The sequence below is a fragment of the Streptomyces sp. NPDC004111 genome, from assembly GCF_042874215.1.
Classification (GTDB): Bacteria; Actinomycetota; Actinomycetes; order Streptomycetales; family Streptomycetaceae; genus Streptomyces.
In genome coordinates this window covers 1-57,671 of the sequence record NZ_JBIAMU010000027.1, presented here as the reverse complement: position 1 = coordinate 57,671, position 57,671 = coordinate 1, and the positions used below count along the sequence as shown (strand labels likewise).

General features: G+C 73.3%; 6 protein-coding genes (1 of these 6 running past the window's edge). 5 read left to right on the top strand and 1 reads right to left on the bottom strand.

Features of this window, described 5'->3' with window-relative positions; genetic code table 11:
• Window positions 1-96, bottom strand: the 5' portion of a protein-coding gene (locus tag ACFYVL_RS38665) for a MerR family transcriptional regulator (protein WP_389253645.1). Its footprint begins 837 nt before the window's first position; the window shows 96 of its 933 coding nt (coding positions 1-96); its start codon is at window positions 94-96; its stop codon lies beyond the left edge, outside the window.
• Between the two features lie 422 nt (window positions 97-518).
• Between ACFYVL_RS38665 and ACFYVL_RS38660 the strand changes: the two genes are divergently transcribed.
• From ACFYVL_RS38660 to ACFYVL_RS38640, 5 genes are all read left to right on the top strand, one after another.
• Window positions 519-1,622 carry an ornithine cyclodeaminase family protein gene (locus ACFYVL_RS38660; protein WP_389253643.1) on the top strand — a complete coding sequence of 368 codons (1,104 nt, stop codon included), beginning with the start codon at window positions 519-521 and terminating at the stop codon, window positions 1,620-1,622.
• Between the two features lie 107 nt (window positions 1,623-1,729).
• A complete protein-coding gene (locus ACFYVL_RS38655; RefSeq protein ID WP_389253641.1) occupies window positions 1,730-6,409 on the top strand; it encodes an amino acid adenylation domain-containing protein in 4,680 nt (1,559 codons plus the stop codon).
• Between the two features lie 44 nt (window positions 6,410-6,453).
• The gene (locus tag ACFYVL_RS38650) at window positions 6,454-23,760 is read left to right on the top strand and encodes a type I polyketide synthase (RefSeq protein WP_389253774.1); all 17,307 of its coding nucleotides are present in this window, start codon (window positions 6,454-6,456) and stop codon (window positions 23,758-23,760) included.
• Between the two features lie 65 nt (window positions 23,761-23,825).
• Complete coding sequence (locus ACFYVL_RS38645) at window positions 23,826-45,413, top strand: type I polyketide synthase (RefSeq protein WP_389253639.1); 21,588 nt, start codon at window positions 23,826-23,828, stop codon at window positions 45,411-45,413.
• On the top strand, window positions 45,410-57,671 hold a 12,262-nt coding region (locus ACFYVL_RS38640; protein ID WP_389253636.1), incomplete at its 3' end, for a type I polyketide synthase. The genes ACFYVL_RS38645 and ACFYVL_RS38640, both read left to right, overlap by 4 nt.

The window sequence follows — 57,671 nt, the reverse complement described above, 5'->3', positions numbered from 1 at the left end:
GATGCCCTGGTCGGAGTAGTACCGGATGGCCTTCACCGTCAGCCCTGTCCGGCGGGACAGGTCTCCTATGGTGTAGAGCGTGTCGCGGTGATCCATGTCTCCAGCCTGCAGTCTCCCCCGACGGGAGACTCAACTCGGTGATGTACGGGGGGGCTCGGTCGGGGATGCACGGGGGGGCTCGGCCGGGTCCGGCCGGGCGGGTCCGGCAGGGTGGGTCCGGCCGGTTGCGGGTCCGGCTGGTCGGGTATGGCCGGTCGACCGGCCGGTTGCTTCCGGTTGAACGGTGGCGCCTGCCGACAATCGGTTCTTCTCGGGACGGTACGTCGATCCGGACGCATTCCCGACTGCCATCCAACACGACTGCCGTGCCCGCCAGTTCGTACTTCTCGGTGACGGACTGCCAAAGATTGGCAGTCGACTGCCACAGCGTTGACACCCCTCTCGGCCGGACCTAGATTCGCCCTCAAGTCGATCTTGAACAAGTATCGAAATTCGATCACTCCGGGGACTGAGGGTTGATGAGCACGCTGGTTCTTTCCGCGTCCGATATCGCCACGCTCGTGCACGTTGTGGGCCGCGACAACCTGATGGACCGGATGATTGAACAAATGAGATCCGGAATGGCCGCGCTGGGCCGCGGCGAATTCGAACTCTCGCCGCGCCGCGGTGGATTCACCCGGAACGCCGACGGGCTCGGCGTCATCGAATGGATGCCGCATCACGAGCCCGGCCGCAGCATGACGCTGAAGACGGTGGGTTACACCCCGACCAATCCGCTCGGCCGCGGACTGCCCACCATTCTGGGCACCGTGACCCGGTACGACGACACCACGGGCCAGCTGGTGGCGCTCGCGGACGGCGTGGTGACCACCGCCATCCGGACCGGTGCCATGTCGGCGGTGGCGAGCGGGCTGCTGGCGCGGCCGGACAGCGCGACCGTCGGGTTCATCGGTGCGGGCGCGCAGGCGGTCACCCAACTGCACGCGCTCTCCCGCACGTTCCCGCTGCGGCGGGTCCTGGTGTCCGACGTCAACGCCGAGCACGCGGCCGGTTTCGCCCGCCGGGTCGCCTTCCTCGGCCTGGACGTCGCGTTCGAGACCGTCGCCCCGGAGCGGGTGGCCGCCGAGTCGGACATCATCTGCACCGCCACCACCGTGGGCGTGGGCGAGGGCCCCGTCCTGCCCGACGGCGAGATGCGCGCACATGTGCATGTGAACGCGGTCGGTGCCGACCTGCCGGGCAAGACCGAGCTGTCCTACGGTCTGCTGGACCGTTCGCTGGTCACCTACGACCACCTGCCGCAGGCCCTCATCGAGGGCGAGTGCCAGCAGCTTTCCGAGAATTCCCTCGGCCCTTCGCTGGCCACTTTCTGCGCGCACCCGGAGAAGGCCGAGGAATGGCGGGGGCGCAGCACCGTCTTCGACTCCACCGGTTTCGCCCTGGAGGACCACCTGGCGCTCGACGTCTTCCTCGAACTCGCCGAACAGCACGGCCTCGGCCGTCGTATCGACGTCGAATACCACCCGGCCGACAGCCTCAACCCCTATCCCTCGGAACCCCTTTCCGACCTTTCCGTCCGGGACTCCGAGGATTCGCTCCGGCCGGCCGTCGCCGCCGTCTGATCGATTTCCCCGAACTGCCCGGCAAGAGATTCACACATCGATCACGCGGAGAAGGCTGAACAGTGGGTATTGCGAACAAGCCTGGAAACAGCGGACTTGGCGCGGCGATGAGCAATCTCTTCGAGCGGACCCGCCGCAAGGAGGCGCCCGCCGGGGTCACCCCCGCGGGCCGGGACCGGCCGCTGCGGGCGTCGTTCGCGCAGACCCGACTGTGGTTCCTCGACCAGCTGGAGCCGGGCGGCGTCTCGTACAACATCCCGCTCACCATGCGGGTCCGGGGCGAGCTGGACGTCGCACACCTGGCCACGGCCGTCTCGACCGTGGTGGAGCGGCACGAGGCGCTGCGCACCGCGTTCACCGAGGACGGCGGGGAGCCCTTCCAGCGGGTCGTCGCGGCAGAGCCCGTACCGGTTCCGGTCGTGGAGGTGCCCGGCGCGGCCGATGAGCAGCTGGACAACGCCCGCGCGCTGGCCGGTGCGGAGATCGCCAAGCCCTTCGACCTGTCCGCCGCTCCGCTGGTGCGGGCCACCCTGCTGCGGCTGGCGGAGCAGGACCACATCCTGCTGCTGGTCCTGCACCACGTGGCCACCGACGCCTGGTCGCAGGGCGTGCTGGTACGGGAGCTGTCGGCGGTCTACGGGGCGCTCGACGCCGGTCGCACCCCCGCGCTGCCGGCCCTGCCCGTCCAGTACGCGGACTACGCCGTGTGGGAACGCGACCGGATGGCCGGTCCATCCCTGAAGCGTCAACTGGACTACTGGAAGCAGCAGTTGTCGGGCATGGAACCCGCACTGGAGCTGCCGACCGACCGGCCGCGCCCGTCGATCGCACGCCAGGAGGGCGAGGCGGTCGCCTGGACGCTGCCGCCGGAACTCGTCGACGCCGCACGCAAGCTGGGGGCCGAGGAGGACGCGACCCTCTACATGACGCTGCTGGCCGCGTTCCAGCTGGTGCTGTCGCGGTACGTCAACAACGAGGACGTCGCCGTCGGCACCCCGGTGGCGAACCGGGGCCGCTCCGAGATCGAGGGCCTCATCGGGTTCTTCGTCAACACGGTGGTGCTGCGCACCGACCTCTCCGGCGACCCCACCTACCGTGAGCTGCTGCACCGGGTCAGGGACGTCACGCTCGGCGCGTTCGCGCACGGTGAGCTGCCGTTCGAGTACCTGGTGGAGCACGTGCAGCCGGAGCGCGACCTCTCGCGCAACCCGCTGGTGCAGGTCCTCTTCCAGATGCTCAACATCCCCGCCGAGCGGCTCTCCCTGGGCCCGCTGGAGGTCGAGCAGTTCGACCCGGGCCGGGTGCTGACCCGGATGGACCTCGAATTCCACCTCATGAAGGCCGACGACGGCGGTCTGCTGGGCCACATCGTCTTCAGCAGGGCCCTCTTCGACCGGCCGACCGTCGAGCGGCTGCTGCACCACCTCGATGTCGTACTGCGCTCGGTGCTCGCCGACCCCGACCGGCCGGTCTCCGGGATCTCCCTGCTCGACGACGCCGAGCGGACGCTGGTGCTGGAGACGTTCAACGACACGGCCCGCCCCGTGCCCGAGGGTTCCCTCCCGGAGCTGTTCGCCGCGCAGGTGCGCCGCTCCCCCGACGCGACCGCCGTGGAGCACGGCGACGACCGTCTCACGTACGCGGAACTGGACCGCCGGTCGAACCGGCTGGCCCACCACCTGCGCGACCGCGGAGTCGGCCCCGAGGCGCTGGTCGGGCTGTGCGTCGCGCGCGGCGCCGAGGCGATCGTGGCGCTCCTCGGCATCCTCAAGACGGGTGCGGCGTACGTGCCGATCGACCCGCACCACCCCCGCGACCGCATCCGGTTCACCCTCCAGGACGCCCAGGTGGCGACGGCCGTCACCCAGCAGGACTTCGTGGAGCTGTTCGAGACCGCGGACACCTCGCTCGTCCTGGTGGACGCCGAGCGCGAGACGTTCGCCGGGCGGCCGGACACCGCGCCGGCGGTCGCCACCAGCCCCGACGACCTGGCCTACGTCATCTACACGTCCGGCTCCACCGGTGTGCCCAAGGGCATCCTGATGCCCGCCGCCTGCATCATCAACCTGGTGTCGTGGCAGAAGCGGGCGCTGCCCATCGGCTCCGACGCCAGGACGTCCCAGTTCGCCTCGCTGACCTTCGACATCTCCCTCCAGGAGATCTTCTCCTCGCTGCTGTACGGGGAGACGGTCGTCGTGCCGGACGAGGAACTGCGGATGGACCCCGCCGCGTACACCCGGTGGGCACACGAACAGGGGCTCTCCCAGCTCTTCGTGCCGAACGTGATGCTGCGGGCCATCTCCGAGGAGGTCGACGCGGAAGGCACCGAGCTGTCGGCGCTGCGTCACCTCTCGCAGGCCGGTGAGCCGCTCTCCCTCCACCAGGACCTGCGGGAGCTGTGCGAGCGGCGCCCCGAGCTGCGTCTGCACAACCACTACGGACCCAGCGAGGCCCATGTGGTCACCTCGTACTCGCTGCCCGCGTCCGTGTCCGACTGGCCGCTCACCGCGCCGATCGGCAGGCCCATCGACAACACCCGGGTCTATGTGGTCGACCGCGGCCTGCGGCCGGTTCCCGTGGGTGTGCCCGGTGAGCTGTGCGTCGCCGGCGCGGGTCTGGCCAGGGGGTACGCGGGGCGCCCCGAGCAGACCGCGGCCCGCTTCGTGCGGGACCCGTTCGCCGACGACGGGTCGCGGATGTACCGCTCGGGCGACCTGGTGCGCTGGCTGCCGGACGGCAACCTGGAGTTCCTGGGCCGGATCGACGACCAGGTCAAGATCCGCGGTTTCCGCATCGAGCCCGGGGAGATCGAGTCGATCCTCGTCCGGCACGAGGACGTCCTGCACGGCGCCGTGATCGTGCGCGAGGACGTACCGGGCGACAAGCGGCTCGTGGCGTACGCCGTCGCGGAGCCCGCCGCGGCCGACCGGGACGAGCGGCTGGCCGAGACGCTGCGCCGGCACATCGAGTCCGCGGTGCCGGAGTACATGGTTCCGTCCTCGGTGGTGCTGCTGGAGTCGATGCCGCTGACCACCGGCGGCAAGATCGACCGCGGTGCGCTGCCCGCGCCCGATCTGCGCACGGTGCTCGAAGTGGGCTACGTCGCCCCGAGCACCCCCGAGGAGGAGGCCGTCTGCGCCGTCTACGCCGAGCTGCTGGGCGCGGAGCGGGTGGGCGTGGAGGACGACTTCTTCGCCCTGGGCGGCCACTCCCTGATCGCGACCCGGGTCGTCGCCAAGCTGCGGACGGCACTCGGCGTCTCCGTACCGCTGAAGGCGATCTTCCAGCACCGGACTCCGCGGGAGCTGGGGGCCGCGATGGCCGCCGCCGCGGGGGCGGGGACGGCGCAGGAGCGTCCGCCGCTGGTGCCGGTGGAGCGGTCGCGTTCGCTGCCGGTGCCGCTGAGCTTCGCGCAGCGGCAGGCCGACATGTTCTTCGAGGACATCCTCAAGGCGGGCCACTGGAACATCCCGCTGGCCATGCGGGTCACCGGTGAGCTGGACCTCGTCCAGCTGCGGCGGGCCATGGAGATCCTCGTCGAGCGGCACGAGGCGCTGCGGATCACCGTCGTCACCGAGCCCGGCGGCTACGCCCAGGCCGTCCGCCCGAGCGCACCGCTGCGGATGGAGGTCATCGACGTCGACGACCCGGCGCAGGCCCCCGTGCTGGCGGGCCTGGAGGTCGCGAAGCCGTTCGACCTGACGCGGGACGCACTGGCCCGGGTGAGCGTGCTGCGCCTGGGCGAGCGCGACCACGTCCTGGTGCTGGCCCTGCAGCACCTGGTCACCGACGGCTGGTCCCGGGGAGTTCTCGTACGGGACCTGTCCGCGGTGTACTCGGCCCTGGTGGCCGGCACCGAGGCGGACCTGCCCGACATCCCGGTGCAGTACACCGACTACTCGCTGTGGGAGCAGCGGTGGCTCCAGGGGCCGGCGCTGGAGGAGCTGCTGGACCACTGGGAGCGGCACTACGCGGGCATGGTCCCGGCGGAGCTGCCCACCGACCGGCCCCGCCGGGCCATCGCCTCGTACGACAGCGAGGTCTTCCACTGGCGGCTGGAGCCCGAGGTCGTCAGGGCCGCCCGGGGACTGGGCGAGTCCGCGCACGCCACGCTGTTCATGACGCTGCTGACGGCGCTGAAGCTGGTGATCTCCATCCGCTCGGCGAGCCCGGACGTACTGGTCGGCATGCCGATGGCGGGCCGGGACCGCGACGAGCTGGAGCACGTCGTCGGTCTGGTCTCCAAGCTGCTCGCGGTACGGACCGACGTCGGCGGCGACCCCGCCTTCCACGAGCTGCTGGTGAAGGTGCGCGACGCGATGTCCGACGCGCACGCCCACCAGGACGTACCGTTCGTGCACTCCGTCGCCCGCTGGGCGAAGGGCGCCCCGCTGTTCGAGAACCCGCCGGTGAAGGTGGTCTTCCAGATCGTCAACACCCCGCCGCAGACGCTGCGTCTAGCGGAGGCCACGGCGGAGCCCTTCAAGGTGAGCCACCCACCGGTGCGCATCAACCTGGACCTGGAGATCGACCTGTACGAGGACGCCGCGGACGGCGCGCTCGTCGGCACGGTGCTCTACAGCTCCACGCTCTTCGACAGGGCGACCGTGGAGAGCCTGTGCGGTGACATCGAAGCCGTTCTCGTGCGCGCCGCCGAGGACGCCCACCGGCCGCTGTCGCAGGTGTGGAAGGAGCGCTCCGCTCCCGGATCCGTCTCCGGCTCCGCTCCCGGATCCCTTCCCGGGGCCCGCAGCGGCGGACGCACGGCACCACAGCCCGGTCAGTGAACGAGACACCCCGTCAGGATCAGCCCGTGTCACCGAGGATCATCATGGAAGCGGACGAGGCCGTAGCCGTCGTCGGAATGTCCTGCAGGTTCCCGCAGGCAGCCGGCCCCGCCGCCTTCTGGGAGCTGCTGAGCGCGGGCGGATCGGCCGTCACCGAGGTGCCGGCCGACCGCTGGACGGTGTCCGGGACAGCGCCCGCCGGTGTCCGGCACGGTGCCTTCCTCGACGACGTCGCCCACTTCGACCCCGGCTTCTTCGGCATCTCGCCGCGCGAGGCCGCGGCGATGGACCCGCAGCAGCGGCTGATGCTGGAACTGGCCTGGGAGGGCCTTGAGGACGCCGGCATCGTGCCCGCCGCCCTCGACGGCGCCACGGTCGGCACCTTCCTCGGGGTGACCTCGCAGGACTACGCCTCGCTCTCCCGCGGCCGGCGCTCGCACCACACGCTGACCGGCACGCAGCGGGCGATGACCGCGAACCGGATCTCGCACGGCCTCGGCCTGCGCGGCCCCAGCCTGGCGGTCGACGCGGGCCAGGCGTCCTCGCTGGTCGCGGTGCACATGGCGGCGGAGAGCGTGCGCCGCGGCGAGTCCGCGCTCGCGCTGGCGGGCGGGGTGAACCTCAACCTGGTCCCCGAGACGGCCGAGAACATCGCGGAGTTCGGGGCGCTCTCGCCGGACGGCCGCTGCTACACCTTCGACGCGCGCGCCAACGGCTACGTACGCGGCGAGGGCGGCGGGCTCGTCGTGCTGAAGCCGCTGTCCCGGGCCCGCGCCGACGGGGACACGGTCTACTGCGTCATCGCGGGCAGTGCCGTCAACAACGACGGCGGCGGCGACTCGCTGACCACACCGGACCCGCGCGGCCAGGCGGCGGTGCTGCGCCTCGCGCAGGAGCGGGCGGGGGTCTCGCCCGCGGACGTGCAGTACGTGGAACTGCACGGCACCGGTACGGCCCTGGGCGACCCCATCGAGGCGAACGCCCTGGGTCGCGTCTTCGCGGGTACGGGCGACGAGACGGCCGGTCCCGCGGAGACCGTCCCCACGGGAGCCGAAACCGAGTCACGAGCGGAAACCGAGGCGCGAGCGGGTGCCGCCCCCGTCGAGGTCGGCTCGGTGAAGACCAACATCGGGCATCTGGAGGCCGCGGCGGGCATCGCGGGGCTGCTCAAGACCGCGCTCGCCGTCCACCACCGCGGTCTCCCGGCGTCCCTCAACTTCGAGACCCCCAACCCCCGCATCCCGCTGGACCGGCTGCGGCTCTCGGTCCGCCGTACTCAGGGCGCCTGGCGCAACCCCGAGGCACCTCTGGTCGCGGGCGTCAGCTCGTTCGGCATGGGCGGTACGAACTGCCACGTCGTCCTCACCGAAGCACCCGCCGAACCGGCCGCCGCCCTGCCTGCTGCCGGGCCGGAATCCCCGGCCGCCGACGCCCCTTCCGTACCCGTGCTCCTGCCGTTGTCGGGTGCGACGGCAGGGGCCCTGCGCGACCAGGCACTCCGGCTCCGCGCGCACCTGGACCACGCCGACACCGCCGACCTCGCACACGCTGCCGACTCCGGCCTCGCCGACCTCGGCCGCTCCCTCGCCACCACCAGAACCCACTTCGCCCACCGGGCCGTCGTCGTCGCCGACGACCGGGCAGCCGCGGCACGGGTGCTGGACGCACTGGCACGGGGCGAGGAGACGACCGGACTGGTCACCGGTGTCGCGCGGGCCGCGGGCAAGGTCGCGTACAGCTTCACCGGGCAGGGCGCGCAGCGTCTCGGCATGGGCCTGGAGCTGGCTGCCGCGCACCCGGTGTTCGCCCGTGCCTTCGACGCCGTCTGCACCGAGCTGGACCGGCACCTCGACCGACCGGTCCGCGAGGTGATCGGCGGGCAGGACGCCCTGCTGCTGGAGCAGACCGTCCACGCCCAGGCCGCGCTGTTCGCCGTCGAGGTGGCGCTGTTCCGGCTGTTCGAGGAGTTCGCTCCCGCGCCGGACTTCCTCATCGGCCATTCGATCGGCGAGGTGGCCGCGGCACACGTCGCCGGAGTGCTGTCCCTGCCGGACGCCGCGGCCTTCGTCGCGGCCCGCGGCCGGCTGATGCAGTCCGTGCCCGAGCCGGGCGCGATGGTGCTCCTGGAGGCATCCGAGGACGAGGTCGTCGAAGCCCTGGCACAGGCCGGTGAGGCCGCCGCGGGGATCTGCGTCGCGGCGGTCAACGGGCCTTCCGCGACCGTGGTTTCGGGCGACGAACAGGCCGTACTCGACTTCGCCGCCGGCTGGAGCGGGCGGGAGCGGCGGACCAAGCGGCTGCGCACGAGCCACGCCTTCCACTCCGCCCACATGGACTCCGTGCTGGACGAGCTGCGCCGGGTCGCGGAGGGGCTGACCTTCCACGCTCCCCGGATTCCGCTGATCTCCAACGTCACCGGACAGCAGGCCACGGACCAGGAGCTGTGCTCCGCCGAGTACTGGGTGCAGCACGTCCGCCGGACCGTCCGCTTCCTGGACGGCGTGCGCCTGCTGGAGGCCGAGGGCGTCACGACCTTCGTGGAGCTGGGCCCGGACAAGGCGCTGACCACCCTGACGGCGGAATGCCTGACCCGCCCCGGTGTCCTGGTCGGCGCGCTGCGGCGCGACCGCTCCGAGCCCCGGGCACTGGCCACGGCGCTGGCCGAACTGCACGCATCGGGCGCCGAGTTGGCCTGGGACGCGCTGCTGCGCGGCGGCCGACGGGTCGCACTGCCCACCTACGCGTTCCAGCGCCGGCCGTACTGGATCGACACGGTGGAGCCCGCCGGGGCCGAGAGCACGGCGGCCTCCCTACCCGCCCCGGCCGTCCTCGGCACCGCCGAAGCGACCTCCGCCGCGGACACGGCCGTCGCCGACATACCCGTCACCGCCTCCGGGACCGCCGAGGCCGCCTCCGGCATCGACCGGCCGCGCAACGTGCTCGCGCTGGTGCGGCAGCACGCCGCGGTCGTCCTCGGGCACGACGGGCCGAACGCGGTCGACGAGGAGCGGACGTTCAAGGACCTCGGATTCGACTCGATCACCGCGGTCGAACTCTGCGGTCGCCTGGGCACCGCCACCGGCCTCGCTCTGCCCAGCACCTCGCTCTACGACCACCCGACCCCCGCCGCGCTCGCCGCCCACCTCGACCGCCTCGCCCGGGGCGAGCACGGGCCCGAGGACGCTGCGCGGGGCGCCGGAAAGGGCGCTGCCGTCGACGGCGACGACCCGGTGGTCATCGTCGGCATGGGCTGCCGGTTCCCGGGCGGCGTGCGCTCGCCCCAGGACCTGTGGCAGGTCGTGGCCGACGGCACGGACGCCGTCTCCGGCTTCCCCACGGACCGCGGCTGGGACCTCGAAGGGCTGTTCCACCCCGGCGCCGACGAGCCGGGCACCTCGTACGTCCGGGACGGCGGGTTCCTGCACGACGCCGCCGAGTTCGACGCGGCCTTCTTCGGGATCTCGCCGCGCGAGGCCGCCGCGATGGACCCGCAGCAGCGGCTGCTGCTCGAAACCTCCTGGGAGACCCTGGAACGCGCCGGGATCGCCCCCAACTCCCTCAAGGACAGCCGCACGGGCGTGTTCGTCGGCGCGTCGGCGTCCGGGTACGCGGTGGGCGCCGGAGAGTCGGCCGAGGGCTACCGGCTGACCGGCACCGCGGCGAGCGTCGCCTCGGGCCGGGTGTCGTACACGCTGGGCCTTGAGGGCCCCGCCGTGACGGTGGACACCGCGTGCTCCTCGTCGCTGGTGGCCCTGCACCTGGCGGTGCGGGCACTGCGGTCGGGCGAGTGCACGCTGGCGCTGGCCGGTGGCGTGAGCGTGATGGCCACCCCCGACATGTTCGTCGAGTTCTCCCGCCAGCGCGGCCTGTCCGAGGACGGCCGGTGCAAGGCGTTCGCCGCTGCCGCCGACGGCACGGGCTGGGCCGAGGGCGTCGGCATGCTCCTCGTCGAGCGCCTCTCCGATGCCGTACGCAACGGCCACCAGATCCTGGCCGTCGTACGCGGCTCCGCCGTGAACCAGGACGGCGCCTCCAACGGCCTCACCGCTCCCAATGGCCCCTCCCAACAGCGCGTCATCCAGGACGCGTTGGCCGCTGCCGGTCTCTCGACCGCCGACGTCGACGCGGTGGAGGCGCACGGTACGGGCACGAAGCTCGGCGACCCGATCGAGGCACAGGCGCTGCTCGCCACGTACGGCCAGGACCGGGAACACCCGCTGTTCCTGGGTTCCTTGAAGTCCAACATCGGCCACACCCAGGCCGCCGCGGGCGTTGCCGGCGTCATCAAGATGGTCCTCGCCATGCAGCACGGCGTGCTGCCGCAGACCCTGCACGTCGACGAGCCCACCCCGCACGTCGACTGGACGGCGGGTGCGGTCGAACTGCTCACCGAGCAGACCGACTGGCCGGAGACCGGCGGTCCACGGCGTGCGGGTGTGTCGTCGTTCGGCGTGAGCGGCACCAACGCCCACGTCATCGTGGAACAGGCCCCGGACGCGCCCGGATCCGAGCCGGAAAGCCCGGAGGCCGCAGCGCCGGTAGCACTCCCGTGGGTCCTCTCGGGCCACGGCGAGGCCGGTCTCAGGGCACAGGCGGAACGGCTGCGCTCCTACGTCACCGGCACCCGGGACACCACAGGCACCCCGGCCCGGTCCGCCGCCCAGGTCGGCTGGTCGCTGGCATCAACACGGGCCGTGCTCTCGCACCGCGCGGTAGTCGTGGGCTCCGACCAAGACGCGCTCGTACGAGGACTGGACGCGCTCGCGAACGGGGAGTCGGACCCGGCCGTCGTGCGGGGCAGCGCGGTTTCCGGCGATGTCGTCTTCGTGTTCCCGGGGCAGGGTTCGCAGTGGGTCGGCATGGCGAGTGAACTCCTCGCCACGTCCGAGGTGTTCGCCGCCCGGATGCGCGACTGCGCGGACGCGCTGGACGGGTTCGTGGACTGGTCGCTCCTCGACGTACTGGACGACAAGGACGCCCTGCTCCGGGTGGATGTGGTCCAGCCGGTGCTGTGGGCGGTCATGGTGTCGCTGGCGGAGCTGTGGCACTCGTACGGGGTGACCCCCGCCGCGGTGGTCGGGCACTCCCAGGGCGAGATCGCCGCCGCCTGCGTCGCAGGCGGGCTGAGCCTGGAGGACGGAGCACGTATCTCCGCTCTGCGCAGCAAGGCACTCCTCGCCCTTTCGGGCCGGGGCGGCATGGTCTCCGTACCCGTCCCCGCCGATCAACTCCGTGACCGGGAAGGCCTCTCGATCGCGGCCGTCAACGGCCCCGCATCCACCGTCGTCTCCGGCGACAACGACGTACTCGACGCCGTCCTCGCGGACTTCCCGCAGGCCAAGCGCATCCCCGTCGACTACGCCTCCCACTCCGCCCACGTCGAGGAAATCAAGGCCGAACTGGCCGAAGCACTCGCGCCCGTCGCCCCCCGGACCGGTGAGGTGCCCTTCCACTCCACCGTCACCGGCCAACTCACCGACACCGCAGAGCTGGACGCCGCCTACTGGTACGAGAACCTCCGCCACACCGTCCAGTTCCAGGACACCATCGAGGCGCTCCTCCACACCGGACACACCGTCTTCGTCGAGGCCAGCCCCCACCCCGTCCTCACCATCGGCATCCAGGACACCGCCGACACCCACGACACGGACATCCTCGCCACCGGCACCCTCCGCCGCGACCACGGCACCGTCGAGCAGTTCCTTCTCTCCCTCGCGCGTCTGCACGTATGCGGTGTGCGCGTCGACTGGCGGTCGGTCTTCGGTGAGGTGCGGCAGGTGGAGCTGCCCACGTACGCCTTCCAGCGGGAGCGGTTCTGGCTGGAGCCGTCCGGTGTGGACGCGGTGGACTCCCGGTTCTGGGACGCCGTGGAGCGCGAGGACCTGGAGTCGCTGGCGGCGACGCTGCGGATCGACGGTGCGTCGCTGGGCGAGGTCGTGCCCGCGCTGTCCGCGTGGCGCGGCCGGCGCCGTGAGCGGTCCGCCGTGGACTCCTGGCGTTATCGCATCGGCTGGCAGCCGCTGTCGGGGCTCGGTTCCGGGGTTCCCGACGGTACTTGGCTGGCGGTGGTCCCGGCGGGGGACGAGTGGTCGGCCGCGTGCGGCCGGGCGCTGGCGGAGCACGGTGCGCGGATCCGTACCGTCGAGGTGCGGCCGGACGCGGCCGACCGCGTGGCGCTGGCGGAACTGCTCGCGGACGCGGCGGGGGCCGGCGAGGTCGCGGGGGTCCTCTCGTTCCTGGCCGTCGACGAGCGCGCGCACCCCGTGCATCCGGCGCTCCCCCAGGGGCTGGCGCACACGGTGGAGCTGCTGTGCGCGGTCGAGGCCGCCGGTGTCGGGGCGCCGCTCTGGTGCGTCACCCGGTCCGCGGTCGCCGTGGACTCCGCCGACCCCGCTCCGAGCCCCGCCCAGGCGGCGGTCTGGGGCTTCGGCCGGGTGGCCGGGCTCGAAAGGTCCGCGCGCTGGGGCGGTCTGATCGACCTGCCCGCGGACTGCGACGCCCCGGTGCTGCGCCGGTTCCTCGCGGCGCTGGCCGGTGCGGGCGCCGAGGACCAGATCGCGGTACGGACCTCGGGGGCGCTGGGCAGGCGGCTGGAGGCCGCGGTGCCTTCGGGTCCGACGGACTCCTGGCGTCCGCGCGGCACGGTGCTGGTCACGGGTGGCACGGGTGCGCTGGGCGGGCACGTGGCGAAGTGGCTCGCCGGGGCAGGTGCGCAGCACCTCGTCCTGCTCGGCCGGCGCGGGCCCGACGCGCCGGGTGCCGCGGAGCTCGCGGCCGAACTGACCGTTCTGGGTGCCCGGGTGACCCTGACGGCGTGCGACGTGACCGACCGCGCCGCCCTCGCGGACGTGCTCGGCTCGCTGCCGGAGCCGCCGACGGCCGTGGTGCACCTGGCGGGTGCCGTGCAGTTCGGCACTCCGGTGGAGGCCGGTCCCGACACGTACGCGGACGCGTTCCGCGCCAAGGTGACCGGTGCGGCCCACCTGGACGAGCTGCTGGGTGACGCGCCCCTGGACGCGTTCGTCCTGTTCTCGTCGGGCTCGGCGGTCTGGGGCGGTACGGGGCAGGCGGGCTATGCCGCCGCGAACGCCTACCTGGACGCCCTGGCCCAGCAGCGCAGGGTGCGCGGCCTGGCGGCCACTTCCGTGGCGTGGGGTGCGTGGGGCGGCAGCCTGGACGGTGCGGACGAGGAGCGGCTGCGGCGGGGCGGTCTGCGGCCGATGCGGCCCGAACTCGCGGTGGCCGAGATCGGCCGGGCGGGCGGTTCGGGCGAGCCGTGCCCGACCGTCGCGGACATCGACTGGGAGACGTTCGCCCCGGCGTTCACCGCTGTCCGTACGAGCCCGCTGATCGGCGATCTGCCCGCCGTGCGCGAGGCGCTGGCGTCGGAGCGCGGGGAGGCGCCCGGTGACCGTGCCGGGCTGCGCGCCCGGCTGGCCCCGCTGCCCGCCGCCGAGCAGGAGAGGGTGCTGACGGACCTGGTGCGCGAGCACGCCGCCGCCCTGCTGGGGCACCGCGATCCGTCGGCGGTGGTGGCGACGGCGCCGTTCCGCGAGCTGGGCTTCGACTCGCTGACCGCGGTGGAGCTGCGTACCCGGCTGAACGCGGCCACCGGTCTGCGGCTGCCGTCCACCCTGCTGTTCGACCACCCGACCTGCCGGGCGCTCGGCACGCTGCTGCGCACCGAACTGCTGGGCCCCGACGCGTCGGGGGCTGAGGCCGGGGCGGACGCGGCTGCGGCCCCGTACGCCTCCGACGAGCCTCTCGCCATCGTCGCGATGAGCTGTCGGTTCCCCGGGGGCATCAGCTCCCCGGAGGACCTCTGGCGGCTGGTCGGGGAGGGCGGGGAGGCCCTGTCCGCGTTCCCCGACGACCGCGGCTGGGCCACGGAGGGGCTGTACGACCCGGACCCGGACCGGCCGGGCACGTCGTATGTGCGCTCCGGCGGCTTCCTGCACGACGCGGCGGAGTTCGACCCGGGCTTCTTCGGGATCTCGCCGCGCGAAGCCCTGGCGATGGACCCGCAGCAGCGTTTGCTGCTGCAGTCCGCCTGGGAGGTGTTCGAGCGTGCCAGGATCGCGCCGGACTCGGTTGGTGCCAGCAGTACCGGTGTCTTCATCGGCGGCTGGGGGCAGGGCTACCCGTCGGACTCCGACGAGGGTTACGCGCTGACGGGTTCCGCGACCAGTGTGATGTCGGGTCGTATCGCCTATGCGCTGGGGCTGCACGGCCCCGCGCTCACCGTGGACGCGGCGTGTTCGTCGTCGCTGGTGGCGCTGCACCTGGCGTGCGAGTCGCTGCGCAGGGGCGAGTGCTCGATGGCGCTGGCGGGCGGGGTCACCGTGATGGCGACGCCGGCCACGTTCGTGGAGTTCTCGCGTCAGCGGGGGCTCGCGGCGGACGGCCGCTGCAAGTCGTTCGCCGCGGGCGCGGACGGTACGGGCTGGGGCGAGGGCGTCGGCATGCTCCTCGTCGAGCGCCTCTCCGACGCGGAGCGCAACGGCCACCAGGTCCTTGCCGTCGTGCGGGGCTCCGCCGTCAACCAGGACGGCGCCTCCAACGGTCTCACCGCCCCCAACGGCCCCTCCCAGCAGCGCGTCATCCAGGCCGCGCTGGCTTCCGCCGGGCTGACGTCCGCCGAGGTGGACGCGGTGGAGGCGCACGGCACGGGGACCACGCTGGGCGACCCGATCGAGGCGCAGGCACTCCTCGCCACGTACGGCCAGAACCGCGAAAAGCCCCTCCTGCTCGGCTCGGTGAAGTCCAACATCGGCCACACCCAGGCCGCCGCCGGTGTCGCCGGCGTCATCAAGATGGTCCTCGCCATGCAGCACGGCGTGCTGCCGCAGACCCTGCACGTGGACGAGCCGACACCCGAGGTGGACTGGTCGGCGGGCGCGGTGGAGCTGCTGACCGAACGTACGGAGTGGCCGGAGGCCGGGCGACCGCGTCGGGCAGGTGTGTCCGCGTTCGGCGTGAGCGGCACCAACGCCCACGTCGTACTGGAGCAGGCCCCGCCGACGGCCGTCCCCGGGCCGGAGGCCGACGCCGCGGGCGTGTCCGGGACGTCGCCGGTGGTGCCCTGGGTGGTGTCGGGCGACAGCGAGGCGGGGCTGCACGCACAGATCGAGCGCCTGCACTCCTTCGTGACGGAGCACCCGCAGCTGTCCCCCGCCGACATCGGCCGGTCGTTGGCCTCGACGCGGGCGAGGCTGTCGCACCGCGCGGTCGTCGTGGGTTCGTCGCGGGAGGAGCTGCTGCGCGGGCTGGACGGGCTGGGGGCCGCGCAGGCTGCGGAGCCGGGGCGCGGTGTGGTCTTCGTGTTCCCGGGCCAGGGTTCGCAGTGGGTCGGCATGGCGAGTGAACTCCTCGCCACGTCCGAGGTGTTCGCCGCCCGGATGCGCGACTGCGCGGACGCGCTGGACGCGTTCGTGGACTGGTCGCTCCTCGACGTGCTGGACGACAAGGACGCCCTGCTCCGGGTGGATGTGGTCCAGCCGGTGCTGTGGGCGGTCATGGTGTCGCTGGCGGAGCTGTGGCGTTCGTACGGGGTGACCCCCGCCGCGGTGGTCGGGCACTCCCAGGGCGAGATCGCCGCCGCCTGCGTCGCGGGCGGCCTCAGCCTGGAAGACGGAGCACGCATCTCCGCCCTCCGCAGCAAGGCACTCCTCGCCCTCTCCGGACACGGCGGCATGGTCTCCGTACCCCTCCCGGCCGATCAACTCCGCGACCGCGACGGACTCTCCATCGCGGCTGTCAACGGACCCGCCTCCACGGTCGTCTCCGGGAGCAACGAGGTCCTCGACGCGGTCCTCGCGGAGTTCCCGCAGGCCAAGCGCATCCCCGTCGACTACGCCTCCCACTCCTCGCACGTGGAGCAGATCAAGGACGAGCTGGCACAGGCGTTGGCGACGGTGCGGCCCCGCACCGGGAACGTGCCGTTCTACTCCACCGTCACGGGTCGGCTGACGGACACCGCCGATCTCGACGCGGCCTACTGGTACACCAACCTGCGCGAAACCGTCCGCTTCCAGGACACCGTCACCGCCCTGCTCGACCACGGGCACAGCGTCTTCGTCGAGTCGAGCCCGCACCCCGTCCTCACCATCGGCGTCCAGGGCACCGCCGACACCCACGGCACGGACATCCTGGCCACCGGCACCCTCCGCCGAGACCTGGGCGGGCCGCGTCAGTTCCTCGCGTCGCTGTCCCTGCTGCACGTGCGGGGGGTCGAGGTGGACTGGGCGGCGGCGTTCGCCGGGCTCGGGGCGCGGATCGTGGATCTGCCGACGTACGTCTTCAAGCGCGAGCGCTTCTGGGCGGAGCGGCCCCGGCAGGCGGCCGGGTCCGCCCGCCTGGACCACCCGGTGCTGAGCGCGGAGGTGCCGCTGCCGGACTCCGGCGGTGGTGTGCTGACCGGTGTGCTGGGTGTGGCGGGTCAGCCGTGGCTGGCCGACCACTCGGTGTCGGGCGCGACGGTCTTCCCCGGTACGGGCTTCGTGGAACTGGCGTTGCAGGCGGGCCTGCGGTTCGGCTGCCACCTGGTGGAGGAACTGACGCTGGAGGGGCCCCTGGTGCTGCCGGAGCGGGGCGACGTCGAGGTGCAGACCTCGGTGTCGGGGGCCGACGAGGAGGGACGCCGTGCGGTGTCCGTCCACGCGCGGCGCGACGGCGGTGCCTGGGTGCGGCACGCGACGGGTTCCCTGCGCGGTGCCGGCGACCCGCCGCCCGCCGCACGGGAGTGGCCGCCGGCGGGTGCCGTACGGGTGGACACGGACGACGTGTACGAGGCGCTGGCGCGGCGCGGATACGCCTACGGCCCGGTGTTCCGGGGCCTGCGTGCCGCCTGGCGGCGCGGCGCCGAGCTGTTCGTCGAGGTGGCGGTGGGCCAGGAGGCCCAGAACGACGCCGAACGGTGTGCCGTACACCCGGCCCTGCTCGACGCGGCGCTGCACGGCGTCGGGCTGGGCGGACTCCTCCCGGACGACGACCGGACGTATCTGCCGTTCTCCTGGACCGGTGTGGCCGTGCACGGTGTCGGTGCGTCGTCCCTGCGGGTGGCGTTGTCCCCGGCGGGCAACGACGCGCTGTCGCTGGCGGTGCACGACGGCTCGGGCGAGCCGGTGCTGTCCGTGGACTCGCTGGTGCTCCGTCCGGTCTCGGCCCGTCAGCTCGCCGACGCCCGGGGCGTCGTGGCCGACTCGCTGTTCCGGGTGGAGTGGACGGAGCGTGCGCTCGGCACGTGGGACGGTCCGCCTCCCGCCGAATTCGCTGCGCTCGTGCCCGGCGGGGCGGTGCCGGAGTGGGTGCGGGCCGACGGCACGGATGCGGTCGCGGCGCTGGACGTCGTACAGCGCTGGCTGTCCGAGCCCCGGTACGCCGTCGCACGGCTGGCCGTCGTCACCCGGCGTGCGGTGGCGGCCTCGGCCGGGGAGGACGTCGCGGATCTCGACGCCGCCGCCGTGTGGGGGCTCGTGCGGTCCGCGCAGACGGAGCACCCGGACCGGTTCCTGCTCGTCGACCTCGAAGCGGCGGGCCAAGACGCGGTGCTGCCCGACCTGGCGGCGGCTGCCGCCGCGGGCGAGTCGCAGGTCGCGGTGCGCGGCGGACGGGTGCTGGTGCCCCGGCTGGTCGCGGCACCGCGCGGCACCGGCCCCGAGCTCGCGGAAGGCACCGCGCTGGTGACCGGCGGCACCGGAACGCTCGGTGCTCTCGTCGCCAGGCACCTCGTCACCGCCCACGGCGTACGGGACCTGGTGCTGGTCAGCCGCCGCGGTGGTGCCGCCCCCGGCGCGTCCCTCCTGACCGAGGAACTCCGGGCGCTCGGCGCCCTCGTCCGCGTCGAGGCGTGCGACGTGGCGGACCGGGACGCCGTGGCGGACCTGATCGCCTCCGTTCCCGGGCTGCGCACCGTCGTGCACACCGCGGGCGTGCTCGACGACGGCACCGTGACCGCACTGGACGCCGCCCGGCTGCACCACGTGCTGGCCCCCAAGGCGCTCGCCGCCCGGCACCTCCACGAACTCACCCGGGAGCACGACCTCGCCGCCTTCGTCCTCTTCTCGTCCGCCGCGGGCATCCTCGGCAACGCGGGGCAGGCCGGGTACGCCGCCGCCAACGTGTACCTCGACGCCCTCGCCGCGCACCGGCGGGCCGCCGGTCTGCCCGCGACCTCCGTCGCCTGGGGCTTCTGGGAGCAGCGCAGCGAGCTGACCGGCAACCTCAACGAGGTGCAGCTGGCCCGGATCTCCCGTGCGGTCGGTACGAGTCTCAGCGACCGGGACGGACTGGAGCTGTTCGACGCCGCGCTGGCCTCCGGCGAGGCGATGGTGCTGGCCGACCCGCTGAACCTGCCCGCCCTGCGCGAGCAGGCGGCCACCGGGGTCCTGCCCCCCGTGCTGCGCGCCCTGGTGCCCGCGCCCGTCCGCCGGTCCGCCGCGGGCACCGGCACCGCGTCCGGGCTGCGGCACCACCTGGCGGGCCGGCCGGAAGCGGAACAGCGCGGTCATGTCCTGGAACTGGTGCGGGAGCACATCGCGGCCGTGCTCGGCCACTCGTCGGCGGCGTCCGTCGAGCCGTCGCGGACCTTCCAGGAGATCGGCTTCGACTCGCTGACCGCCGTGGAACTGCGCAACCGGATCGCTGCGGCAACCGGCGTACGGCTGCCGGCCACCGCCGTCTTCGACCACCCGACGCCCGCCGTGCTCGCGGAGTTCGTGCGCGGGCAGGCGCTGGGCACGGACGCGGCACCGGCGGTGGTCGCGGGCCCGACGGCCGCCCCCGACGACGATCCCGTCGTGATCGTCGGCATGAGCTGCCGCTACCCCGGCGGCATCGACTCCCCCGAGGACCTGTGGCGGTTCGTCGACTCCGCATCCGACGCGGTGTCGGTGCTGCCGACCGACCGCGGCTGGGACCTGGCGGGCCTGCACGGCGCCCAGGGCGGTACGGGTACCTCGTCCACGCACAGCGGCGGTTTCCTCTACGACGCGGCCGAGTTCGACGCCGGGTTCTTCGGGATCTCCCCGCGCGAGGCCGCCGCGATGGACCCGCAGCAGCGGCTGCTCCTCGAAGCATCCTGGGAGGCGCTGGAGCGGGCCGGCATCGCCCCGGACTCGCTGAAGGGCAGCAGGACCGGTGTCTTCACCGGTGTGATGTACCACGACTACGCCTCCTGGCTGCGCGAGGTTCCCGAGGAGGCCGAGGGCTACCTGGGCACGGGCACCGCGGGCAGTGTCGCGTCGGGCCGGGTGTCGTACACGCTGGGCCTGGAGGGGCCCGCGCTGACGGTGGACACGGCGTGCTCGTCGTCGCTGGTGGCGCTGCACCTGGCGGTGCAGGCGCTGCGGCGCGGCGAGTGCTCGATGGCGCTGGCGGGCGGGGTGACCGTGCTGGCGACGCCGCAGATGTTCGTGGAGTTCTCCCGGCAGGGCGGTCTCGCCCCTGACGGCCGGTGCAAGTCGTTCGCGGACGCGGCGGACGGCACGGGCTGGAGCGAGGGCGTGGGCATGCTCGTCGTGGAGCGGCTGTCGGACGCCGTACGCAACGGGCACGAGGTCCTCGCGGTCGTACGCGGTTCCGCCGTCAACCAGGACGGTGCCTCCAACGGACTCACCGCCCCCAACGGTCCTTCCCAACAGCGCGTCATCCGCGAGGCGCTGGCCTCGGGCGGGCTGTCGCCGCAGGACGTCCACGCGGTGGAGGCGCACGGTACGGGCACGAAGCTGGGCGACCCGATCGAGGCGCAGGCGATCCTCGCGGCGTACGGGCAGGACCGCGAACACCCCCTGCTGCTGGGCTCGGTGAAGTCCAACATCGGCCATACCCAGGCCGCCGCGGGCGTGGCCGGGGTCATCAAGATGGTCATGGCGATGCGCCACGGCGTCCTGCCGCGGACCCTGCACGTCGACGAGCCGTCGCAGCATGTCGACTGGGCGTCCGGCGCGGTCGAACTGCTCACCGAGCCGGCCGACTGGCCGAAGACCGGTGGGCCGCGACGTGCGGGAGTGTCCTCGTTCGGCGCGAGCGGCACCAACGCCCACGTCGTACTGGAACAGGCACCGGCGGAGGCCGCCGAGGCCCACGAGGAGACTCGCAGTGAACTGCCTTCGATTCCCTGGGTGTTGACCGCCGAGGGAGAGACGGCACTGCGGGCGCAGGCGCAACGCCTCAAGGCCTTCGTGCAGGCCGATCCGGAGCTGGATCCGGCGGATGTCGGCTGGTCGCTGCTCTCGACCCGGGCGGTTCTGTCGCACCGTGCGGTGGTCGTGGGCAAGGACCGCGACGAGCTGCTCCAGGGGCTGGACTCGCTGGTTCCGGGGACGGCCGTGTCGGGTGGGCTGGGCGTCCTGTTCACCGGCCAGGGCTCGCAGCGGCTCGGTATGGGCCGCGAACTGCACGCCGCCTATCCGGTGTTCGCAGAGGCATGGGACGAGGTGTGTGCCGCACTCGACGCACACCTCGACCGGCCGCTCACCGAGGTCGTGTGGGGCGAGGACGCGGACCTGCTGCGGGAGACCGTCTACGCACAGGCTGGTCTCTTCGCACTCGAAGTGGCGCTGTACCGACTCGTGTCGTCGTGGGGCGTCACCCCCGGCCACCTCCTCGGCCACTCCATCGGCGAACTCTCCGCCGCACACGTAGCCGGAGTCTGGTCACTGGCCGACGCAGCAAAGATCGTCACCGCGCGCGGACGGCTCATGCAGGCCCTCCCGGCAGGCGGAGCCATGGCCTCCGTCAACGCACCCGAAACCGACGTCACCCCGCTGCTCGACGACCGTGTCACCCTGGCCGCCGTCAACGGACCCTCCTCGGTCGTGATCTCCGGCGACGAAGACGCCGTCGAAGCCGTCGTCGACGTACTGAACGCCCAGGGCGTGAAGACCCGTCGGCTGCACGTCAGCCACGCCTTCCACTCGCACCGCATGGACGCCATGCTCGACGACTTCACCGCCGTCCTGCGCACCGTGGAATTCCAGGCGCCCACCCTGCCCATCGTCTCCAACGTCACGGGTGAGGTGGCGGGACCAGAGCTGTGCACCCCTGACTACTGGGTGCGGCACATCCGCGAGACCGTACGGTTCGCCGACGGGCTCGACACCCTGCGCGCCTCCGGCACCGCGACCTTCCTCGAACTCGGCCCCGACGGCTCCCTCACCTCGCTGACCTCCGACGACGGCATCCCCGCACTCCGGCACTCCCGCCCGGAGGCGGCCACTCTGACGGCCGCGCTGGGCAGCCTCTTCGTACGTGGTACCGCCGTGGACTGGAGCAAGGTGTTCTCCGGGGCCCGGCGGGTGGCCCTGCCCACGTACGCCTTCCAGCGCGAGCGCCACTGGCTTGAGGCGCCCGCCGGTGCGGAGTCCGCAACCAGCGCCGTCGACGCCGCGTTCTGGGAGGCCGTCGAGCGGGGGGATCTGAGTGCCCTCGGCATCGACGCCGACCAGCCGCTCCACCAGGTGCTGCCGGCCCTGTCGTCGTGGCGGCGCGCCCGCCAGGAACAGTCGGTGGTCGACTCCTGGCGCTACCGCCTCACCTGGGCACCCGTCACCGGCATGTCCGCCGCGACGGAGCCGTCCGGCACCTGGCTGCTCGTGGCCGAGCCCGGCGCCCGGAGCGAGGACACGGCCACGGTCACCGCCGCGCTGCGTACCGCCGGAGCCGACGTACAGGTCACCACGGTCGACGAACTGGCCGGTGACGGCTCCGTGGCCGGAGTGGTCTCCCTGCTGCCGGTGACGGAGACGGTCGCGCTCGTCCAGGCCCTCGCCACGGCCGACGTCGACGCACCGCTGTGGTGCGTCACGCGCTGCGCGGTCTCCGTGTCCGGTGACGACGACACCGCGGTCGACCCCGAGCAGACCGGGGTCTGGGGTCTCGGCCGTGTCATCGCCCTCGAACTCCCCGACCGCTGGGGCGGGTTGGTCGACCTGCCCGCGCTGCCGGACGAGCGTGTCGAAGGGCTGCTGGGGCGCGTCCTCGCGGGCTCGACCGGCGAGGACCAGGTCGCGCTCCGCGCCTCCGGCGCGTGGGGCTGCCGTCTGACCCGGGCCACTCCGGTGCCGGACCAGACCGACGCTCCCGAGTTCGCGGGGAGTGCGCTGGTAACCGGTGGTACGGGAGCGCTGGGCGGCCATGTCGCCCGCTGGCTCGCCACCACCGGCACCACCCACCTCATCCTCACCAGCCGACGCGGCCCCGACGCACCCGGCGCAGACGAACTCGCCACCGAACTCGAAGCACTCGGTGTACAGGTCACCCTTGCCGCCTGCGACGTCGCCGACCGCGACGCCCTCGCCGCGCTCCTCGGCACGATCCCCGACCTGCGCACGGTCGTCCACGCGGCGGGCACCCTGGACGACGGCGTCCTCGAATCGCTCACCCCCGGGCGCATCCACCACGTCCTGAACGCCAAGGCCCACAGCGCACACCACCTCCACCACCTCACCCGCCACCTCGACCTCGACCACTTCGTCCTCTTCTCCTCCGCCGCGGGCACCCTCGGCAACCCCGGCCAGGCCAGTTACGCCGCCGCCAACGCCACCCTCGACGGACTCGCCCACCACCGCCGCGCCCAAGGGCTCCCCGCCACCTCCATCGCCTGGGGCGCCTGGGCAGGACCCGGCATGGGCACCGGGCAGCAGCTGCTGCCCGGGATGGATCCGGCGCAGGCGGTCGGCGCGATGGGGGCGGCGCTCGCGGCGGGCGAGACCACGGTGATGGTCGCCGACGTGGAGTGGGCGGACTTCGCGTCCCGGTTCACCGGGCTGAGCGGCGGGCCGCTGCTGCGCGGGCTGCTGGGCGACCTGCCCGTGGCAGCGGCACCGGCCGAGGCAGCCGGGGCGGCGGACGAACTCGCCGCCCGGCTGCGGTCGATGCCGCAGGCAGAGCGGGACCGGACGGTGCTGGAACTGGTCCGTGCGCAGGTGGCGGCCGTGCTCGGCCATGCGAAGTTCTCGGCGGTGGACCCGGCGCGCCGGTTCCAGGAGATCGGGTTCGATTCGCTGGCCGCCGTACAGCTGCGCAACCGGATCGGTGCGGCCACCGGCGTACGGCTCCCCGCCTCGGTCGTCTTCGACCATCCGACCCCGGCGGCGCTCGCCGCGCACGTCCTCGACCGGCTGGCCGGGGACGGGCAACCGCCTCCCGTGCTCGCCGAGCTGGCCCGGCTGGAGGCGGCGCTCGCCGCGCTGCCGGCCGGCGACGAGGCCGGTACGGAAGTCGCGGCGCGGCTCCAGAACCTGCTGTCCCAGTGGACGGCGCCCGGCAGCGAGGACGTCGACCTGGAAGTCGACTCCGCCTCCGACGACGAAATATTCGATCTCATCGGCAAGGAATTCGGTATCTCGTGACTTCTTCGCAGAACACCAATTCACCGTCGAATGAGTTCAGTTCCACCTCGAAAGGGCAGTCCGCGATGTCGAACGAAGAGAAGCTGCGTCATTTCCTGAAGGAGATGACGAAGGATCTGCGGCAGACGCGCCAGCGCCTCCAGGAGGTGGAGGCCAAGAACCACGAGCCGATCGCCATCGTGGGTATGACCTGCCGTTTCCCCGGTGGGATCAGCTCTCCTGAGGCGCTCTGGGAGTTCGTTTCGGCGGGCGGCGACGCGGTGACGGACTTCCCCGGCGACCGCGACTGGGACTTGGAGGGCCTCTTCGACGGGACGGGCGGCTCCGGTACGTCCGTCACCCGGTTCGGCGGATTCCTCCACGACATCGCGGAGTTCGACGCGGGCCTGTTCGGCATTTCGCCGCGCGAGGCCGTCGCGATGGACCCGCAGCAGCGGCTGCTGCTGGAGACCGCCTGGGAGGTGTTCGAGCGGGCCGGCATTTCGGCGGAGTCCGCCAAGGGCAGCGCTACGGGTGTGTTCATCGGCACCAACGGCCAGGACTACGCCACGCTCCTGAGCGCGGCGCGCGACGAGGTGCAGGGGCACCTCGGCACCGGCAGCGCGGCAAGTGTGATCTCCGGCCGGGTGGCGTACACCTTCGGTCTGGAGGGCCCGACGGCCACCGTGGACACGGCCTGCTCGTCCTCCCTGGTCGCCCTGCACCTGGCGGTGCAGGCGCTGCGCAACGGCGAGTGCTCGCTCGCGCTCGCGGGCGGCGTCACGATCATGACCACGCCCAGCACGTTCGTCGAGCTGTCGGCGCAGGGCGGGCTGGCCGTCGACGGGCGTTCCAAGGCGTTCTCCGCGGACGCCGACGGCACGGGCTGGGGCGAGGGCGTCGGCATGCTCCTCGTCGAGCGGCTGTCGGACGCGGAGCGCCACGGTCACCCGGTGCTGGCCGTGGTGCGGGGCTCCGCCGTGAACCAGGACGGTGCCTCCAACGGGCTGACCGCGCCGCACGGCCCGTCCCAGCGACGGGTCATCAACGCCGCCCTGGCCAATGCCCGGCTCTCCGCGTCGGACATCGACGCCGTCGAGGCGCACGGTACGGGGACGAAGCTGGGCGACCCGATCGAGGCGCAGGCGCTGCTGGACACCTACGGGCAGGACCGGGACCGGCCGCTGTGGCTCGCCTCGGTGAAGTCGAACCTCGGGCACACCCAGGCCGCGGCCGGTGTGGCCGGTGTGATCAAGATGGTCATGGCGATGCGCCACGGCGTGCTGCCGCGGACCCTGCACGTGGACGAGCCGACTCCGCACGTCGACTGGTCGGCCGGGGCCGTGCGGGTGCTGACCGAGGACACGTCGTGGCCCGGGGGCGACAGGCCGAGGCGGGCGGGTGTGTCCGCGTTCGGTGTCAGCGGCACCAACGCCCATGTGATCGTGGAGCAGCCCGGGTTCACGGACGGACCGGCGGACACGACCGGCGTGACGCAGGCACCGTCCGGCGTGACGCAGGCACCGTCCGGCGTGACGGAGGCGCCGGCGGCCACCCGTGCGGCCGGGGCCGGGGCCGGGCTGCCCGGTTCCGTACCGTCGGCGGTGCCGTGGGTGCTGTCGGGTCACGGTGAGGCCGCGCTGCGGGCGCAGGCCGCGCGCCTGGTGGCCGAGGTGGGCACGTTGGACCCCGTCGACGTGGGTCTTTCGCTGGCCACGACGCGCTCCGCGCTGTCGCACCGCGCGGTGGTGACCGGTGCCGGGCGGGACGAACTGCTGGCCGGTCTGTCGGCCCTGGCGTCCGGTGAGCCGTCCGCGCAGGTCGTCGAGGGCGTGGCGGGTGCCGACACCGGGGTGGTGTTCGTCTTCCCCGGTCAGGGCACCCAGTGGGCGGGCATGGCCGTCGAACTGCTGGAGACCTCGCCGGTGTTCGCCCGGCGGTTCGCGGAGTGCGCGGCCGTGCTGGAGACGTACGTCGACTGGTCGGTCGCGGACGTGGTGCGCGGGGTGCCCGGGGCGCCGTCGCCGGACCTCATCGAGGTGCTGCAGCCGGTGCTGTTCACCGTGATGCTGTCGCTGGCCGAGCTGTGGGCGTCGCACGGGGTGCGGCCCGCGGCCGTGGTGGGGCACTCGCAGGGCGAGATCGCGGCGGCCTGTGTGGCCGGGGCGCTGTCGCTGGAGGACGCGGCGAAGGTCGTGGTGCTGCGCAGCAGGCTCTTCGCCGAGAAGCTGGTCGGCCGGGGTGCCATCGCTTCGGTCGCGCTGCCCGCCGCCGAGCTGGCGGTGCGGCTCGAAGCGTGGGGCGAGCGGCTGACGGTGGCCGGTGTCAACGGGCCCGCGGCCTCGACGGTCGCCGGTGATCCCGAGGGGCTGGCGGAGTTCGTCGAGGCGTGCGTGCGGGACGGGGTGCGGGCCCGGGTCGTGCCCGCGACGGTGGCCTCGCACTGTGCGCAGGTCGAGCCGCTGCGCGAGGAGCTGCTGGAGCTGCTGGCGGACGTCGCGCCGCGCCGCGCGGACGTGCCGTTCTACTCCACGGTGACGGGCGGGCTGCTGGACACGTCCGGGCTGGACGCGGAGTACTGGTTCCGCAACGCCCGGATGCCGATCGACTTCGTGGGTGCGCTGCGGTCGATGTTCGCCGACGGGTACCGGGTGTTCGTGGAGTCCAGCTCCCACCCGGCGCTGGCCTCGGGTGTCCAGGACACCGCCGAGGCGGCCGGTGAGCAGGTGGTGGTGACCGGTTCGCTGCGCCGCGACGAGGGCGGGCTCGCCCGGTTCCACTCCTCGCTCGCACGACTCCACGTGTCCGGGACACGGGTCGACTGGCGGCCCGCGTTCCCCGGTGGCGGCCGGGTGGAGCTGCCGACGTACGCGTTCCAGCGGGAGCGTTTCTGGCTGACTCCGGCGGCGGGCCGGGGCGACGCGTCCTCGCTGGGCCTGGGTGCGGTGGACCACCCGCTGCTGGGTGCGACGGTGACGCTGCCCGCATCCGGCGGCTGTGTGCTGACGGGCCGGCTGTCGCAGGCGACCCACCGCTGGCTCGGCGACCACGCGCTGTCCGGTGTCGTGCTGCTGCCGGGGACGGGTTTCGTCGAGCTGAGCCTTCAGGCGGGGCTGCGGTTCGGCTGCGACGTGGTGGAGGAACTGACGCTGGAGGGGCCGCTGGTGCTCCCGGAGCGGGGTGCCGTCGAGGTCCAGGTGTCGGTCGGCGACGCGGACGGGGCGGGGCGCCGCCCGGTGTCGGTGTACTCGTGCCGGGAGGGCGAGTGGGTACGGCACGCGAACGGTACCCTCGGCACCGGTGCACGGCAGCAGGAGCACGCTCCGCAGGCGTGGCCGCCGGCCGGTGCGGAGCGGGTGGACGCGGGCGGCCTCTACCCCTCGCTCGCCGAGCGCGGCTACGCCTACGGCCCGGTGTTCCAGGGTCTGCGCGCCGCCTGGCGGCACGGTGACGAGGTGTTCGCCGAGATCGTCGTGCCGCAGGAGGCGCTGGGCGACGCGGCCCGCTGCGCGGTGCACCCGGCGCTGCTGGACGCCGCGCTGCACGGCATCCGGTTCGGGGACTTCGTCTCCGACGACCGGCTGGCGTACGTGCCGTTCGCCTGGAGCGGCGTCTCGCTGACGGCGGTGGGCGCGACGACCCTGCGGGTGGTGCTGTCCCCCGCCGGGCCGGACACCGTCGCCCTGCGGGCCACGGACACCACCGGCGCACCCGTGCTGTCGGTACGCGCGCTGGCGCTGCGGCCCGTCACGGCGGCGCAGTTGCACGACGCCCGTGGGGGCGCTGCCGCGTCGCTGTACGGGGTGGAGTGGTCGGAGCGCGACTTCGGTGTGCAGGACGCTTCGGCGCTGGGTGCCCTCGACGCGCTCGCGGCGGAGGGGGACGTACCGGAGTGGGTCCGGGTCGACGCGGTGGAGAGCGCCGGAGTGCTGGACGCCGTGCGGCGCTGGCTTGCCGACGCGCGGTGCGCCGACGCGCGGCTGGTCGTCGTGACCCGTGGTGCGGTGGCCGCCGTGCCCGGTGCGGACGTGCCGGACCCCGACGGCGGCGCGGTCTGGGGGCTCGTCAGGTCCGCTCAGTCGGAGCACCCCGGCCGGTTCGTGCTGGTGGACGTCGACGACGCGGACGCCGCACTGCCTGCCCTCGACGCGGCGACCGCGGCCGGTGAGTCCCAGCTGGCGGTACGGGGCGGCCGGGTGCTGGTGCCGCGCCTGGTGAAGGCCCGCCGCACCGAAGCTCCCGCCCTGGACGGCGGCAGCGCCCTGGTGACCGGCGGCACCGGAACGCTCGGCGCGCTCGTCGCCCGGCATCTCGTCACCGCCCATCACGTACGGGACCTGGTCCTGGTGAGCCGTCGGGGCGAAGCCGCCCCCGGCGCGTCCGAGCTGGCCGCCGAACTGGCGGCGTTCGGCGCCCGGGTGCGGACGGTGGCCTGCGACGTGGCGGACCGTGCCGCCGTCGCGGAGCTGATCGCCTCCGTTCCCGGGCTGCGCACCGTCGTCCACACGGCGGGGGTGCTCGACGACGGGGTGGTCACCGCGCTCGACGGCGCACGGCTGGCCGGCGTCATGGCGCCCAAGGCGGCCGGTGCCCTGCACCTCCACGAGGCGACGCGGGACCTCGACCTCGCCGCGTTCGTGCTGTTCTCCTCCGCCGCGGGCGTCCTGGGCAACGCGGGCCAGGCGGGGTACGCCGCCGCCAACGTGTACCTGGACACCCTCGCCGCCCGGCGCCGCGCCCGGGGGCTGCCCGCGACCTCCGTCGCGTGGGGCTTCTGGGAGGAGCGCAGCGAGCTGACCCGGCGCCTCACGGACGACGACCTGGCCCGCGCGCACGCGCTGCCGATGTCCACCGCGCAGGCGCTGGAGCTGTTCGACGCGGCGCTGTCCGCCGACGAGGCGATGGTGCTGGCCGCCCCGCTGAACCCGAGCGCCTGGGCCGACGCGCAGCACGTCCCGCCGGTGCTGCGCGACCTGGTCCGTACGCCGATCCGCCGTGCGGCGGGCCCCGCCGCGGCCGTGGACGGTGCGACGACCACCGCGCTGGGCCGCCGGCTGGCCGAGGTGCCGCCCGCCGAACGGCAGGACGTGGTGCTGGATCTCGTACGCCATCACGTCGCCGCGGTGCTCCGGCACGCGACGGCGGACACGGTGGACGCGTCGCGCACGTTCCAGGAGGTCGGCTTCGACTCGCTGACCGCCGTCGAGCTGCGCAACCGGATCAGTGCGGCCACCGGTGTGCGGCTGCCCGCCACCGCCGTCTTCGACCACCCCACGCCGCGCGTGCTGGCCGGGCACCTGCTCGCCGAGGTGCTCGGTGCGGACGAGGCGCCGGCCGGGCCCGCGCCGCGCGCCCAGGTCGCCGACGACCCGATCGTGATCGTCGGCATGAGCTGCCGCTACCCCGGCGGGATCGCGTCGCCCGAGCAGCTGTGGGACCTGGTCCGGTCCGGCGGGGACGCCGTCTCCGGCCTGCCGGACAACCGCGGCTGGGACCTGGGCGCCCTCTACGACCCGGACCCGGACACCACGGGCACGTCGTACGCCCGTGACGGCGGCTTCCTGCACGACGCCGCCGAGTTCGACGCCGGGTTCTTCGGGATCTCGCCACGCGAGGCCGCGGCGATGGACCCGCAGCAGCGGCTGCTCCTGGAGACGTCCTGGGAGGCGTTCGAACGCGCGGGCATCCCCGTCGGCTCGGTCAAGGGCGAGCGGATCGGTGTGTACACCGGCGTGATGCACCACGACTACCTCACCCGGCTGGCGAACCCGCCCGAGGGCGTCGAGGGCTACCTCGGCACGGGTGCCGCGGCGAGCGTGGCGTCGGGCCGCGTGGCCTACACGTTCGGCCTCGAAGGCCCCGCGGTGACGGTGGACACGGCGTGCTCGTCGTCGCTGGTGGCGCTGCACCTGGCGGTGCAGGCGCTGCGTCTGGGCGAGTGCGACCTGGCGCTGGCCGGCGGTGCGACCGTGATGGCGACGCCGACCGTGTTCGTGGAGTTCTCCCGCCAGCGCGGTCTGTCCCGGGACGGCCGCTGCAAGGCGTTCGCGGGCGCGGCCGACGGCACGGGCTTCGCCGAGGGCGTCGGCATGCTCCTCGTCGAGCGCCTCTCGGACGCCGTGCGCAACGGCCACGACGTCCTCGCGGTCGTCCGCGGCTCCGCCGTCAACCAGGACGGCGCCTCCAACGGCCTCACCGCCCCCAACGGCCCCTCCCAGCAGCGCGTCATCCGCGCCGCCCTGGCGACGGCGGGCCTGTCCCCCGCCGACGTCGACGCGGTCGAGGCGCACGGCACCGGCACCACCCTGGGCGACCCGATCGAGGCGCAGGCGATCCTGGCCACCTACGGCCAGGACCGGGACGCGGACCGCCCGCTGCTGCTGGGCTCGGTGAAGTCCAACATCGGTCACGCACAGGCCGCTTCCGGTGTCGCCGGTGTCATCAAGATGGTCATGGCGATGCGCCACGGCGTGCTGCCGCAGACCCTGCACGTGGACGAGCCGACCCCGCACGTCGACTGGACGGCCGGGGCCGTGGAACTGCTCACCGAGCACACCGACTGGCCGGGCACCGACCGCCCGCGCAGGGCCGGCGTGTCGTCGTTCGGTGTGAGCGGCACCAACGCCCACGTGGTCCTCGAACAGGCACCGCTGCCCGTGCACACGGCGGAGGAGCCGGCCGCCGCCGGGCCCGGCACCGTACTGCCGTGGGTGGTCACCGCCCGCGACGACCGTTCCCTGCGCGCGCAGGCCGACCGGCTGTACGCCTGGGAGAGCGCGGGCGACGGACAACGGCAGGTGCGGGACGTGGCGTTCTCCCTGCTGAACGACCGGACGGCCCTGGAGCGCCGCGCCGTCGTACTCGGCTCGGAGTCCGCCGAACTGCTGGCCGGGCTGTCGGCCCTGGCGCAGGACGAACCCGCCCCGGGCCTCGTCACGGGAACGGTCCTGCCCGGCTCCCGCAAGGTGGCCTTCGTGTTCCCGGGCCAGGGATCCCAGTGGACCGGCATGGCCACCGAACTCCTCGCCACCTCAGACGTGTTCACGACGCGCATGCAGGAGTGTGCCGACGCGCTGAACCCGTTCGTGGACTGGTCCCTCTTCGACGTCCTCGACGACGAAGAGGCCCTGCTCCGGGTGGACGTCGTCCAGCCGGTCCTGTGGGCCGTCATGGTCTCCCTCGCCGAGCTGTGGCGCTCCTACGGAGTCGAACCGGCCGCCGTCGTCGGGCACTCCCAGGGCGAGATCGCCGCAGCCTGCGTCGCGGGCGGCCTCAGTCTGGAGGACGGCGCCCGCGTCGTCGCCCTGCGCAGCAAGGCACTCCTCGCCCTCTCCGGACGCGGCGGCATGGTCTCCGTACCCCTCCCCGCCGATCAACTCCGCGACCGCGACGGACTCTCCATCGCCGCCGTCAACGGACCCGCCTCCACCGTCGTCTCCGGCGACAACGACGTCCTCGAAGCGCTCCTCGCCGAAATCCCGCAGGCCAAGCGCATCCCCGTCGACTACGCCTCCCACTCCCCCCAGCTCGAAGAAATCAAGGACGAGCTGACAGCAGCACTCACACCCATCACCCCCCGCACCGGACACATCCCCTTCTACTCCACCGTCACCGGCCAACTCACCGACACCGCCCACCTCGACGCCGCCTACTGGTACCGCAACGGGCGGAACACCGTGCACTTCCACCAGGTGGTGGAGACGCTCCTCGACAACGGTCACACCGTCTTCGTCGAGGCGAGCGCGCACCCGGTGCTGACCGCGGGTGTGCGGGAGACCGTCGAGGCGGCGGGGCGCGAGGGCGCGGTGCTCGGGTCGTTGCGCCGCAACGACGGTGGTCCCGCGCGCATGGTCGCCTCGCTGGCGGAGGCGTACGTGCACGGCGTCGAGGTCGACTGGCTGCCGCTGCTGGGCGGTGCGCGCCGGGTCGGCCTGCCGACGTACGCGTTCCAGCGGGAGCGCTACTGGCTGGACTCCGTCGACACGGGCACGGTCTCCGACGCGGCGGACTCCGAGTTCTGGGCCGCGCTCGAAGGCGCCGACGTGGAATCGCTCGCGACGGCCCTGGGCGTCGGCGGGGAGCCCCTGGGCGAGGTGCTGCCCGCGCTGTCTCGGTGGCGGCGCGACCGCCGTGAGGTCTCCACGATGGATTCCTGGCGGTACAAGATCCACTGGAAGCCGCTGTCGGCCCCGGCCTCCGGCGGCCCGTCCGGTACCTGGCTGGTGCTGGTGACCGACGGGCAGGCCGACGAGGCGTGGGTCTCCGGGGTCACCGAGCTGCTGACCCGCCGGGGCGCCGTACCGCACACGGTGGTGCTCGGGGCCGCCGACCTGGACCGCACCGCCCTGGCCGACCGGCTGCGGGACCTGTCGGTCGAACACCCGCGGCTCGGCGGGATCGTGTCGCTGGCGGCGATGGACGAGAGCCCCCACCCGGCGCATCCGGCCGTGCCGCGCGGCTACGCGCTGACGCTGCTGCTGGCGCAGGCACTCGGCGACGCCGGGGTGGAGGCGCCGATGTGGTGCCTCACGCGGGGCGCCGTGTCGGTCGGCACGGAGGTGGCGACCAGCCGCATGCAGGCGCTGGCCTGGGGTCTCGGCCGGGTCGTCGCCCTCGAACAGCCGCTGCGCTGGGGCGGGTTGGTGGATCTTCCGCAGGAAGTGGGCGAGCGGGCGCAGAGCCTGCTGGCGGGTGTGCTGGCCGGCGGGTCGGACGAGGACCAGCTGGCGGTGCGCACGGCCGGGCTGTTCGGGCGGCGGATCGGGCACGCCCCGGTACGCCGGTCCGACGCACCGGACTGGCGGCCGTCCGGAACGGTGCTGGTCACGGGCGGCACCGGTGCGCTGGGCGGGCACGTGGCCCGCTGGCTGGCGGGCAGGGGCGCCGCTCACGTGGTGCTGACCAGCCGCCGGGGCATGGCGGCCCCGGGTGCGGAGCCGCTGGTGGCGGAGCTGGAGGCGCTGGGCGCGCGGGTGACGGTCGCGGCCTGCGACGTCGCCGACCGGGATGCGCTGGCGGCGCTGCTGGCCGAGGTCGGCCCGCTGACCGCCGTGGTGCACACGGCCGCCGTTCTCGACGACGGCACGATCGGTTCGCTGACCACGGACCAGTTGCAGCGGGTCCTGAGCGTCAAGACCGGCGGTGCGATGAACCTGCACGAGCTGACCCGGGGCATGGACCTCGACGCGTTCGTGCTGTTCTCCTCGCTGTCCGGCACGCTGGGCGCCCCGGGGCAGGGCAACTACGCGCCCGGCCACGTCTTCGTGGACACGCTCGCCGAGCAGCGCCGGGCCGAGGGGCTGCCCGCGACGTCCGTGGCCTGGGGGTTGTGGGCCGGTGCGGGCATGGGTGAGGGCGGCGTCGGCGAGGTCGCCCGGCGGCACGGGGTGCCGGAGATGGCACCGGAGATGGCCGCCGCCGCGATGGCGCGGGCCGTCGGCCAGGGCGACACCGTGGTGACCGTCGCGGAGATCGACTGGGCCCGGCACTACGTGGCGTTCACCGCGACCCGGCCGAGCCCGCTGATGCGCGACGTCCCCGAGGTGCGTGCGCTGATCGGTTCCGGCGTCGGGACGGCCGACACGCAGGCCGCGCCCGAACCGTCCGGTCTGGCCGGGCGGCTCGCCGGGCTGACCGAGGCGGAGCGCGACCGCGCGCTGCTGGACCTGGTGCGCCGTCAGGTCGCGGTGGTGCTGGGCCACTCCGGCCCGGACGCGGTCGACCCGGGCCGGGCGTTCCACGAGAGCGGCTTCGACTCCGTCACCGCCGTGGAGCTGCGCAACCGCCTCAACGGTGTGACGGGGCTGCGGCTGCCCGCCACGACGACGTACGACCACCCCTCGCCGCGCGCCCTGGTGGCGTACCTGCGCGGCGAGCTGTTCGGCGACCGGCCGGCGCCGGTGGAGCAGGTGCGGGCCGCCGGGGCGCCGGACGACGACCCGATCGCCATCATCGGCATGAGCTGCCGGTTCCCCGGTGGCGTCGCCTCGCCCGAGGACCTGTGGCGGCTGCTGGACAGCGGGGCCGACGCGCTCGGCGACCTGCCCGAGGACCGTGGCTGGGACACGGCGAACCTGTACCACCCGGACCCCGACCACCGCGGCACCTCGTACACCCGGCGGGCGGCCTTCCTTTACGGGGCCGGTGACTTCGACGCGGGCTTCTTCGGGATCTCGCCGCGCGACGCCGTCGCGATGGACCCGCAGCAGCGGCTGCTCCTCGAAGCGTCCTGGGAGGCGTTCGAGCGGGCGGGCATCGCGCCCGAGTCGCTGAAGGGCAGTGCGACCGGTGTGTTCACCGGTACGAACGGCCAGGACTACGCGTCCCTGCTGAAGGACGACGAGACAGGCGACTTCGAGGGCCGCGCCGCGACCGGCAACTCGGCCGCGATCATGTCCGGCCGCATCGCCTACTCGCTCGGTCTGGAGGGCCCCGCGCTGACCGTGGACACGGCGTGCTCGTCGTCCCTGGTGGCCCTGCACCTGGCGGTGCAGGCGCTGCGTTCGGGCGAGTGCACGATGGCGCTGGCCGGCGGCGTGAGCGTCATGACGACGGCCGAGATCTTCGTGGAGTTCTCCCGCCAGCGCGCGCTGGCCGCCGACGGCCGCTGCAAGGCGTTCGCCGCGGGCGCCGACGGTACGGGCTGGGGCGAGGGCGTCGGCATGCTCCTCGTCGAGCGTCTGTCGGACGCCGTACGCAACGGCCACGACGTGCTGGCGGTCGTACGCGGCTCCGCCGTGAACCAGGACGGTGCCTCCAACGGCCTCACCGCCCCCAACGGGCCCTCCCAGCAGCGCGTCATCCGCCAGGCCCTCGCCTCCGCCGGACTCTCGACCGCCGACGTCGACGCGGTCGAGGCGCACGGAACGGGTACGAAGCTCGGCGACCCCATCGAGGCGCAGGCGCTCCTCGCCACCTACGGCCAGGACCGGAACGCGGACCGCCCGCTGCTGCTGGGATCGGTGAAGTCCAACATCGGCCACACCCAGGCAGCCGCCGGTGTCGCCGGCGTCATCAAGATGGTCATGGCGATGCGCCACGGCGTCCTGCCGCAGACCCTGCACGTCGACGCGCCGACCCCGCACGTCGACTGGACGACCGGCGCCGTCGAACTGCTCACCGAGCGGACCGACTGGCCGGAGGGCGAGCAGCCGCGACGCGCGGGTGTCTCGGCGTTCGGCGTCAGCGGCACCAACGCCCACATCGTCCTGGAGGAAGCTCCGGCGGTGGCCGAGCCCGAGGAGGAGCGCGCAGCCCCATCGACCGTTGCGTGGGTACTGTCCGGCACCGGCGCGAACGCGCTGCGTGCGCAGGCAGAGCGGCTGCGGTCGTTCGTCACCTCGGACCCCGGTCTGCTGCCGCTCGACGTCGCGTACTCCCTGGCGACGACCCGCGCCGCGCTGTCGAACCGTGCGGTGGTCGTCGGCTCCGACCGCGACGAGCTGCTGCGCGGCCTGACAGCGGTCGCGGCCGGTGAACCGGGTGCGGTCACGGGCGTGGCCGGCACACCGAGCGACCCGGTGTTCGTGTTCCCGGGTCAGGGTTCGCAGTGGGTCGGCATGGCCACCGAACTCCTCGCCACCTCAGACGTGTTCACGGCCCGCATGCAGGAGTGCGCGGACGCCCTGAACCCCTTCGTGGACTGGTCCCTCTTCGACGTCCTCGACGACGAAGAGGCCCTGCTCCGGGTGGACGTGGTCCAGCCGGTCCTGTGGGCCGTCATGGTCTCCCTCGCCGAACTGTGGCGCTCGTACGGAGTGACACCTGCCGCCGTCGTCGGGCACTCTCAGGGCGAGATCGCCGCGGCCTGCGTCGCAGGCGGGCTGAGCCTGGAGGACGGAGCACGTATCTCCGCCCTCCGCAGCAAGGCACTCCTCGCCCTTTCGGGCAGGGGCGGCATGGTCTCCGTACCCGTCCCCGCCGATCAACTCCGTGACCGGGAAGGCCTCTCGATCGCGGCCGTCAACGGACCCGCATCCACCGTCGTCTCCGGCGACAACGACGTACTCGACGCCGTCCTCGCGGACTTCCCGCAGGCCAAGCGCATCCCCGTCGACTACGCCTCCCACTCCGCCCACGTCGAGCAGATCAAGGACGAGCTGGCACAGGTCCTGGCGGCGGTGCGGCCCCGCACCGGACACACCCCCTTCCACTCCACCGTCACCGGCCAACTCACCGACACCGCAGAACTCGACGCCGCCTACTGGTACCGCAACCTCCGCGAGACGGTTCGGTTCCAGGACACCGTCGAGGGGCTCCTCGGGCACGGGCACACCGTGTTCGTCGAGGCCAGCCCCCACCCCGTCCTCACCATCGGCATCCAGGACACCGCCGACACGAAGGACATGGACGTCCTGGCCACCGGCACCCTGCGCCGCGACCAGGGCGGGCTGCGCCAGTTCCTGACCACGCTCGGTCTGCTGCACGTCGCGGGCGTGCCGGTCGGCTGGGAGCCCGTGTTCGCGGGGACGGGGGCGCGCCGGGTCGGTCTGCCGACCTACGCGTTCCAGCACGAGCGCTACTGGCTGGCCCCTGTCCGTGCCAGCGGCCCGGTGACGGGTTCCGGAATGGCCGGGCTCGCGCATCCGTTGCTGAGCGCGGTGCTGCCGCTGCCCGAGTCCGACGGCTGTGTGCTGACGGGTTCGCTGTCGCGGGCGACGCACTCCTGGCTGGGCGATCACGCCGTGCTGGGCGAGGTGCTGCTGCCGGGTACCGGTTTCGTGGAGCTGGCGTTGCAGGCCGGTCTGCGGTACGGGCTGCGGCGGCTGGACGAACTGACCCTGCACGCGCCGCTGGTGCTGGCCGAGCAGGGCGACACGCAGGTCCAGGTCTCGGTCGGCGGCCCCGACGCGACGGGCGGCCGGCCGGTCACGGTCCACTCCCGGCGGGCCGGGGACACCGAGTGGGTGCGCCATGCCTCCGGCGCCCTGGGTGCCGACGCCATGGCGGACGGCGAGCGGCTGGACGTATGGCCTCCGGTTGGAGCGGAGCCGGTGGATCTCACCGGTGTGTACGCGGACATGGGCGCGCGCGGTTACGCCTACGGCCCGGTCTTCCAGGGTCTGCGCGCCGCCTGGCGGCTCGGGGACCAGGTGTTCGCCGAGGTCGCCCTGCCCGAGGGTGCCGAGGGTGACGCGGGGCTGTGCGGTCTGCACCCGGCGCTGCTCGACGCGGCGTTGCAGGGTGCCGGGTTCGGCAGGTTCGTGTCCGACCCGGAGCAGCCGCACCTTCCCTTCTCCTGGTCCGGTGTGACCCTGCACGTGGAGGGTGCGCGTGCCCTGCGGGTGGCGCTCGCGCCTGCGGGGGCCGACGCGGTCGCCGTCCGGGTGGCGGACGCCACGGGTGCACCGGTGCTGTCGGCGGAGTCCCTGGTGCTGCGGCCGTTGACCGCGGACCGGCTGGACCGGGTGCGCGCGGAGGCGCTGTTCCGGGTGGACTGGACCGAACTCGTCATGCCCGCTCCGGACGGGGCGGCGGCCGGGAACTCCACGGGCGCTACGGCTGTCGCCGACGCCGCGACGGTCTTCACTGCCGAAGGCGACAGCCCGGCGGTCTTCGTCGGGTCCGCCGCCGACCTGGCGGGTCTGGCGGAGCTGTCCGAGCCGCCCGCGGTGGTCGTGCTCGGTTCCGCGCCGGTAATGGCTCCGGCGATGGCTCCGGCGATGGCTCCGGTGGAGACCCCGGACGGGGTTCACGCCGAGGTCGGCAGGGTGCTCGCGGTCCTCCAGGCGTGGCTCGCGGAAGAGCGCTTCGCCGATGCGCGGCTCGTGGTCGTGACGCGCGGCGCGGTGGCCACGGCCGCCGGTGAGGAGCCGAAGGACCTGGCGTCCGCCGCCGTGTGGGGTCTGGTGCGTACCGCGCAGACCGAGAACCCGGGCCGCTTCGTACTCGTCGACGCGCCGGACGGTGCCGATGGCGCCCTGCCGGCGGTGCTGCGCTCCGACGAGCCGCAGGTGGCGGTGCGCGGGGAGACTGTGCTGGTTCCCAGGCTGGTGCGGGTCGGCGCGGACCGTACGACGCACGCCGACGTCACCCCGGACACCGAAGACTCCCCGAACACCCTTGTTGGCTATGGCAGTTGGCGGTTGGCGACCACTGCCAAGCACACCCTGGACCGGTTGTCCCGTACGGCCGTCCCCGAGGTGTCGGGGACGCTGGCCGAGGGGCAGGTCCGGGTGGCGGTGCACGCCGCCGGGGTGAACTTCCGTGACGTGCTGCTGGCGCTCGGCATGTACCCGGACAAGGCCGGGCTGATGGGCAGCGAGGCCGCCGGAGTCGTGCTGGAGGTAGGCCCCGGTGTGCGCGGGGTGGCTCCGGGCGACCGTGTCATGGGGCTGTTCTCGGGCGCGTTCGGGCCGCTGGCGGTCACCGACCACCGGCTGCTGGTCCCGGTGCCTGCCGGATGGTCGTTCGCGCGGGCCGCCTCGACCCCGATCGCGTTCCTCACCGCGATGTACGGGCTGGTCGACCTGGCCGGGGTGGGCCGGGGCGACGCGGTGCTGGTGCACGCCGCCGCCGGTGGTGTCGGGATGGCCGCCGTGCAGGTGGCGCACTGGCTGGGTGCGGAGGTGTTCGCCACCGCGAGCCCGGCGAAGTGGGACGTGGTGCGCGGGCTCGGGGTCGCGGAGGGGCGCATCGCGTCCTCCCGGTCCACGGAGTTCGCCGACCGCTTCCGTGACGTCGCGCCCGACGGCGTGGACGTGGTGCTGAACTCGCTGACGGGTGACCTGCTCGACGCGTCGCTGGGGCTGCTGCGCCCCGGTGGGCGGCTGATCGAGCTGGGCCGGACGGACCTGCGTGACCCGGCCGAGGTGCGGGACGGCCACGGGGTGGCCTACCGGGCGTTCGAGCTGCTCGACGCGGGTGAGGAGCGGCTCGGCGGGCTCCTCGCCGAGATGGTGGCGCTGTTCGAGCAAGGGGTGTTCACCCCGCTGCCGCTGCGGGTCTGGGACGTCGCCGGGGCCGGCGACGCGTTCCGCTTCCTGTCCCAGGCACACCACGTGGGCAAGCTGGCGCTCACCTTCCCGCAGCCGGTCGGCGCGGGCACCGCGCTGGTCACCGGCGGTACGGGGACACTGGGCGGTCTGGTGGCCCGGCACCTGGTGCGCGCGCACGGGGTGCGCGAGCTGGTGCTCGCGAGCCGTTCCGGCGCGGACGCCCCGTCGGCGGAAGCGCTGGTCGCCGAGCTGACGGCGGAAGGCGCCCGGGTACGGGTGGTCGCCTGCGACCTCGCCGACCGCGAGCAGGCGGCCCGGCTGGTGGATTCGATACCGGACCTGCGGACGGTGGTGCACACCGCGGGTGTGCTCGACGACGCCGTGATCGGCTCGCTGACACCGGACCGGCTGCGCACCGTACTGCGTCCGAAGGTGGACGCGGCCTGGCATCTGCACGAGCTGACCCGGCACCTGGACCTCTCCGGGTTCGTCCTGTTCTCCTCGGCGGCCGGTGTGCTGGGCGGTCCCGGGCAGGGCAACTACGCCGCCGCCAACGCGTTCCTCGACGCGCTGGCCGCGCGCCGCCGGGCGCTGGGGCTGCCCGCGGTCTCGCTGGCCTGGGGCTTCTGGGAGCAGCGCAGTGCGATGACCGCACGCGTGGAGACCGACCGGTTCGCGCGGGCCGGCGTGCGCCCGCTGTCCACGGAGGAGGCGCTCGCCCTCTTCGACTCGGCGCCCTCGACCGGCGAGGCGCTGCTCGTCCCGGCCCGCCTGGAGGCGGCCGCGCCGGGTTCGTCCCCGGTGCCCGCGCTGCTGCGCGGCCTGGTCACCGCACCGGCCGCCGGTGTCCCGGCGGTCTCCGGCAGCACGGACGACGTGGTGACGGGCCTGGGCCTGGCGGGCCTGACGGCCGCCGAACGGCACGTCGCACTGGTCGACCTGGTACGTGCGCAGGCCGCGGCCGTACTCGGCCACGGCGGCCCGGACTCGGTCTCCGCCGACCGGCCGTTCAAGGAGCTGGGCTTCGACTCGCTGTCCGCGGTGGAGCTGCGCAACAGGCTGCGCACCGCGACCGGACGGCGGCTCCAGACCACGGTCGTCTTCGACCACCCGACGCCGGAGGCACTCGCCGGCCATCTGGCGCGCGAACTGTTCGACGGGGACGGTTCGACTGCCCCGGCGGGCGGAGCCCTGTCCCTGGCGGCGGGGTCGACATCCACGGCGCGCGGGGCGGGTTCCGGCGCGGGTGGGTCGGCAGCGGCGGGCGGCACTTCGGCCGCCGGGGCGCTCCCGGCCGCACCGGGGAGCCGCCCGGCCGACGACCCGATCGTCGTCGTCGGGATGAGCTGCCGTCTGCCGGGCGGCGTGGACTCCCCCGAGGCCCTGTGGCAGCTCCTCGCCTCCGGCAGGGACGCCGTGTCGGGTCTGCCCACCGACCGCGGCTGGGACCTGGCGGCGCTCTACGACCAGGACCCGTCCCGGTCCGGCACCACCTACGCACGCGCGGGCGGCTTCCTGCCCGACGCGGCGGACTTCGACGCCGGGTTCTTCAAGATCTCGCCCCGCGAGGCGCTGGCCGCCGACCCGCAGCAACGGCTGTGGCTGGAGGCTTCGTGGGAGGCGTTCGAGCGGGCCGGCATCGATCCGCGCACGCTCAAGGGGACCCGCACGGGTGTCTTCGCGGGCGCCGCTTCCAGCACGTACGGAGCGGACCAGCCGTCGACGCCGGAGGGCTCCGAGGGGTACCTGCTCACCGGCAACTCGACGTCGGTGATCTCCGGCCGCGTCGCGTACACGCTGGGCCTTGAGGGCCCAGCGGTCACCGTGGACACGGCGTGCTCGTCCTCGCTGGTCAGCGTGCACTGGGCGTGCGAGTCGCTCCGCAGGGGCGAGAGCACGCTGGCGCTGGCGGGCGGTGTGGCGGTCATGCCGACCCCCGACCTGCTCGTCGAGTTCTCCCGCCAGCGCGGTCTGGCCGCCGACGGGCGCTGCAAGGCGTTCGCCGCGGCGGCGGACGGTACGGGCTTCGCCGAGGGCGTCGGCGTACTGGTCCTGGAGCGGCTGTCGGACGCCGAGCGCAACGGGCACCGGGTGCTGGCGGTCGTACGGGGCTCCGCCGTAAACCAGGACGGCGCCTCCAACGGGCTCACCGCCCCCAACGGCCCCTCCCAGCAGCGCGTCATCCAGCAGGCGCTGGCGAACGCGGGCCTGTCGGCCGCCGATGTCGACGCCGTCGAGGGGCACGGCACGGGCACCACGCTGGGCGACCCGATCGAGGCGCAGGCACTGGTCGCGACGTACGGTCAGGGCCGCGATTCGGGGCGCCCGTTGCTCCTGGGCTCGGTCAAGTCCAACATCGGTCACACCCAGGCCGCGGCGGGCGCCGCGGGCCTGATCAAGATGGTGCTGTCGCTCCAGCACGGGGTGCTGCCGCAGACCCTGCACGTCGACGAGCCGTCGCAGCACGTCGACTGGGCGGACGGAGCCGTCCGGCTGCTCACCGAGCAGACGCCGTGGCCGGCCGCCGAACGCCCGCGCCGGGCCGGTGTGTCCGCGTTCGGCGTGAGCGGCACCAACGCCCACGTGATCCTCGAAGAGGCGCCGGCGACGGCGGCCAGGCCCGAACCGCCCGTGCTGCCCGCGGTTCCGTGGGTGCTGTCGGGCGCCACCCGGGACGCGCTGCGGGCGCAGATCGAGCGCCTCGGTGCCTTCGTGACCGAGCACCCGGAGCTGGACCCGGCCGACATCGGCTGGACGCTGGCGACGGGCCGGGCGGCGTTCGCCCACCGCGCGGTCGTCGTGGGAGCCGGCCGTGACGAACTCCTGCACGGCCTGTCCACGCTGGACGACGACGGCAGGGCCGCCTCGTCCGGACGCAGGACCGTGTTCGTGTTCCCGGGCCAGGGTTCGCAGTGGGTCGGCATGGCCACCGAACTCCTCGCCACCTCGGCCGTGTTCACGGCCCGCATGCAGGAATGCGCGGACGCCCTGAACCCCTTCGTGGACTGGTCCCTCTTCGACGTCCTCGACAACGAAGAGGCTCTGCGCCGGGTCGACGTGGTCCAGCCGGTCCTGTGGGCTGTCATGGTCTCGCTGGCAGAACTGTGGCGCTCCTACGGAATCGTCCCGGCGGCTGTCGTCGGACACTCCCAGGGCGAGATCGCCGCAGCCTGCGTCGCAGGCGGGCTGAGCCTGGAGGACGGAGCACGCATCTCCGCTCTGCGCAGCAAGGCACTCCTCGCCCTCTCCGGCAGGGGCGGCATGGTCTCCGTACCCCTCCCGGCCGATCAACTCCGCGACCGGGAAGGCCTCTCGATCGCGGCCGTCAACGGACCCGCCTCCACGGTCGTCTCCGGCGACAACGACGTACTCGACGCCGTCCTCGCGGACTTCCCGCAGGCCAAGCGCATCCCCGTCGACTACGCCTCCCACTCCGCCCACGTCGAGGAAATCAAGGACGAACTGGCCGAAGCACTCGCACCCGTCGCACCCCGGACCGGTGAGGTGCCCTTCTACTCCACGGTCACGGGCACCCTCACCGACACGGCGGAACTCGACGCCGCCTACTGGTACGAGAACCTCCGTCGCACCGTCCGGTTCCAGGACACCGTCGCCTCTCTGCTCGACGCCGGTCACTCCGTCTTCGTCGAGTCGAGCCCGCACCCCGTCCTCACCATCGGCGTCCAGGACACCGCCGACGCCCACGACACGGACGTCGTGGCCACCGGCACGCTCCGCCGCGACACGGGTGACCTCGGGCAGTTCCTGAGGTCCCTGGGCGGGGTCTCGGTCTCCGGGGTCGAGGTGGACTGGCGTGCCGCGTTCGCGGGGGCCGGTGCCCGGCAGGTGGATCTGCCGACCTACGCGTTCCAGCGCGAGCGCTACTGGCTGGCCCCCGCGCGCGCCACCGGTGACGCCTCCGGGCTGGGCCTGGGCGGCGTCGATCACCCGCTGCTGGGTGCGGCGCTGCCGTTGCCCGACTCGGACGGCTGTGTGCTGACCGGTGCGCTGTCCCTGGCGGGTCAGCCCTGGCTGGCCGACCACGCCGTACGGGGTGTGGTGCTGCTGCCGGGTGCCGCGTTCGTGGAGCTCGCGCTCCAGGCGGGAGCCCGGTTCGGCCTCGACGTGCTGGACGAACTGACCCTGCACGAGACGCTGGTACTGCCGGAGCACGAGACGCTTCGGGTACAGGTGTCGGTCGCCGGTGCGGACGAGGACGGTCACCGTGCGCTCTCGGTGTTCTCCGGGCGCGACGGCGACTGGGTCCGCCACGCCTCCGGCGTTCTGGCGGCGGCCGGCCGGGCACGGTCGCCGGAGCATTCGGCGGCCTCCTGGGACCTGCGGGCCTGGCCGCCCGCCGGTGCCGAACGGGTCGACGTCGGCACGGTGTACGACGGGATGGCGGACAAGGGTTACCGGTACGGTCCGGCCTTCCAGGGGCTGCGCGCCGCCTGGGTGCACGGGGACGAGGTGTTCCTGGAGGCGGCGCTGCCCGAGGACGCGTGGAGCGACGCCGCACGGTGCGGGATCCATCCGGCGCTGCTGGACGCGGCGCTGCACGGGCTGGCCCTGGGGTCCTTCGTCTCCGAGCCGGGGCAGGGCTATCTGCCGTACGCCTGGAGCGGGGTGGGCCTGCACGCCGAGGGCGCGTCGACGGTGCGGGTCGCGCTGCGGCCGGCCGGTCGGGACGCGGTGGCGGTACGGGTCGCCGACGCGGTGGGCGCGCCGGTGCTCGACGTCGAGTCGCTGGCGATGCGCCCGCTGACCGGGCTGCCCGAGGCGGGCGGCCGACGGGTGGACGCCCTGTTCCGGCTGGAGTGGACCGAGGTCCCGGTCCCCGACGTGTCCGGTGCGCGGTCGGAGTCCTGGACTCTGCTGGAGGACCACGACGACGAGTGGAAGCTGTCGGCCGCCCTGGAGCGGGCCGGGCTTTCGCCGGAACTGGCCGGTGGGCCCGCCTCCGTCGAGCGGGTGCCGGACGTGCTGCTGCTGCCGTGCCTGCCCGATGCGCTGGGCGGTTCGGCCGTGGAGAACGCCTCGGCGGTCCTGCACCGGGTGCTGCGGGTGGTTCAGGAGTGGCTGGCGGACGACCGGTTCGCCGGTACGCGGCTGGTGGTGCTGACGCGGCGCGCGGTGGCCACCCGTCCCGGTGACGACGTGGAGGACCTGGCCGGAGCCGCGGTACGCGGTCTGCTGCGCACGGCGCAGTTGGAGCACCCGGACCGGATCGTGATCGTCGACCACGACGGTGCGGACCTCGATGTGCTGCCGGCGGTGCTCGCGAGCGGAGAGGCGGACGTGGCGATCCGGTCGGGCCAGGTCCTGGTGCCCGCCCTGACCGGTGCGGAGTCCGGCGTCTCCGGTGCGGAGTCCGGTGTCGTCGTTGCGGAGTCCGGGTTGAGTGGTGCGGAGTCCGGCGGGGACTCGCCCGCCTGGGACCGCGGCACCGTCCTGATCACCGGCGGCACCGGAGTCCTCGGCTCCCTGGTGGCCCGGCACCTGGTGGCGGAGCACGGCGTCCGGGACCTGGTGCTGGCCAGCCGCAGCGGCGGCACGGCGCCGGGGGTCGCGGAACTGGCCGCCGGGCTGGAGTCGCTGGGCGCCCGGGTACGGGTCGAGGCGTGCGACACGGCGGACCGTGCGGCGCTGGCCGGGCTCCTGGCCACCGTCCCCGGGCTGCGTGCCGTCGTCCACACGGCCGGTGCGGTCGCCGACGGGGTCGTCGGTTCGCTGACCGGAGCGCAGTTGGACGCGGTCCTGCGGCCGAAGGCGGACGCGGCCTGGCACCTGCACGAGCTGACCCGCGACAGGGAGCTGGACCACTTCGTCCTGTTCTCGTCCGCCGCCGGAGTGCTGGGCAGCGCGGGCCAGGCCAACTACGCGGCTGCCAACGCCTTCCTCGACGCACTGGCGACGCACCGCAGGGCCCAGGGGCAGGCGGGACTGTCCGTCGCCTGGGGCTTCTGGGAGCAGCGCAGCGGGCTCACCTCGCACCTGTCGGACGACGATCTGGCGAGGATGCGGGGCAAGGGCGCCGTGCCGCTGTCCGTCGAGCGGGGTCTGCAACTGTTCGACGCCTCGTGCCGGAGCGCGGACGCCGCGCTGGTGGCGAGCCCGCTGGACGTCCGGGCGCTGGCCGCGGCCGGCTCCGTACCGCCCGTGCTGCGCGGTCTGGCACCGGTCACGGCGCGGCGGACGGCGGAGACGGGCGACGGGGGCAGCGGTCTGCGGCGTCTGCTGGCCGAGCAGTCGGAGGCCGAGCAGAGCAGGACCGTACTGGACCTGGTGCGCGGGCGGATCGCCGCGGTGCTCAGGCTTCCGGCTCCGGAGGCGGTCGAAGCGGCCCGCACGTTCCAGGAGATGGGCTTCGACTCGCTGACCGCGGTCGACCTGCGCAACCGGCTCGCCACCGCGACGGGCGTCCGGCTGTCCGCGACGGCGGTCTTCGACCACCCGACCCCGGCGGCGTTGAGCGCCCACGTACGGGCGCAACTCGCACCGGAGTCGGGTGATCCGGTCGAGGTCAGGCTCAGGGAGCTGGACAGGATCGCCTCGGTGATCTCGGCCATGGCCGAGGACGCCACCCTGCGCGAGGGGCTCACCGCCCGGATGGAATCCCTCGTCGCGATGTGGACCGACCTTCAGCGGTCCGCGCAGCAGAGCGCCGCGCCGGATCTCGGCTCGGCCTCACTGGAAGACATGTTCGACATCATCGACCAGGAACTCGATGGGTCATGACACACACGAACCACAGCTCAGCAGCCATCGAGGAGAACAGCGCACAGATGTCGAACGACGAGAAGGTCCTCAGCTACCTCAAGAAGCTCACCACCGACCTGCGGCAGACCCGGCAGCGGCTGAGCGACGTCGAGGCGAAGAGCCGGGAGCCGATCGCGATCATCGGGATGAGCTGCCGGTTCCCGGGCGGTGTGGCCTCGCCCGAGGACCTGTGGCGGCTGACCGAGTCGGCGGTGGACGCGGTCGGCGACTTCCCCACGGACCGCGGCTGGGACCTGGACGGCGTGTACGACCCGGACCCCGACCGGGCCGGCCGCTCGTACGCCCGTGAGGGCGCGTTCGTCCACGACGTCGCCGACTTCGACCCGGCCCTGTTCGGCATCTCGCCGCGCGAGGCACTGGCGATGGACCCGCAGCAGCGGCTGCTCCTCGAAGCGTCCTGGGAGGCCTTCGAGCGGGCGGGCATCCCCGCCACGTCGCTGCAGGGCAGCAGGACCGGTGTGTTCGCCGGACTGATGTACTCCGACTACGTCTCGCGGCTGTCGGCCGTGCCGGACGAGGTGGAGGGGTACACCGGGATCGGCAGCGCGGCGAGTGTCGCGTCGGGCCGGGTGTCGTACACGTACGGGCTCGAAGGCCCCGCGGTGACGGTGGACACGGCGTGCTCGTCGTCGCTGGTGGCCCTGCACCTCGCCGTGCAGGCGCTGCGCAACGGCGAGTGCTCGATGGCGCTGGCGGGCGGCGTCACGGTGATGGCGACCCCGGGTACGTTCGTGCAGTTCTCGCGCCAGCGCGGTCTGGCCGCCGACGGCCGCTGCAAGTCGTTCGCCGACGCGGCCGACGGTACGGGCTGGGGCGAGGGCGTGGGCATGCTCCTCGTCGAGCGCCTCTCGGACGCCGTACGCAACGGCCACAAGGTGCTGGCGGTGGTACGCGGTTCCGCCGTCAACCAGGACGGCGCCTCCAACGGCCTCACCGCCCCCAACGGACCCTCCCAGCAGCGCGTCATCCGCGACGCGCTGGCGAACGCGGGGCTGGCGGCCACGGACGTCGACGCGGTCGAGGCGCACGGTACGGGCACGAAGCTGGGCGACCCGATCGAGGCACAGGCGCTCCTGGCCACCTACGGCCAGGACCGCGAACACCCCCTGCTGCTGGGCTCGGTCAAGTCCAACATCGGCCACACCCAGGCCGCCGCGGGCGTCGCCGGTGTGATCAAGATGGTCATGGCCATCCGCAACGGCGTGCTGCCGCAGACCCTGCACGTCGACGAACCGTCGCAGCACGTCGACTGGACGGCCGGCGCGGTACGGCTGCTGACCGAGCGGACGGACTGGCCGGCCGTCGACCGGCTGCGACGGGCAGGTGTGTCCGCGTTCGGCGTGAGCGGCACCAACGCCCACGTCGTGCTGGAGCAGGCGTCGCCGGAGGCGACTTCCGCAGAAGGGGCGCCTGCGGAGGAAGCACCGGAGGCCACGGCGAACCAGCCCGAACTGCCCTCCATACCTTGGGTGTTGTCGGGTGAGGGTGAAGCCGCACTTCAGGCCCAGGCCGCCCGTCTGAAGGCGTTCGTGGCCGCCGATCCTGAACTGGACCTGGCGGAGATCGGCTGGTCGCTGCTCTCGACCCGCGCGGTTCTGTCGCACCGTGCGGTGGTCGTGGGCAAGGACCGCGAAGAACTGCTCCAGGGGCTGGACTCGATCAATGCCCAGGTGCCCGTGGCGGGCGGACTGGGCATCCTGTTCACCGGTCAGGGCTCGCAGCGGCTCGGCATGGGCCGTGAACTGCACGCCTCCTACCCGGTGTTCGCAGAGGCGTGGGACGAGGTGTGTGCCGCACTCGACGCACACCTCGAGCGGCCGCTCACCGAGGTCGTGTGGGGCGAGGACGCGGACCTGCTGCGGGAGACCGTCTACGCACAGGCTGGTCTCTTCGCCCTCGAAGTGGCGCTGTACCGTCTCGTCACCTCCTGGGGCATCACGCCTGGCCATCTCCTCGGCCACTCCATCGGTGAACTCTCCGCCGCACACGTGGCCGGAGTCTGGTCACTCCCCGACGCGGCGAAGATCGTCGCCGCACGCGGACGACTCATGCAGGCCCTCCCGACGGGCGGAGCCATGGCCTCCGTCAACGCACCGGAGACCGACGTCCTCCCGCTGCTCAACGAGCGCGTCACCCTCGCCGCCGTCAACGGACCCTCCTCCGTCGTCATCTCCGGCGACGAAGACGCCGTCGAAGCCGTCGTCGACGTACTGAACGCCCAGGGCGTGACGACGCGTCGGCTGCACGTCAGCCACGCCTTCCACTCGCACCGCATGGACGCCATGCTCGACGACTTCACCGCCGTCCTGCGCACCGTGGAATTCCAGGCGCCCACCCTGCCCATCGTCTCCAACGTCACGGGGGAGGTGGCGGGACCAGAGCTGTGCACCCCTGACTACTGGGTGCGGCACATCCGCGCAACCGTCCGCTTCGCCGACGGACTCAACACCCTCCGCACCCTGGGCACCACCACCCTCCTCGAACTCGGCCCCGACGGCTCCCTCACCACCCTCACCGACGGCCACGGCACCCCCGCCCTCCGCCACAACCGCCCCGAAGCACCCACCCTCATGACCGCCCTGGGCACCCTCCACGCCCGCGGCACCCACATCGACTGGCCCAGCATCTTCCAGGGAACGCGGCAGGTGGAACTGCCCACGTACGCCTTCCAGCGCGAGCGCTACTGGCTTGAGGCGCCCGCCGGTGCCGAGTCCGCCACCAGCGCCGTCGACGCCGCGTTCTGGGACGCCGTCGAGCGCGGGGACGTGGAGTCGCTGGGCATCGACGCCGGCCGACCGCTGAGCGAGGTGCTGCCCGCCCTGTCGTCGTGGCGGCAGGCGTGGAACGACCGGTCGGTCGTCGACTCCTGGCGCTACGAGCTCGCCTGGGCCGAGGTCACCGGTCTGTCCTCCGGCCCGGCGCTCACCGGCACGTGGTGTGTCGTGACCGAGCCGGGCAGCAGCACGGACGACGCACACACGGTCGCCGCCGCGCTCCGGGCCGCCGGTGCCGAAGTGCGCCAGGTGACGGTGGAGGATCTGGACTCCGACGCCACCGCTCCGGCAGGTGTGGTGTCGCTCCTGTCCGCCGCCGGTACGGTCGCCCTCGTCCAGGCACTGGTCACGGCCGGGATCGACGCGCCGCTGTGGTGCGTCACCCGTGGCGCGGTGGCCGTGTCCGACGCGGACGTGGTGGACCCGCACCAGTCCTCGATCCGGGGTCTCGGCCGTGTCGTCGCGCTGGAACACCCCGACCGCTGGGGCGGCCTCGTCGACCTCCCCGCCCAGCCCGACACGGACACCGAGGAGCTGCTGAGCCGCATTCTCGCGGGCTCCACCGGTGAGGACCAGATCGCACTTCGCGGCAACCGCGCGTGGGCGGGCCGACTGCGCCGGGCCGCCCCGGCATCCGGGGCGCCCCAGAGCTTCCGTACGTCCGGAACCGCGCTGATCACCGGCGGTACGGGGGCCCTGGGCGGCCATGCCGCCCGCTGGCTCGCCACCACCGGCGTCGACCACCTCGTCCTCACCGGCCGACGCGGACCCGACACCCCCGGCGCCACCGAACTCACCACCGAACTCGAAACACTCGGTGTACAGGTCACCATCGCCGCCTGCGACGTGGCGGACCGCGACGCCCTCACCGCACTCCTCGACACGATCCCCGACCTCCGTACCGTCGTCCACGCCGCAGGCGTCCCCAGCTGGGGCGCCCTCGTGGAGCTGGCCTCGGCCGGGTTCGCCGACAGCATGCGCGCCAAGGTCACCGGGGCGGAGATCCTCGACGAGCTGACCCGCGACATGGAATTGGACGCCTTCGTCCTGTTCTCCTCGATCGCGGGCGTGTGGGGCAGCGGAAACCAGTCCGCCTACGCCGCGGCCAACGCCTTCCTCGACGGACTCGCCCACCACCGCCGCACCCAAGGACTCCCCGCCACCTCCGTCGCCTGGGGCATGTGGGACGGCGACGGCATGGCCGCCGAGGGCTCGGAACTGCTCGCGGGACACGGCCTGTCGGGCATGGCGCCCGATCGCGCCATCGCCGCGCTCCAGCGGGCGCTGCTCGGGGACGCGGCTGCCGTCGTGGTCGCGGACGTGGACTGGGCCCGGTTCGGGCCGCGTTTCACCGCGTTCCGCCCAAGCCCCCTGCTGAGCGAGCTGCTGACGGACACCGGCGCTTCTGCGGCTCCGGTCGGCGACTTCGCGCTCCGGCTGCGGTCCCTGCCCGAGGCCGAGCGGAGCCGCACCGCGCTGGAGCTGGTGCGTTCCGCGGCGGCTTCGGTGCTGGGGCACCCCGGGCCCGAAGCGGTCGACGCCTCGCGCACCTTCCAGGAGGCGGGCTTCGACTCCTTGACGGCGGTGGAACTCCGCGACCGGCTCACCGCCGCCACCGGCATCCGCCCGCCCGCCACCGTGATCTTCGACTACCCGACACCGGCCGCGCTGGCCGCGTACCTGGTGAGCGAGGCGCTGGACGCCCCGCAGGAGTTCGTCACCGAAACTCCGGCGGCTCCGGTCGGTGACGACCCGATCGTGATCGTCGGCATGAGCTGCCGATTCCCGGGCGGCGTCGCGTCCCCCGAGGACCTGTGGCGGCTCGTCGAATCCCACGGCGACGCCATGTCGCCCTTCCCGACGGACCGCGGCTGGGACCTGGGTCGGGCCGCCTCGGCCTCCGGTGCGCCGTACGCCCGTGTGGGTGGTTTCGTGCGCGGGGCGGGCGACTTCGACCCTGCCTTCTTCGGGATCTCCCCGCGCGAGGCCGTCGCGATGGACCCGCAGCAGCGGCTGCTGCTGCACACCACGTGGGAGGCGTTCGAGCGGGCCGGCATCCCGGCCTCCTCCGTCAGGGGCAGCAGGACAGGTGTGTTCGTGGGCGCCTCGTCGCAGGGCTACGGCGCTTCGGCCGAGTCCGGGGGCTACTTCCTGACCGGCAGTTCCAGCAGTGTCATCTCCGGCCGGGTGTCCTACACCTTCGGTCTCGAAGGCCCCGCGGTGACGGTGGACACGGCGTGCTCGTCGTCGCTGGTGGCGCTGCACCTGGCGGTGCAGGCGCTCCGGTCGGGCGAGTGCTCGATGGCGCTGGCCGGCGGTGTCACGATCATGGCGACCCCGACCGCGTTCGAGGAGTTCGCACGGCAGGGCGGTCTCGCCTCGGACGGCCGCTGCAAGTCGTTCGCGGACGCGGCCGACGGCACGGGCTGGGCCGAGGGCGTCGGCATGCTGCTGGTCGAGCGCCTCTCGGACGCCGTACGCAACGGGCACGAGGTGCTGGCTGTCGTACGTGGCTCCGCCGTGAACCAGGACGGCGCGTCCAACGGCATCACCGCCCCCAACGGCCCCTCCCAACAGCGCGTCATCCGGGCCGCGTTGGCGAACGCCGGGCTCTCCCCCGCACAGGTCGACGCGGTGGAGGCGCACGGCACGGGCACCACCCTGGGCGACCCGATCGAGGCGCAGGCACTTCTGGCCACCTACGGCCAGGACCGCGAACACCCCCTGCTGCTGGGCTCGGTGAAGTCCAACATCGGCCACACCCAGGCCGCCGCCGGTGTCGCCGGCGTCATCAAGATGGTCATGGCGATGCGCCACGGCGTCCTGCCCCGGACCCTGCATGTCGACGAGCCGTCGCAGCACGTCGACTGGGCCGCCGGTGCGGTGGAGCTGCTGAGCGAGCCGACGGAGTGGCCGCGGACCGGTGAAGCGCGCCGCGCGGGCGTCTCGTCGTTCGGTGTGAGCGGCACCAACGCGCACGTCATCCTGGAGCAGCTCCCGGCGGCCCCGTCGGAAGCCGGTCCCGAGCGGGCCGAACTGCCCGCCGTTCCATGGGTTCTGTCCGGTGCCGGTGAGGACGGTCTGCACGCGCAGGCCGAGCGCCTGAAGGCGTTCGTGACCGCCGCGCCCGAGCTGGACCCGGCGGAGATCGGCTGGTCGCTGCTCTCGACCCGCGAAACCCTCTCGCACCGCGCGGTCGTCGCGGGCAAGGACCGGAACGAACTCCTGGCACAGCTGGACTCGTTGGCCACTCAGGTGCCCGTGGCGGGCGGACTGGGCGTCCTGTTCACCGGCCAGGGCTCACAGCGGCTCGGCATGGGCCGTGAACTGCACGCCTCCTACCCGGTGTTCGCAGAGGCATGGGACGAGGTGTGCGCCGCGCTCGACGCACACCTCGACCGGCCGCTCACCGAGGTCGTCTGGGGCGAGGACGCGGAACTGTTGCGGGAGACCGTCTACGCACAAGCCGGACTCTTCGCCCTCGAAGTGGCGCTGTACCGTCTCGTCACCTCGTGGGGCGTCACCCCCGGCCATCTCCTCGGCCACTCCATCGGCGAACTCTCCGCCGCACACGTAGCCGGAGTCTGGTCACTGCCCGACGCGGCAAAGATCGTCGCCGCGCGCGGACAACTCATGCAGGCCCTCCCGACGGGCGGAGCAATGGCCTCCGTCAACGCACCGGAAGCCGACGTCACCCCGCTGCTCAACGAGCGCGTCACCATGGCCGCCGTCAACGGACCCTCCTCCGTCGTCATCTCCGGCGACGAAGACGCCGTCGAATCCGTCACAGCCACCCTGAACGCCCAGGGCGTGAAGACGCGTCGGCTGCATGTCAGCCACGCCTTCCACTCCCCCCGCATGGACGCCATGCTCGACGACTTCACCGCCGTCCTCCGAACCGTCGAGTACCACGCCCCCACCCTGCCCATCGTCTCCAACCTCACCGGTGCGACGGCCAGTGAGGAACTGTGCACCCCGGACTACTGGGTCCGCCACATCCGCGAGGCCGTTCGCTTCGCCGACGGACTCAACACCCTCCGCACCCTGGGCACCACCACCCTCCTCGAACTCGGCCCCGACGGCTCCCTCACCACTCTCACAGACGGCCACGGCACCCCCGCCCTCCGCCACAACCGCCCCGAAGCACCCACCCTCATGACCGCCCTGGGCACCCTCCACGCCCGCGGCACCCACATCGACTGGCCCAGCATCTTCCAGGGAACGCGGCAGGTGGAACTGCCCACGTACGCCTTCCAGCAGGAGCACTTCTGGCTGGAGCCGGCCGAGGCCGGGCCCCTCGGCAGTGCGGTGGACGCCGCGTTCTGGGACGCCGTCGAGCACGGTGACCTGAGCGCGCTCGGGATCGACGCCGACCAGTCGTTCAGCGACGTACTTCCCGCGCTGTCCTCCTGGCGCCGCAGTCGGCAGGAACAGTCGTTGGTGGATTCCTGGCGCTATCTGACCCAGTGGGTGCCGGTCACCGGCGTTCCCGCGCAGCCGGTGCTGTCCGGCACCTGGTGGGTGGTCGGTGAGACGGGTGACGAGGTGGCCGCCGCGCTTGCGGCGGCCGGGGCGGACGTGCGCTCCGCCGTCACCGCCATGGACGTGTCCGGCGACGACGGCACCCAGGTTGCCGGGGTGGTCTCCCTGCTGCCCGTGGTGGAGACCGTCGCTCTCCTCCAGTCCCTCATCGCAGCAGGCATCAACGCGCCTCTCTGGTGCGTCACCCGCGGCGCCGTCAACACGGTCGGTAGCGACACCGCCTCAGGGATCTCCGGGAGCGACACTTCCGGGGCATCCGGGAGCGACGGCACGTCGGAGAACCGCGGCACGACGGTCGACCCGGAGCAGACCGGGGTCTGGGGTCTGGGCCGTGTCATCGCCCTCGAACACCCCGACCGCTGGGGCGGGCTCGTCGACCTGCCCGCCGAGTGGGACGCGCAGGCAGCCACCGCGCTGTGCGCCGTACTCACCGGCACCACCGGCGAGGACCAGGTCGCCGTCCGGGGCACCGGCATGTGGGGCTGCCGTCTGAACCGGCGGACGACCCCGGCCACGTACGAGCACACCACCTGGACCAGCCGTGGCACCGCGCTGATCACCGGTGGTACGGGGGCCCTGGGCAGCCATGTCGCCCGCTGGCTCGCCGCCAACGGCACCACCCACCTCGTCCTCACCAGCCGACGCGGCCCCGACGCACCCGGCGCAGACGAACTCGCCACCGAACTCGAAGCACTCGGTGTGCAGGTCACCCTTGCCGCCTGCGACGTCGCCGACCGCGACGCCCTCGCCGCGCTCCTCGGTACGATCCCCGACCTGCGCACGGTCGTCCACGCGGCGGGCACCCTGGACGACGGCGTCCTCGAATCGCTCACCCCCGAGCGGATTCGCCACGTCCTGAGTGCCAAGGCCGACAGCGCGCAGCACCTCCACCACCTCACCCGCGACCTCGACCTCGACGCGTTCATCCTCTTCTCCTCGGCCTCCGCGACCCTGGGCAACCCCGGCCAGGCCAGTTACGCCGCCGCCAACGCCACCCTCGACGGACTCGCCCACCACCGCCGCGCCCAAGGGCTCCCCGCCACCTCCATCGCCTGGGGCGCCTGGGCAGGACCCGGCATGGGCACCGGACACGCCGGCGCCATGCCTCCCGGGCCGGCCGTCGCGGCTCTCCAGCGCGTGCTGGCGGACGGGGAGGTCACCGAGCTGGTGGCCGACATCGACTGGGACACCTTCGGGTCCCGCTTCGTCTCCCGGCCGAGTGCGCTGGTCGGCGGTCTGCTCGGCCCGGACCACCAGCGGCGGGCGAACAGCAGCAGCGAGCTCGCGGACCGGCTGCGCGGGCTGCCCGCGGCCGAGCAGGAGCGCACGGTCCTGGAGCTGGTGCGCGCGCAGGTCGCCGCGGTGCTCGGGCACGCCACGCCCGCCGCGATCGACACCTCGCGCACCTTCCAGTCGGTCGGCTTCGACTCGCTGACCGCCGTCGAGCTGCGCAACCGCCTGAGCGCGGCCACCGGTGTGCGCGTCCCGGCCTCGGTCGTCTTCGACTACCCCACCCCCGGGCTCCTCGCCGGTTTCCTGCTGGAAGCGATCCCCGGCACGCACGCTGCGGCGGACTCCTCCGTTCCGGGCGTCGGCGCGGCGGTGGCCGCGAACGACGACCCGATCGTGATCGTCGGCATGAGCTGCCGCTTCCCGGGCGGTGTCGCCTCCCCCGAGGAGCTCTGGCAGCTGCTGGACTCGGGGGCGGACGCCATGTCGGCCCTTCCCGTGGACCGCGGCTGGCACATCGCCGAGGGCGCCGACGGCGCGTCGGTGCAGGCCGGCGGCTTCCTCCACGACGCCGCCGAGTTCGACGCGGCCTTCTTCGGGATCTCGCCGCGCGAGGCCGTCGCGATGGACCCGCAGCAGCGGCTCCTCCTGGAGACCGCCTGGGAGACCTTCGAACGCGCCGGAATCTCCGCGGACGCGGTACGCGGCAGCCGCACCGGCGTCTTCGTCGGTACGAACGGCCAGGACTACGGCGCCCTGGTCGGCGCCGCACCCCAGCGCGCCGACGGCCACCTGGCCACCGGCAACGCGGCGAGCGTGGTGTCGGGCCGGGTGTCCTACACCTTCGGCCTCGAAGGCCCCGCGATCACCGTCGACACCGCGTGCTCGTCGTCGCTCGTCGCTCTGCACCTGGCCGTGCAGGCGCTGCGTTCCGGCGAGTGCACGCTGGCGCTGGCCGGTGGCGCGACCGTGATGGCGACTCCCACCGCGTTCGCGGAGTTCTCCCGCCAGGGCGCGCTGTCCGAAGACGGCCGGTGCAAGGCGTTCGCGGGTGCCGCGGACGGCACGGGCTGGGGCGAGGGCGTCGGCATGCTCCTCGTCGAGCGTCTGTCGGACGCCGTACGCAACGGCCACGACGTGCTGGCGGTCGTACGCGGCTCCGCCGTCAACCAGGACGGCGCCTCCAACGGCCTCACCGCCCCCAACGGACCCTCCCAGCAGCGCGTCATCCGCCAGGCCCTCGCCTCCGCCGGACTCTCGACCGCCGACGTCGACGCGGTCGAGGCGCACGGAACGGGTACGAAGCTCGGCGACCCCATCGAGGCGCAGGCACTCCTCGCCACCTACGGCCAGGACCGCGAACAGCCGCTGCTGCTGGGCTCGGTGAAGTCCAACATCGGCCACACCCAGGCAGCCGCCGGTGTCGCCGGCGTCATCAAGATGGTCCTCGCCATGCAGCACGGCGTGCTGCCGCAGACCCTCCACGTGGACGAGCCGACACCCGAGGTGGACTGGTCGGCGGGCGCGGTGGAACTGCTGACCGAACGCACGGAGTGGCCCCGGACCGGTGACGCACGCCGCGCCGGTATCTCCTCGTTCGGCGTGAGCGGCACCAACGCCCACGTCATCCTGGAGCAGGCGCCCGCAGCCCCGGCCTCGGTGCTTGCGTCCGACGAGCCGGGCGAGGACCGTACCGAGCCCTCCGCCATGCCGTGGGTACTGACGGCCCAGGACGAGGCGGGCCTGCGTGCGCAGGCAGAGCGGCTGCGGTCGTTCGTGACCTCGGATCCCGACCTGCTGCCGCTCGACGTCGCGTACTCCCTGGCGACGACCCGCGCCGCACTGTCCCACCGTGCGGTAGTCGTCGGCTCCGACCGCGACGAACTGCTGCACGGACTGGCAGCGGTCGCGGCCGGTGAACCGGCTCCAGGCGTGGTGACGGGCACGGCCGCATCTCCGTCGGGTGCGGTGTTCGTGTTCCCGGGCCAGGGGTCCCAGTGGACCGGCATGGCCACCGAACTCCTCGCCACCTCAGACGTGTTCACGACCCGCATGCAGGAATGCGCGGACGCCCTGAACCCCTTCGTGGACTGGTCCCTCTTCGACGTCCTCGACGACGAAGAAGCACTGCGCCGGGTGGACGTCGTCCAGCCGGTGCTGTGGGCCGTCATGGTCTCCCTCGCCGAGCTGTGGCGCTCCTACGGAGTCGAACCGGCGGCCGTCGTCGGGCACTCCCAAGGCGAGATCGCCGCAGCCTGCGTCGCGGGCGGCCTCACCCTCGAAGACGGCGCCCGCGTCGTCGCCCTACGCAGCAAGGCACTCCTCGCCCTCTCCGGACGCGGCGGCATGGTCTCCGTACCCCTCCCCGCAGACCAGCTCCGCGACCGCGACGGACTGTCCATCGCGGCCGTCAACGGACCCGCCTCCACCGTCGTCTCCGGCGACAACGACGTCCTCGAAGCGCTCCTCGCCGAAATCCCGCAGGCCAAGCGCATCCCCGTCGACTACGCCTCCCACTCCCCCCAGCTCGAAGAAATCAAGGACGAGCTGACAGCAGCACTCGCACCCATCACCCCCCGCACCGGACACATCCCCTTCTACTCCACCGTCACCGGCCAACTCACCGACACCGCCCACCTCGACGCCGCCTACTGGTACCGCAACGGGCGGCAGACGGTTGAGTTCCGCGACACCGTGGCGGCGTTGCTCGGCAACGGGCACACCGTCTTCGTCGAGGCCAGCCCGCACCCCGTCCTCGCCGCCGGGGTGCGCGACATCGCCGATGCGGCCGAGTCGGCCGTCGTGGTGACCGGGTCGCTGCGCCGTGATCACGGAGGGCCGGCGCAGTTCCTCGGTGCGTTGGCCGAACTCTCGGTACACGGTGCGGCAACCGACTGGGCTGCCGTGTTCGCCGGAACCGGGGCTCGCCGGGTCGGCCTGCCGACGTACGCGTTCCAGCGGGAACGCTTCTGGATCGAGCCGAGTGCCCCTGCCGTCGCACCGCTCGGCGAGACGGACGGCGAGTTCTGGGCGGCGGTCGAGCGGGAGGACGTGGAATCGCTGTCCGCGTCCCTCGGGCTCGACGGTGAACAGCTCGACGGGCTGCTGCCCGCGCTGTCAGCCTGGCGCCGGCGGCGGAACGAACAGTCGGGGCTCGAATCGCTCCGTTACCGCGTCGAGTGGCGGCCACTGACCGGCAACCAGCCCGCCTCGCTGTCGGGTTCGTGGCTCGTGGTCGCGGCCGGTGCGCAGGCCGAGCACCCGTGGGTGCCTGCCGCCGTCGAAGCGCTGGCCGCTCACGGGGCCCAGCCCTCGCTGCTCGTACTCGAAGCGCACGAGCTGGACCGTGATGCCCTGGCAGCGCGACTGCGGGACTACGCGGACGCGGCCGGTGTTCTGTCGCTCGTCGCTCTCGACCGGCAGCCGCACTCCGACTTCGCGTCCGTCCCGAACGGTTTCGCGTCGACGGTGCTGCTGTCGCAGGCCATGGGCGACGCCGGAATGGAGGCGCGGCTGTGGGCCGCCACCCAGCAGGCGGTGTCGACCGGGAGCAACGATCGCATCGACGCACCGGAGCAGGCCCTGGTGTGGGGTCTCGGCCGGGTCGTCGCACTGGAACAGCCTCTGCACTGGGGCGGGTTGGTGGACCTGCCCGAGACCGTCACGCCCA

Excerpts from the sequence above, each read along its gene's own strand:
- ACFYVL_RS38660 (WP_389253643.1), top strand. The coding sequence starts at position 519 with ATGAGCACGCTGGTTCTTTCCGCGTCCGATATCGCCACGCTCGTGCAC.
- ACFYVL_RS38655 (WP_389253641.1), top strand. The coding sequence starts at position 1,730 with ATGAGCAATCTCTTCGAGCGGACCCGCCGCAAGGAGGCGCCCGCCGGG.
- ACFYVL_RS38650 (WP_389253774.1), top strand. The coding sequence starts at position 6,454 with ATGGAAGCGGACGAGGCCGTAGCCGTCGTCGGAATGTCCTGCAGGTTC.
- ACFYVL_RS38645 (WP_389253639.1), top strand. The coding sequence starts at position 23,826 with ATGTCGAACGAAGAGAAGCTGCGTCATTTCCTGAAGGAGATGACGAAG.